This is a genomic window from Qipengyuania gelatinilytica (genome assembly GCF_019711315.1).
GTDB lineage: Bacteria > Pseudomonadota > Alphaproteobacteria > Sphingomonadales > Sphingomonadaceae > Qipengyuania > Qipengyuania gelatinilytica.
This window is the reverse complement of the sequence record NZ_CP081294.1, coordinates 1,964,437-2,022,107: the sequence shown is the minus strand read 5'-3', so window position 1 is coordinate 2,022,107 and position 57,671 is coordinate 1,964,437. Positions and strand designations below refer to the sequence as shown.

Below are 57,671 nucleotides of genomic sequence, written 5' to 3'. Positions count from 1 at the left end.
AAGGCAATCTCTACATCGTCGAGCTGGCCTATTGCGGCCTCGTCGGCATCCGCAACGTGCCTGAAGAGCATGCTCACGCATTCCTCTTCGCGGAAACGCCGCGCCTGCTGTTCCCCTACGCCCGGGCCATCATTTCCGACGCCGTGCGCGACGCCGGTTTCCCGCCGCTGCTGCTCGACCCGATGGATTTCGGTGCGCTCTACCAGCAGCAGCTCCAGGCCCGCGCGGCGCAGCAGGGCGAAGGCGCCCCGGCCGCGCCGACCGGCGACGCCTGATAGCGAAAGCCAAGGCTAGGCCATGAGCCTGCTCAAGCACGTCGGAACGATCGGCTCGCTCACCATGGTGAGCCGTATCGCCGGCATGGCGCGCGAGATGATCTTCAGCCGCGTGCTCGGCGCCAATGCGGTGACCGATGCGTGGTTCCAGGCCTTCATCATCCCCAACGTCTTCCGCCGCCTGTTCGCGGAAGGCGCCTTTTCGGCCGCTTTCGTGCCGATGTTTTCCAAGCGCCTTCACGGCGAAGGCGGCCTGGAAAGCGCGCGGAGCTTCTCGGACGACGTTCTGAGCATCTTCCTGCCGGTGCTGATCCTGCTGTGCGCGGTCATGATGATCGCCATGCCGGGCGTGATCTGGCTCCTCGCCGACAAGCCGATCGACCCTGTGAGATTCGATCTCGCGGTATCATTCGCGCGGATCATGTTCCCATACATCCTGCTGGTCAGCCTGGTGACCCTGTTCACCGGCATGCTCAATTCGGTCAGCCGGTTCGCGCCGGGCGCCAGCTTCCCGATCATCCTCAACCTCGTGCTCATCGCGGCACTGCTCGGCGGCGAATATGCTGCCGGGAAGCTGGGCTGGAGCGTGGAACAGACCGGCTATGCAGTCGCATGGGCCGTGCCCGTGGCAGGCGTCATGCAACTGGCGTGGCTCTATATCTGGACGCGGGTGGAAGGCTTTCGGCCTCGCGTTCTATGGCCGCGCATCACGCCCGAAGTGAAGCGGATGTCGGTCATCGCCCTGCCTGCGGCAATCGGTGGGGGTGCCTACCAGATCAACACGCTGGTCCAGCTCTACTTCCTCAACCAGCTTTACGAAGGCTCGGTCAGCCACATGAATTACGCCGACCGGCTGAACCAGCTGCCGCTCGGCATCATCGGCATCGCGCTATCGACCGCCATCCTGCCGACGCTGTCGAAATTCATCGGGAGCGACAACAAGGAAGGTGCGGACCGCATCCAGTCCGACGCGATCGAGCTGTCGATGCTGCTCACGATCCCCGCAGCGGTCGCAATGGCGATCTGCGCGACGCCGTTCATCACGATGATCTTCCAGGGCGGGCGCTTCACCATGGAAGACGCCGCCGCTGCCGGCGCAGTGCTCGGCGTGCTGGTGCTCGGCCTTCCCGCCTATGTGCTGGTCAAGGTGCTGGTGCCCAATTTCTATGCCCGCTCCGATACCAAGACACCGGTCGTGGCCGCCTTCATTTCGCTCTTCGTATTCGTGGCCAGCTGCGCATGGAACATCGGCTTTTCGCTGCCGGGCCTTGTGATCGAGCCGCTCGGATACGGCGTGCCGGGCATTGCTGCGGCCAGCGTGATCGGGGCGTGGATCAATGTCGGCTATCTCTACCTGATCCTGCTGAAGCGCGGGTATTACACGGTCCCGCTCGCCCTTGTCGGCCGTATCGGTCGGCAGCTGGTCGCAGCAGCCGCCATGGGCGCTGCCTTGTGGTTCGCGCGCGATTTGCTAACCGGCTGGTTCTCCGCCGGACTGTTCGAGCGCCTCGGTGCCCTGCTGGTTCTCGTGCTGTGTTCGGCATTCGTCTATTTCAGCGTGGCCTTCGCGGTCGGCGCGATCGACAGGCAGCGCATAGCTGCCCTCACCAAGAAGAAAGTACCCTGATTCAATGCGCGTAGTCTCCGGCATCCAGCCAACCGGCAATCTCCACCTCGGTAACTACCTGGGGGCGATCCGCAATTGGGTGCGGATGCAGGACGAGATGGAGGAAGGCGGCCAGTGCCTGTTTTTCCTTGCCGATCTCCACGCAATATCGATGCCGCACGAGCCTGCGGAATTGCGCAAGGGTACGCTGGAAATGGCTGCAGCGCTGGTTGCCTGCGGGATTGATCCGGCGAAGAGCGTCGTCTTCAACCAGGCGCAGGTCCCGCAGCACGCAGAACTGCAATGGCTGCTGGGCGGCACCGCCCGCATGGGCTGGCTCAACCGCATGACGCAGTGGAAGGACAAGGCGGGCAAGAACCGCGAGGGCCAGTCGGTCGCGCTGTTCACCTATCCGGTGCTGCAGGCCGCCGATGTGCTGCTTTACCAGGCGACGCATGTGCCGGTGGGCGAGGACCAGAAGCAGCATCTCGAGCTCGCACGCGATATCGCGCAGAAGTTCAACAACGACTTCGCGTCGGAAGAGGCGCCGGTCTTCACCCTGCCCGATCCGATCGTGCCGCCGCAGGCCGCACGGATCATGAGCCTGCGAGACGGGGCGAAGAAGATGAGCAAGTCGGACCCGTCCGACATGAGCCGCATCAACCTTGCCGACGATGCCGACGAGGTGATGAAAAAGGTCAAGAAGGCGAAGACCGATCCTGAGCCGCTGCCGAGCGAGGAAAAAGGTCTGGAAGACCGCCCCGAGGCGCTGAACCTCGTGACGATCTACGCCGCGCTTACCGACGGCAGCGTCGAAACCGTGCTCAAGGATTTCGGCGGCGAAGGCTTCGGCAAGTTCAAGCCCGCGCTGGGCGAAGTGCTGGTAGAGACGCTACGCCCGATTTCGGAACGCTTCACCGGCCTCCTCGAAGACCGCGAGGCACTCGACGCAATCCTCGCGCGCGGGGCAGCCCAAGCGCGCGAGATCGCGGTTCCGACGCTTGAGAAAACCTACGAGGCGCTGGGCCTCGTAAGGGGCTAGGTCAGACCTTGACCGCAGTGCCGCTGGCCGAGACCATCAGCATAGAGCCGGTGTCGCCGATCACTTCGTAATCGAGGTCGACGCCGACCACGGCATTGCCGCCGCGGGTTGCGCACTCGGCCTGCAATTCCTCGATCGCCTGGTTGCGCGCATCGGCAAGGATGCGCTCGTAGCTGCCCGAGCGGCCGCCCACGATGTCGCGGATATTGGCAAAAAGATCGCGGAACAGGTTCGCGCCGACGATCACTTCGCCGGTGACGATGCCCAGATATTCCTGGATCGGCTGGCCTTCGATCGTAGGCGTGGTGGTGACGGTGACGCCGCGTGCGTCTTTCCAGGGTCCGGGCATATGCAGTTCCTCCTATCTCGATTAGTGTATTATCGAGATAGGACGGATGCCTGCAAAATCAACCCATTCCGAGCGCGGCCTTGTAGGTATCGAGAATGGTTTCCTGCTCGCTACGCTCGTCGGGCTTCATCTTGCGAAGGCGGATGACCTGCCGCATGATCTTGGTGTCGTAACCCACGGCCTTGGCCTCGGCGTAGACGTCGCGAATGTCGTCGGCGATGCCCTTCTTTTCTTCCTCGAGGCGTTCGATGCGCTCGATCAGCAGGCGCAGGCGGTCGTCGGTGGCTTCGGCCATTTTCAGGTGTGCTCCAATGAATTGAGAATCGGTTGAGGCGTTCGATAGCCACCCGCCCCGACCAGGTGAAGGTGGCGACTCGCTAGTCCACGCGATTTTTCGCGATACTCGCTTCCATGCGCGCCAATTGCTCTTCGGTGGCTGGCGTCTGGCGAGTCGCCTTCCACTCGTCCTGCGGCATGCCGTGGATCAGTTCGCGTGCCGCCAGCTTGTCGCCTTCGAAGCCCGCGTCGCGGATCCAGTCCGCAAGGCAGTTCCGGCAAAACCCGGCAAGGCCCATGAGATCGATATTCTGCGCATCGTGGCGATGCTGCAGGTGGCGGACCAGCCTGCGGAAAGCCTGTGCCGCTACGGCATCGTCGAGTTGGTCGAGCGGGTCTGTATTCGTATCCATCGTCAGCTAGTCCTTGAGTTGCCACACGGCTCTGCCATAGGCGGTGTCCATGCAAAAGCTCGAACCCAAGCGCATTGATCCCCGCGGCCGCAAGGTCAAGATCCTCGCCACGGTAGGCCCGGCCAGCCGCTCTCCCGAAATGCTCGCCCGCCTGTTCAAGGCCGGCGTCGATGCCTTCCGCGTCAACATGAGCCACGGCGAGCATTCCGACCACGAGAAGACGATCAACGCGATCCGCGCGATGGAAAAGGAATTCCATCGCCCGATCGCGATCCTCGCCGACCTTCAGGGTCCCAAACTGCGTGTGGGCAAGTTCAAGGACGGCCAGGCGGTGATCCGCCATTCGGGCCATTTCACGCTCGACCAGAATCCCGAGCCGGGCGACGAGACGCGCGTCCAGCTGCCGCATCCCGAACTGTTCGGCCTGCTCGAAAAGGGCCAGCGCCTGCTGATCAACGACGGCAAGATCCGCCTCAAGGTGATCCGCGCGGACGACAAGGAAATCCTGTGTTCGGCAGAGGTCGGCGGCGTCATCTCGGACCGCAAGGGCGTCAACGTGCCCGATGCCGAAGTCCCCATTCCCGCACTCACCGACAAGGACCGCAAGGACCTCGCCTTCGCGATGGACCGCGGCGTCGACTGGATCGGCCTGTCCTTCGTCCAGCGCCCCGAAGACCTCGCCGAAGCGCGCCGCCTGATGGGCGGCAAGGGTGCGCTTTGTGCCAAGATCGAAAAGCCGATGGCAGTGCGGCGCCTCGACGAGATCATCGAGCTGAGCGACGGCATCATGGTTGCGCGCGGCGATCTTGGCGTCGAGCTGGAGCCGCAGGAAGTCCCGCCGCTGCAGAAGAAGATCGTCAACAAGGCGCGTATGGCCGGCAAACCTGTGATCGTGGCGACGCAGATGCTCGAGAGCATGATCGAAAGTCCCGCCCCCACCCGCGCCGAAGTCTCCGACGTCGCGAACGCCGTCTATGACGGTGCGGATGCCGTGATGCTGTCGGCCGAAACCGCGGCAGGCGACTGGCCCGAAGAAGCCGTGACGATCATGCACCGCATCGCGCGGCAGGTCGAAAGCGACGAGGCCTATCTCGCACGCGTTCGCTTCCTCGACACGCCGCCCGATGCGACGACTGCAGACGCGCTCGCCCATGCCTGCATGACCGTGGCCGACACGGTCTCGATCGAGGCGATCACGGTCTTCACCGGTAGCGGCTCGACTGCGCGCCGCGTCGCCCGGGAGCGCCCGAACGTTCCTGTGCTGGTCCTGACCCCGAGCATGAAGACCGCCCGCCGCCTCGGCCTGCTCTGGGGTGCCCACGCAATTGCGACCAAGGACATCGGCAGCTTCGAAGAGATGATCGCCAAGGGCAAGCGCATGGCATTGCGCCACGGCTTCGGTCGCGCCGGCAGCAAGCTGATTGCGCTGGCAGGGGTTCCTTTCGGCACGCCGGGTTCGACGAACCTGCTCCACGTCGTCACGATCAGCGGCGACGAGCTGGAGAAACACGAAGGCTGAGCGGAACTAGCCGCTCGCGGCGGCCCTCAGCCTGTCCCGCGAACGGTCCTCGCCGATCAGCGGCAGCAGTTCCTTCATGTCCGGGCCGTGGTCCATCCCCGTCAGCGCTCGGCGCAGCGGGAGGAACAGGTCCTTGCCTTTTCGACCCGTGCTTTCCTTGAGGCTGGCGGTCAGGTCCTGCCATGGCGTGTCGCTCCAGGTGAGCGCATCCACCGCTAGTGCAAGGAACGCGCGGTCCTCGTCCGAAAAGTCCGGCTGTTCGACCGGGCCTGTGACAAGGCGCCACCAGTCTGCAGCCTCGGTGACATGGGTGAGGTTCGGACGCACGGCATGCCATCCAGCCTCGTCCATCCCATCGGGAAGCCTTCCCTCGACTTCGGCGAAATCAATCTGGTGGACGATGGCCGCGTTGAGGCGGTCCAGTTCGGTGTCGTCGAACTTCGCCGGCGCGCGGCCGAAGGTCGAAAGGTCGAAGGTATCCACCAGCCGGGCGCGTTCGGCAATCGGTTCGACCGGCTGCGAAGTGCCCAGGCGGGCCAGCAGCGCGATCACCGCTTCGGGTTCGATATCGCGCTCGCGAAACGCGTCGCAGCCGAGGGAGCCGAGCCGTTTCGACAGCTTCCCTTCCTTCCCGACGAGCAAGGCCTCGTGCGCGAAAGAGGGCATTTTTGCTGCAGCATATTGTGCAGCAATAAGCGCGGTAAACATCTGAATTTGAACAGCTGTATTGCTTACATGGTCCTCGCCGCGCAGCACGTCGGTCACGCCCATGTCGAGATCGTCGACTGCACTGGGCAGCATGTAGAGCCAGCTGCCGTCGGCACGACGAATGACCGGATCGGATAGCTGTGCAGGATCGAACTTCTGCGCACCGCGGACACCGTCTTCCCAGCCGATTGGCTCGTCATGATCGAGCTTGAAGCGCCAATGCGGGAGCACGCCTTCGGCCTCTTTCGCGCTGCGTTCTTCACTTGTCATCTTCAGCGCACCGCGATCATAGATCGGCGGCAACCCGCGGCCGAGCTGGATCTTGCGCTTCAGTTCCAGTTCCTGCGCGGTTTCGTAGGCAGGGTACACGCGCCCAGCAGCCTTCAGCGCCTCGAAAGCCGCTTCGTATTTCGCGAGCCGCAACGACTGGCGTTCTTCGCCGTCCGGTGACAGGCCAAGCCAGGCCAGGTCCTCGCGGATAGCGTCGACATATTCCTCGCGGCTACGCTCGGCATCGGTGTCGTCGATGCGCAGCATGAAGCGTCCGCCGGCCTTGCGGGCGAGCATCCAGTTATGGAGCGCGGTGCGGATATTGCCGACATGGAGGCGCCCGGTCGGTGACGGGGCAAATCGCGTGATCGTGGTCATGCGCGCGCCGATAGCAGCCAGTGCAGCCTATGGCGAGAAAAGGGTTAGGCGGCGCGGCCGCCGCGGCGCTTCACAGCCGATTCGCGACGCTCGCGATAATCGAGATAGCTTTCGCTGAGCTTCGGATCGGGAAGGCACAGCAGCCCACTGTTTTCCTCGTCCAGCTCGAATTCCTCCAGCGGCATCGGCTTGCCGACGAGGAAACCCTGGGCCTCCTCCACACCGAGCTTACGCAGGATGTCGAGCTGTTCGCGATTCTCGATGCCTTCTGCGGTCGTCTGCATGCCGAGCGCATCCGCAAGGCGGGTAATGCTCGAGATGATGGCCTTGCTGTGCAGGTCGTCGATGACATTCTCGACAAAGGCGCGATCGATCTTGATGCGGTCGAACGGGAAGCTGCGCAGGTAACCGAGCGAGGAATATCCGGTCCCGAAATCGTCGAGCGCGATGCGGACACCGAGTTCGCGAAGGCGCATGAGCGTGGAGCGGCTGGCGTCCGTCTGGTCGAGCAGGACGTGCTCCGTAATCTCCAGCTCGACCCGCTCGGGCGCGAAATCGTGCTTGTGTATCGCCTGCGCGACAGTGGCGACGAGGTTCGGGTTCTTGACCTGCGTGGGCGAGAGATTGATTGCGAGACGGAACTCGCCCTCCACCTTCGATGCCTCCGCCAGTGCTTCGCGGATCGCCCATTCTCCGAGCGCGGTGATCATTCCCGTTTCCTCGGCAACGGGCAGGAAATCGAGCGGCGAGATGATGCCGCGCTGCGGGTGGTACCAGCGCATAAGCGCCTCGACCCCGGTAGTCGTGCCCGTGTCGAGATCGATGATCGGCTGGAAATGCAGACGCATTTGGCCGCGTGCAAGAGCGTCGCGAAGATCGTTTTCGATATCCCGTCGCTCGCGTGCCTTGCGGTCCAGTTCGGGCTCGAACAGGGCTAGGTGGTCGCGCCCTTTCTCCTTGGCTGCATAAAGCGCCAGATCGGCACGGCGCATCAGCTCGTCAGCATCGCAATCGCCGTCGATACAACGGGCAACGCCGACGCTGGTCGAGATGCGATAGCTCTGCCCGTCGATTTCATAGGGTGCGCGGATTACCGACAGGAAGCGGTGCGCGCGTTCGATCAGCAGGCCGTCGCCCGCACGCGTCTCGATCAGAACGGCGAACTCGTCACCGCCGAGGCGCGCGACCAGGTCCTCGCTGCGAATTTCCTGCTCCAGTCGCGTACCGACTTCGCGCAGGAGGCGGTCGCCCACGAGGTGGCCGCGGGAATCGTTCACCGCCTTGAAGTCGTCGAGGTCGAGATAGAACAGCGCAATGCTGGCACCGTTCGAGCGGGTTTCGCCGGCAAGGCCGCGCAGCCTTTCGTTGAAGAGGTAGCGATTGGCGAGCCCGGTGAGATTGTCATAATGCGCCATGAAGGCAACGCGCTCTTCGACCAGCTTGTCCGTGGTGACGTCGCGCGCCACCCCGCTCATGCGCCCATCGACGCGAGGCCGGGCGGAAAGACGCCAGTAGCGCATCTCGCCATTGATCCGCAGCTTGACCAGGAGATCGCGAAAGGCGCTGCGCTCGACGATATGGCGGGCCAGTTCGTCACGTTGTTCGCCGTGCATGAACAGGTCGAGCAAGGGGGAGCCCTCGAGCCGGCCTGACTCATGGCCTGTCGCCCTTGCAAGCCGCTCGCTCACATCGCGCAAATTGCCGCGCGGTCCGACGGTCCAGAGCCAGTCCGATGACTGCTCCTCGTAATCATTGAGCAGCATGCGCACGGTCACCGTGCTTTCGCGGCGCTCGATCTCGGCGGCGCCTGCAGCGATGAACTGGCGATCCTGCGTCCGGATCGTCATCAACAGCGCGAAAGCGAAGGACAGGATGAGAAGCATTGTCGGCCATGCTGCCACCCCGCCGATCATCCACGCTGTCAGCAGCAAGGAGGGCGTCATGGTCAGGACGTGGAAGGTGGCTGCCTGGGGCACGGTGCGGTGGACCAGCAGCACACCGCAAAGCACCGCAGTTCCCACGATACCGAGGACTGCGATGTTCAGCCCCTCGGCGAACGGAGCGAGAAACGGGAAGACGACGACATAGATCGAGCTACCCACCCCTTGCAGGAAGACGAACCTGCGCCAGTGGCGTTTCAGTTCCTCGAGCGGCGCTGTCTCGATGTCGAGCTGTCGGTCGAGAAAAACATAGACGCTCAATTGGGCGATCTGTGCCGCCGCCCAGCCGAGCAGCAGCGCCTTGGGTGCCGCGTCCCAGAACGTGTAGGCGAGCGTCAGGATGGCGCCCAGCGCCGGGATCAGCGAAAGGGTGGCGCCGGATGTGAAGCTGCGCAACCTGCGGGAGAGAAGCAGGTGTTCGAGCATGTCGGCAGGCAGGGCCTGCACAGGCTCAGAAGACGAATCGTTATCTAGACCTGCAAACTGCACGGCCTTTCCCCCTTGGGCATGTCCCGGGTGCGACTTTCCCCTTTGCCCGTCCATGATGGTGCAATTTTGGCAAACGGGGGTCAAGCGCGGTTTTCGGCGCGCGATCCACTCATTCTTCAGCGGCCTATAGAAAAAGCCCCGCCGGATCGCTCCGGCGGGGCCCTTTTCTCGTCAGAGGTCAGTCAGGCTTATTCGCCGTCCTTCGCCTCTTCGTTCAGGTAGTCACCCGCATCGGCATCGGTGCCGTGGGTTTCACCTTCCATGGCTGCCAGCGGATCATCGCCGATCGCAGCTTCCGGGCCCTGGGCGAGTTCCGCCTCGTGCTCTTCTTCTGCGGTGTTGGCTGCGATGATCGCTTCTTGGGCCTTCTTCCACTGTGCACGCAGCGCAGCGTCGCGGCTGGAGGCGGTCACGCGCATGCGGTTCATGCCCGCGCCGGTACCTGCCGGGATGAGACGGCCCACGATGACGTTTTCCTTGAGGCCGACCAGCGTGTCCTTCTTGCCCTCGACCGAAGCCTGGGTGAGCACGCGGGTGGTTTCCTGGAACGACGCAGCCGAGATGAACGAACGCGTCTGCAGCGAGGCCTTGGTGATGCCGAGCAGGATCGGAGTGCCGGTGGCGTGCTCCTTGTTCCGGCCGAGCTTCGCATTGGTCTCGTTGAGTTCTTCCAGGTCGACCTGTTCGCCCGGCAGCAGCACGGTGTCGCCACCGTTGGTGATCTCGACCTTCTGCAGCATCTGGCGAACGATCACCTCGATGTGCTTGTCGTTGATCTTCACGCCCTGCAGTCGGTAGACTTCCTGGATCTCGTTCACGAGATACTCGGCCAGCGCCTCGATCCCGAGGACATCGAGGATGTCGTGCGGGTTCGGCGAGCCCGAGATCAGCGTGTCGCCCTTCTTGACGAAGTCGCCTTCCTGGACGTCGATGATCTTGGTCTTGGGGATCAGGTATTCTACCGGATCACCCTCCTCCGGAACGATCGCGATCTTGCGCTTCGCCTTGTATTCGCGGACGAATTCGATCTTGCCCGAAATCTTGGCGATGATCGCATTGTCCTTCGGCACGCGGGCCTCGAACAGTTCGGCAACACGCGGCAGACCACCGGTGATGTCGCGGGTCTTGGCGGCTTCACGCGAAGCACGGGCGAGGATGTCACCCGCCTCGACCTGCTGGCCGTCGTCGACCGAGATCGCAGTGCCCGGTGCGAGCATGTAGCGCGCGGCATCGGTCTCGTCGGTCTGGCCTTCACCCAGGAGGGTCAGGCGCGGACGGAGGTCTTCCTTCTTGGCACGGCCGCTGGTGCGGATCTCGGTGACCACACGCTGGGCGATACCGGTGGCATCGTCGACGCGTTCTTCCATCGACGTACCGTCGATGAGGTCCTGGAACCGGACGACGCCCGAGGTTTCAGTGATGATCGGCAGCGAGAACGGATCCCATTCTGCAAGGCGATCGCCTTCCTTAACCTTGCCGCCATCCTTGTGCATGAGAACCGTACCGTAAGGCACCTTGTGGATCTCGCGCTCACGGCCTTCGGCGTCGATCACAGCCAGTTCGCCGTTGCGGGCGAGCGACAGGATACGACCCTTCTTGTCGACGATCGTCGGCATGTCGCGGTAAACGACCTTACCATCCGAAATCGCTTCCAGGTGGCTCGTTTCGTTGAGCTGTGCGGCACCGCCGATGTGGAAGGTACGCATGGTCAGCTGCGTGCCCGGCTCACCGATCGACTGAGCGGCGATAACGCCGACAGCTTCACCGATGTTCACCGGAGTACCACGGGCAAGGTCACGGCCGTAGCAGGTCGCGCAAACGCCCTGCTTGGCTTCGCAGACCAGCGGGCTGCGGATCTTGGCGACCTGCGTTTCCGCTTCCTCGATGACCTTGACCATCGGTTCGTCCACCAGCGTACCGGCCTTGACGATGACTTCACCGGTCGCCGCGTTCACGATGTCTTCGGCAACCGTACGGCCGAGGATACGCTCACCGAGCGAGGCGATAACGCTACCGCCCTGCACGATCGCACGCATTTCGAGCGCATTGTCGGTCTTGCAGTTTTCCTCAACGATGACGCAGTCCTGCGACACGTCGACGAGACGGCGGGTCAGGTAACCCGAGTTTGCCGTCTTGAGTGCCGTGTCGGCCAGGCCCTTACGTGCGCCGTGGGTCGAGTTGAAGTATTCAAGGACGTTCAGGCCTTCCTTGAAGTTCGAGATGATCGGGTTCTCGATGATCTCGCCCGACGGCTTGGCCATGAGGCCGCGCATGCCGGCCAGCTGTTTCATCTGGGCCGGGCTACCACGCGCACCGGAGTGCGACATCATGTAGATCGAGTTGATCTGCGCTTCCTTGCCGTCCTTGTCGATCGGCTGCGACTTGATCTCTTCCATCATGGCGTCGGCAACCTTGTCGCCGCACTGGCTCCAGGCGTCGATGACCTTGTTGTACTTTTCCTGCTGAGTGATGAGACCATCCTGGTACTGCTGCTCGTAATCGGCAACCAGCGCCTTGGTTTCTTCGACCATGCCTTCCTTCGATTCCGGGATGATCATGTCATCCTTACCGAAGGAGATGCCGGCCTTGAACGCGTGGCGGAAGCCCAGCACCATGATGGCGTCGGCGAACAGCACCGTGTCCTTCTGGCCGGTGTGACGATAGACTTCGTCGATCACGTCGGCGATGTCCTTCTTCGTCAGCAGGCGGTTGACGATGTCGAAGGGAACCTTGTGGTTCTTCGGCAGGCATTCGCCGATCAGCATGCGGCCCGGGGTCGTGACGAAACGCTTCATCTCAACCTTGCCGTTTTCGTCGGCCTGCGGGACGCGCGCCATGATCTTCGAGTGAAGCGTAACCGACTTCACTTCGAGAGCCTGGTGCACTTCGGCCATGTCGGCGAACATCGGCAGACGCTCGTGCTTTTCGCCCTTGGCATCGCCGTCGATGAACTCGGGGTTCTTCTCCTGACGTTCCATCGACAGGTAGTAGAGACCCAGCACCATGTCCTGCGAAGGCACGATGATCGGCTTGCCGTTTGCAGGCGAGAGGATGTTGTTGGTCGACATCATCAGGACGCGCGCTTCCAGCTGCGCCTCGAGGCTCAGCGGAACGTGGACGGCCATCTGGTCACCGTCGAAGTCGGCGTTGAAGGCGGCGCAGACCAGCGGGTGAAGCTGGATCGCCTTACCCTCGATCAGGACCGGTTCGAAGGCCTGGATGCCGAGGCGGTGAAGCGTCGGTGCGCGGTTGAGGAGGACCGGGTGCTCGCGAATGACTTCGTCGAGGATGTCCCAGACTTCCTTGCGCTCCTTCTCGACCCACTTCTTCGCCTGCTTCAAGGTCATCGAAAGACCCTTGGCGTCGAGGCGGGCGTAGATGAACGGCTTGAACAGCTCGAGCGCCATCTTCTTGGGCAGGCCGCACTGGTGCAGCTTGAGTTCCGGACCGGTCACGATGACCGAACGACCCGAATAGTCGACGCGCTTACCGAGCAGGTTCTGACGGAAGCGGCCCTGCTTGCCCTTGAGCATGTCGGACAGCGATTTGAGCGGACGCTTGTTGGCACCGGTGATCACGCGGCCACGGCGGCCGTTGTCGAACAGCGCGTCGACGGCTTCCTGCAGCATGCGCTTTTCGTTGCGGACGATGATGTCCGGCGCGCGCAGTTCCATGAGGCGCTTGAGGCGGTTGTTACGGTTGATCACACGACGGTAGAGGTCGTTGAGGTCCGAGGTCGCGAAGCGGCCACCGTCCAGCGGGACGAGCGGGCGCAGTTCGGGCGGAATGACCGGCACGACTTCGAGGATCATCCACTCGGGACGGTTGCCCGATTCGATGAAGCTTTCGACGACCTTGAGGCGCTTGATGATCTTGGCGGGCTTGAGCTTCGACTTGGTGGTCGCAAGCTCTTCCAGCAGGTCTTCCTTTTCCTGCTCGAGGTCGAGATCCATGAGCATGGTCTTGACCGCCGATGCGCCGATGTCGGCCGAGAAGGCGTCTTCGCCATACTCGTCCTGCGCTTCGAGCATCTCGTCTTCGGTGAGGAGCTGGTTCTTTTCCAGAGCGGTCAGGCCCGGCTCGGTGACGATATAGCTTTCGAAGTAGAGCACGCGCTCGAGCTGCTTGAGCTGCATGTCGAGCAGCAGGCCGATGCGCGAAGGCAGCGACTTGAGGAACCAGATGTGCGCGACCGGAGCGGCGAGCTCGATGTGGCCCATGCGCTCACGGCGAACCTTGGTCACGGTGACTTCGACGCCGCACTTTTCGCAGACGACGCCCTTGTACTTCATGCGCTTGTACTTGCCGCACAGGCATTCGTAGTCCTTCACCGGACCGAAGATGCGCGCACAGAACAGGCCGTCACGTTCAGGCTTGAACGTACGGTAGTTGATCGTTTCCGGCTTCTTGATTTCGCCGAAGGACCACGAGCGGATGCGCTCGGGGCTGGCGATGCCGATCTGGATCTCGTCGAAGGTTTCGGGCTTCGCGAGCTGGTTGGTGAATTTGGTCAGTTCGTTCATGACTTAATTCCCTAAGGGGTATTTCTAATGGGCGGAAAGCGGTGGGGAGCGGAGCGCTCCCCTATTCCGCCGCGATCGCGAGGCCGTCGTCGTCTTCGTCGTCGCTGAGCGACTTGAGTTCGACGTTCAGACCCAGGCTGCGCATTTCCTTGACGAGAACGTTGAAGCTCTCCGGAATGCCTGCCTCGAACGTGTCGTCGCCCTTGACGATGGCTTCGTAGACCTTGGTACGGCCGATCACGTCGTCCGACTTCACGGTGAGGATTTCCTGCAGCGTGTAGGCTGCGCCGTAGGCCTGGAGTGCCCAGACCTCCATCTCACCGAAGCGCTGGCCGCCGAACTGCGCCTTACCGCCCAGCGGCTGCTGGGTGACGAGCGAGTACGGACCGATCGAACGGGCGTGGATCTTGTCGTCGACGAGGTGGTGCAGCTTGAGCATGTAGATGATGCCCACGGTCACCTTGCGGTCGAACGCTTCGCCGGTACGGCCGTCGAAGAGGATCGACTGGCCGTCCGCATCGAGGCCGGCACGCTCCAGTTCGGTGGTCACGTCGCCTTCGCGCGCACCGTCGAACACCGGCGTACCCATCGGGACGCCGCGCGACAGATTGCCGGCGAGTTCCACGATTTCCTCGGTCGAACGGGCCTTGAGATCTTCCGCGTAACGATCGCCATAGACGTCGTTCAGACGCTCGATCACGGCTTCGGGCGGCTTCGCCTTCGCGTAGTCTTCCGAAGCGTTCGGGTTGGCCCTCTTCCAGTCCTCGAGCTGCTCGCCGATCTGCATGCCCAGGTTACGGGCAGCCATGCCGAGATGCGTTTCGAAGATTTGTCCGACGTTCATGCGCGAAGGCACGCCCAGCGGGTTCAGCACGATGTCGACCGGCGTACCGTCGGCGAGGAACGGCATGTCCTCGATCGGCAGGATACGGCTGATGACACCCTTGTTACCGTGACGGCCGGCCATCTTGTCGCCCGGCTGGAGCTTGCGCTTCACGGCAACGAAGACCTTGACCATCTTGAGCACGCCCGGTGCGAGTTCGTCACCACGCTCGAGCTTTTCCTTACGGTCTTCGAACTTGTCGTCGATGACCTTAACGCTCTCGTCGTACTGCGACTTGACCGCTTCGAGCTGTGCCTGGCGGTTGTCGTCAGCCACGGCGAACTTGAACCACTCGTGCTTGTCGACGCCCTCGAGCACCTCTTCGGTGATCTCGCTGCCCTTCTTCACGCCCTTCGGAGCTGCCGAGGCAGTCTGGCCGGTGAGCATGTCGCGCAGGCGGTTGTAGGTCGCACGGTTGAGGATGGCGCGTTCGTCGGCCGCGTCCTTGCGGAGGCGTTCGATTTCCTCGTTCTGGATCGCACGCGTACGGTCGTCGATCTCGATACCGTGACGGTTGAAGACACGCACTTCGACCACGGTTCCGGCAACACCCGGCGGCAGGCGGAGCGAAGTGTCGCGCACGTCGCTGGCCTTTTCACCGAAGATGGCGCGCAGGAGCTTTTCTTCCGGCGTCATCGGGCTTTCGCCCTTCGGCGTGATCTTGCCTGCGAGGATATCGCCCGGGTGCACTTCGGCGCCGATGTAGACGATGCCCGCTTCGTCGAGGTTGCGCAGGGCTTCCTCGCCGACGTTCGGGATGTCGCGGGTGATGTCTTCGGGGCCGAGCTTGGTGTCGCGGGCCATGACTTCGAATTCCTCGATGTGGATCGAGGTGAAGACGTCGTCCTTCACGATACGCTCGGAGATGAGGATACTATCTTCGTAGTTGTAGCCGTTCCAGGGCATGAAGGCGACGAGCGTGTTACGGCCCAGTGCCAGTTCGCCAAGGTCGGTCGAAGGACCGTCGGCGATCACGTCGCCGGCTTCGATCGTCTCGCCCACCTTCACCAGCGGACGCTGGTTGATGCAGGTGTCCTGGTTCGAACGCTGGAACTTCTGCAGCGTGTAGATATCGACGCCCGACTGGCCGGGTTCGACATCGCCGATCGCACGGATGACGATACGCGTCGCGTCGACCTGGTCGACCACGCCGCCACGCTTGGCGGTGATGGCCGCGCCCGAATCGCGCGCAACGGTTTCTTCCATGCCGGTGCCGACCCACGGCGCTTCCGCCTGGACGAGCGGCACGGCCTGGCGCTGCATGTTGGCGCCCATCAGCGCGCGGTTGGCGTCATCGTTTTCCAGGAACGGAATGAGCGATGCACCGACCGAGACGAGCTGCTTGGGGCTCACATCCATCAGCGTGATGGTTTCGCGCGGAGCCATGAGGTTGTCGCCGGCCTGACGCGCCGAGACCAGCTCTTCCACGAAGCCACCCTTGTCGTCGAGTTCGGCCGAAGCCTGTGCGACGGTGTGCTTCTGCTCTTCCATCGCCGAGAGGTAGATCACCTCGTCGGTGACCTTGTTGTCCTTCACGACGCGGTACGGCGTTTCGATGAAGCCGTACTTGTTGACGCGCGCGAAGGTCGAGAGCGAGTTGATCAGACCGATGTTCGGGCCTTCCGGCGTTTCAATCGGGCAGATGCGGCCATAGTGCGTCGGGTGAACGTCGCGGACTTCGAAGCCTGCGCGCTCGCGAGTAAGACCGCCCGGGCCAAGCGCCGAAACGCGGCGCTTGTGGGTGACTTCCGACAGCGGGTTGGTCTGGTCCATGAACTGCGAGAGCTGCGAGGAACCGAAGAACTCGCGCACGGCAGCCACGGCGGGCTTCGCGTTGATGAGGTCGTTCGGCATCACGGTCGACACGTCTACGCTGCTCATGCGCTCCTTCACGGCGCGTTCCATGCGGAGCAGGCCGACGCGGTACTGGTTTTCCAGCAGCTCACCGACCGAGCGGACACGGCGGTTGCCGAGGTTGTCGATGTCGTCGACTTCGCCCTTGCCGTCCTTCAGGTCGACAAGTTCCTTGACCACGGCGAGGATGTCTTCCTTGCGCAGCGTGGTGACGGTGTCTTCGGCATCAAGGTCGAGACGCATGTTGAGCTTGACGCGGCCGACGGCCGACAGGTCGTAACGCTCGCCATCGAAGAACAGGCCTTCGAACAGCGCTTCTGCGGTTTCCTTGGTCGGCGGCTCGCCCGGACGCATGACCTTGTAGATCGCTTCCAGACCTTCATCACGGTTTTCGGCCTTGTCGACCTTCATCGTGTTGCGGATCCACGGACCGGTGGTGACGTGGTCGATGTCGAGCAGGTTGAGGCTGTCGACGCCGGCAGCGTCGAGCACTTCGAGGTTCTCTGCCGAGACCTCGTCGCCCGCTTCGATGTAGATGCGGCCGGTGCTTTCGTCGATCAGGTCTTCGCTGGCGTAACGGCCGAAGACTTCTTCGGTCGGGAGCAGCAGGGTGGTGAGGCCGTCCTTGGCTGCCTTGTTGGCAGCGCGCGGGCTGATCTTGGTGCCAGCGGCGAAGACTTCTTCACCGGTCTTGGCATCCACCAGCGGGAAGGCCGGCTTCTGGTTGCGCCAGTTTTCCGCGACGAAGGGCAGTTCCCAGCCGTCCTTGGCACGCTTCCAGGTCACCGTCTCGTAGAAGTGCTCGAGAATACCTTCGGCATCGAGGCCGAGAGCATAGAGCAGCGCAGTGACCGGCAGCTTGCGCTTGCGGTCGATACGCACGTTGACGATGTCCTTGGCGTCGAATTCGAAGTCGAGCCAGCTACCGCGATACGGAATGATGCGGGCAGCGAAGAGGAGCTTGCCCGAGCTGTGGGTCTTGCCGCGATCGTGGTCGAACAGCACACCCGGCGAACGGTGCATCTGCGAGACGATAACGCGCTCGGTGCCGTTGATGATGAAGGTACCGTTGTCCGTCATCAGCGGCATGTCGCCCATGTAGACGTCCTGCTCCTTGATATCGAGCACGGAGCGGGTCTCGGTTTCCTGGTCGACTTCGAAGACGATCAGGCGCAGCGTGACCTTCATCGGCGCGGCATAGGTGATGCCGCGCTGCTTGCATTCGACGATGTCGTGCTTGGGCGCTTCGAGTTCGTAATGGACGAAGTCGAGTTCGGCGGTGCCGGCGAAGTCGCGCAGCGGGAATACCGAGCGCAGCGTCTTCTCAAGGCCGGAAACGTGACCCGCTTCCTTGTCCGAGCGCAGGAACTGTTCGTAGCTCTCGCGCTGGACCTCGATCAGGTTGGGCATGTCGACGACTTCATGGATGTCGCCGAAGATCTTGCGGATACGCCGCTTCGCAGTGCCCGACGCGGTGGTGCGGGTTGCCTTCGCCTTGGTAGCCATAAGGGGTAAGTACCTCTTCTCGTGTGCATCTGGACCCGTCCGCTTGCGGGCGCGGACAGGGCCGGAAATTCATGTCTCATGCGCGTGAGAGCCATATCGGTGAGACGCAAAAAGGCCGCAGCGAATGCACACCGGTAGCGGCGGCAGCTGCAGCTCATGAAAAGCGTCGCGATATGGAAACGCCGCTTCCATCCTGTGTCCGATCCCCGCGCATGAATCAGACTCGCTCGAAGCGTGCGGTCGAGGGGGCATGTAGGAAGTCACCGGGGTTAAGTCAAACACCTCTTTGACCTCGCGAACGGCGGGCACTGCCGGGCGGCGGCAAGCTGTGTTATGCATGCCGCAGATCGGGAGGGAGACCTGATGGAGAATCGTTGGCTTTTCCTTGGTGTGGCAGGCGCGCTTTGCGCCGCTGTCCCGGGCAGCGCGCATCAAGGCGCCGCGGGCGAAGTCACTCCCCTGTTCGCCGACGATTCGATCATCGTCGTCACACTGACCGGCCCTGTCAGGGGCATTGCCCGCAGGGCGCAGCGTTCGACCAAGCCGCACGACGCAAGGCTGGATGCGGCAGGCGAAAGCCACGCCATCACGCTTGCCGCACGTGGCAAGTCCCGCCGCGAACGCGACAAATGCCGCTTCCCCCCGCTGCGCATTGCCTTTCCCGACAAGCCCGGCAAGCAATCGCTGTTCTACCGCCAGGGTCGGATCAAGCTGGTCACCCATTGCCGCGATGTGGATGCGGCGGAACAGACGGTCCTGCGCGAATACGCCGCCTACCGGCTCTATAACCGGATCACGGCGGAAAGCCTGCGCGTCAGGCTCGCGCGGATCCGCTATGTCGATGATGGAGAAGTCGTGGCGACGCGGCTGGGCTTCTTTATCGAAGATGGCGATGATGCCGCGCGCCGACTGGGAATGAAGGAGATCGATACGGGCGAGATTCCCGTGGCCAGCCTCGATCAGGGCGATGCGGCGCGATATGCGCTGTTCCAGTACATGATCGGCAATACCGACTGGTCGATGGTGATCGGCCCTCAGAAGTCCGACTGCTGTCACAACTCGCGCCTGCTGGGGGCCGGAAGATCCGCGCGCACCGGGCTTACTCCCGTGCCCTACGACTTCGACGCAGCAGGGCTGGTGGACGCGATCTACGCCGAACCGAACGAGCGCCTGAAGACGCGCTCGGTCAAGACCCGCGTCTATCGAGGCTTCTGTGCTTTCAACGCGCTCCTGCCAGCCGAGGCGGATCGCCTGCGCACACTGAGGCCCCAGCTAGAGGCCGAGCTCGCGGCCACACCCTATGCCAGTGCCACAACGAAGCAGGAGATGCTGAGCTACCTCGCCGGCTTCTATGACGACATCGGCAATTCCGAAACCTTCAAGGCAAGGCTGACAGGCCGCTGCCGCTAGCTGCGGGGAGCTCCACCCTCGCCCGATTGGTCGCGTCCCTGCGGATCGTCCTCCGCCTCTTCCTCGAGATGCACGTGGTTGGGTCGCAGATAACGATGCGTGCCGGTCAGCCCGCCGTAATCGGCCACCCACAGGAAGGCGAAGGTGAAGTTGAACAGCACGGTCATGACGAGCGCGATTTCCAGCGCGCCGATCCCCGCGGCAAGGCCGATGCCCGTAGCGAGCAGGATGTAGATTGCATCGCCCGAACTCTTGAGCGTGTTGCGGAAGCGCACGCCGCCGACGATCCCTGCCAGCGAGAAGGCCAGCGCGAGCGAATTGTGAACCATCACCACGATAGCCGTGACCGCGATGGGCAGGACGATCATCGTTTCCACCAGCGCCTGGTCGTATTCGGTCCGGCTGCGCGACGCCATGTAGACCCATGTGACCGGCAGCGTGGTCAGCACGGCGCCGCAGACAGCGATGAAGAGCCAGGCGATCGACTGGCCAAGATTGCCGACCTGGGTCGCCCCGATACCGATGCCCTGGAAGGGATCGCCCGATTGCGCGCTCAATAGCGTCTGGGCACCGCCGATCGGCATGTAGTGGAGCATGGAGGGGAACAGGGAAACGAACCCCACGACTGCCCCCGTGACCACGAGATAGAAAAGCGTGAGACGTAGGAACAGGCTGCGGACTCTCGTCATGCTTTCCCCTTCAGAAGCAGGCCGGAATTCATCCCATAGCCGCATTTGCGGCCCAACCAAAATCCTCATCCGCAAGCGAATTATCGTTTTTCGATATTATCGATTGACAATAAGTCCGACCCGCCTTATTGATTATCGATATTAAAGATCAAGGAGTTCGATAAATGCCCCGTCTCACTACCCATTTCGCCGCCGCTTTCGCAGCCCTCGCGATCACCGTCATGTCGCTCCAGACCGTGACCAGCGTGCCCGCCGCGCAGGTCGCGATCCTCGCAGCGCCTGCCATCGCCTGACGCCATTCTGGAGACTTCCATGTCCAATCCACTCGCCAATGACGCCCTGCTCAAATTCGGGCGCATCCTGACCGTCATCGTCCAGGCCTTGCTTGGCTTGGGAGCCATCGCTCTGATCATCGCCATTCCGGTCATCTGGCTGAGCCAAAGCCATATCGCCGAGGCAATGTCCGCTGATTCCTCACTTTCCCTTGGCGCAACGTTAGGAGCCATCACTGTCGTCCTGCTATTGTGCTTCGTGATCGTCTCGCTCGCCTTCGTATTCTTCCGAAATCTGAAGCACATCATCGATTCGGTAGGCGAAGGCGATCCCTTCGTGCCCGAGAATTCACGTCGGCTCAGCGTGATGGGTTGGATTACCCTCGGCATCCAGGTCGTTGCGTTGCCGGTTGCGGGAATTGGTCTCTTGGCAGCCAAGGCCTTCGAAGAGCAGAATTTCACAGTCGATGTCGACCTCGACCTAGGCGCCATTATCCTGGCCGTTACACTCTTCATCCTCGCCCGCGTCTTCCGTCACGGAGCCCTGATGCGCGCCGACCTCGAAGGGACCGTGTGATGCCAGCCGAAGAAGGAACCCGGATCATGGTCAAGCTCGATGACCTCCTCCACGAACGCCGCATGACGCTCACCGAGCTGGCAGACCGTGTCGGCCTCACCCTCGCCAACCTCTCGATCCTCAAGACGGGAAAGGCCAAGGCGATCCGCTTCTCCACCCTCGAGGCGATATGCCGCGAGCTCGACTGCCAGCCGGGCGACCTGCTCGCCTATGAGGGCCGGCCCGGCTGAGTGACGGCGGAACAGGCGCAGCCCGGCGGCGTTGGAAAACCGATCCGGGTGCGCCCTGCCCCGGCAGATATTGGGGACATATCCATGAAGAAGACTATCCTGATCGCCGCCCTGCCCGCAGCTCTCTCGCTTTCGGCCTGCGGCGACCCGATCGACGGCAGCGACACGGCAGACATTACGCCCGACGCCACCACGGTAGAGACCGGCGCGGAAGACGCCGAAGCCTACAACCCGAGCGAAGACGGCATGCTGGAATCCGAAGGCCTCGTCGACGACACTCCGGTCACGACCGAGGAATCGCTCGAAGAGTATCAGGAGGACACGCAAGAAGCCGAGATGTGATTGTCGCGTCCGCACCCCGCGCGGGCTTGACAGAATCGCTGAAATCCTTAGAGGCCCGCCACCGAAGGCGGGTCTCTTTGTATCCGCCCTCATCCGTCCGAGACAGTTGGCGACCGGGATTTGCCGGTCTTAATTTCCAGCCTAGGCGGGGAAAAGAGATTTTCAGGTGGGCCCCGGCCCGCCGTTTCGCGTCAAGTGGCGCACTCCTTCCCCATCAACGGACCCGCCCGTGCCGAGCTATCGGCATGGACAAACGTAGCCGATCCCGGCGGAGCATTTCCGGCGGGGTCATAGTGAAGGAGTATGGCATGGATCGTTCGCAGAAAGCCGATGCGGTCGCCCAGCTCAGCGAAGTCTTCAACCAGGCTGGCGTGGTCGTCGTGACCCGCAACCTGGGCCTTACGGTCGCACAGTCGACCGAATTGCGTACGAAGATGCGTGAAGCCGGTGCGTCCTACCAGGTTGCGAAGAACCGTCTCGCCAAGCTCGCCCTCGAAGGTACCGATTACACCGGTATCGCCGACCACCTGACCGGCCCGACCGCCCTCGCCTACAGCGAAGACCCGGTTGCAGCTGCAAAGGTGGCAGTGGAATTCGCCAAGACGAACGACAAGCTCGAAATCGTCGGTGGTTCCATGGGAGCGACTGCACTCGACGAAGCAGGGATCAAGGCACTCGCCTCGATGCCGAGCCTCGACGAACTGCGTGGCACGATCGTGGGCCTTGTCAACGCGCCGGCAACCAAGGTTGTCCGCACGATCAAGGAACCCGTTTCGATGCTCGCTCGCGTCTTCGGTGCCTATGGCGCCAAGGAAGCCGCGTAAGAGCCGGTTCTCGCGTAAGAACACATATTCATCGGGGCAGAGCCATCCGGCACCCCGGCCTATTTATTGGAGTGAAACATCATGGCTGATATCGCCAAGCTTGTTGAAGAACTGTCGAAGCTGACCGTCATGGAAGCCGCTGAGCTTGCCAAGGCACTTGAAGAAGAGTGGGGCGTGAGCGCCGCTGCTGCTGTTGCTGTTGCTGGCCCGGCCGGCGGTGGCGACGCAGGTGCCGCTGCTGAAGAAAAGGACGAATTCGACGTCGTCCTCACCGGCGACGGTGGCAAGAAGATCCAGGTCATCAAGGAAGTCCGCGCCATCACCGGTCTCGGCCTTACCGAAGCCAAGGCTCTTGTCGAAGGCGCACCGAAGCCGCTCAAGGAAGGCGTTGCCAAGGCAGAAGCCGAAGAAATCAAGGGCAAGATCGAAGCAGCCGGCGGTACCGTCGAGCTCAAGTAAGCTTTTCGCTTACGCTTCGATCTCTCACCCGAGAGATCACGAAAGGGCGGTACCGCAAGGTGCCGCCCTTTTTGCATGCGAAACCGGGGCGCCGCGGCGATAAATCGGGTTTATTCCGGAATTCTTCGCTTCGCTTCTTGCGCGAGGCATCCCGCCGCAATAACGGCACCGCACACCCGTAAGAGGTGCTCCCGAAAAGAGGAAAAAATGGTCGCTTCGATCGCAGTTCTCTGCGCCTACGTTTGCGCGTGCCTTGTCCTGGCCGCGCTCCACTCCCGCCTGCTCCCGGACTCCTTCACCGCCTGCTGCCTCGACGGCCGCCCCTGGATGGCGGTCGCGTGGCCGTTCCTGTTCGTCTTCGACGCCTGCGACTTTGCAGGTTGGGTGATCCTGCGCGCGAATGACGCCGTGAAGTCGATCACCTACCGACTGCCCGGTCGCTCCCGGAAACGCAGGAAGCGCGTCACGCACTCCTATTTCAGCTACGGCTCGGCGCTTCCCGACAAGCGCCACAAAGCACGCCGGGCACGTCAGCGCCCGCTTGGCCGCTATTCTCGCCGCACGAAGTCGCAGCGGCGCAGCGCCTGATCGTCAAGCACGATCGTCTGAACACAAGACCCCCGCAAGACATCGAAATTCCGCCGAAGCAGATCTTCGGGCGGACCAATCCTTGCGGCCGCGTTAACCAGAACGCGAAACCGAACCTTGAGGCAAGGCCATTAGCCATGCCCCATGGCCGGAAGCTCTCACACCGCCCGCATGGCACGATCCGCGCTGCGCTTTGCGCTTGCCGGTGCCGCCACCTTCGCACTTGCGCCTGCCGCGCAGGCAGCCATTCCCGGCGCCGCGATGGTACCGGCGGCGATCGCCATCGAAGCCACCAATTGCTCCTCGGCATTCGCTCCGAGTGCTCCGGTCTCGATGTCCGACAGCGCGCCCAGCAAGGGATCACAGATCCTTGGCGGGACAAGCGCGCTCGACGCGATCCGCGCGCAGCAGGAAGCGCCCTCGTCGCATCCGCTGCTATCCGGAACGCCTGCCAAGTTCGAACCCGCAGCCGCACCTGCTCCGCGCGACGCGCGGACCTGCGCGCTTGCTCCGCAACCTTTCAAGCTCAATCCGAAGCTTGCCGCCAAACCGGCAGGCTTCGTCGCGCAGCGCCCGGGCTTTTCCGTTTTCGCACCGCGTACGGAGCCGCGTGACGGCCTCATCCTCGGCAGCCGCATGGTGCCGATCGGCCGCACCAGCTTCGATGCCCAGTGGAACCGCGTGAGCGGCGCCCGCACCGACCTTGCGCCCACGCTTGCCTCGATTTCCGGCCCCAAGGCTGACCGCGCGGACCTGATCGCCTCGGTCAATGCGTGGGTCAATCGCAGCATCGGCCATGCCGAGGACCGGGACCTGTTCGGCCGCAGCGACTATTGGGCAGATGCAGCCACGACGCTGCGCCTCGGGCGCGGCGACTGCGAAGACTTCGCCCTGCTCAAGATGGAACTGCTCGCTGCGGCCGGAATCAAGAGTGAAGACATGATGCTCACGCTTGCACGCGACCTGATCCGCCGCCGCGATCACGCTGTTCTCGTGGTGAAGACCGAAGACGGTTTCGTCATGCTCGACAATGTCGGCAGTGCCCCGCTCGACGGATCGCAGAGCCACGGTTACCGCCCGGTCATGAGCCTGGGCGCAAAGCAGAGCTTCCTGCACGGATATTGAGAGGCGGGTGCTGCTGCACCCTTCCCCTCTCCCCCAACCTTATCGCTCGGTCATCGCCCGGTCGAAGGCGCGGTTCACCGGCTTGAACAGATAGGACAGCACGCTGCGGCGCGCGGTCAGGATTTCCACGTCGCAAACCATGCCGGGCACGATCGGCAGGCGTACCCCGCCCTTCTCGATAAAGGCGCGGTCGGTTTCGATTACGACCGCGTAATAGGCTTCGCGCTCGACCTCGTCGAAAATGCTGTCGGCGCTGACCTGCACGACGTTCCCGCGCATGCCGCCATAGATCGAGAAGTCGTAGGCAGTGACCTTGACGTTGGCCTTGTCGCCGACCTTCACGAAGGCACGGTCGCTGGGTGAGATGCGCGCTTCGATCAGCAGCTTGTCGCCCACGGGGACGATCTGCATGATCTGCTCGCCTGCATTGACGAAGCCGCCCTGCGTGGTGACTTGCAGATCGTTGACGACACCGTCCGACGGCGCGCGCAATTCGTTGCGGTCGCGCCTTGCAGAAGCACCGCGAATGCTTTCCTCGTTCACCGCGATACGCGTGGTGATCTCGCTACGCTCGGCGAGCGCCTGCTGGCGGAAATCGGCACGTGCCTGGCTGAGGTCGGCCTGTGCCTGACGGATCGCTGCCGAAGCGCGTCCTGCGGCCTGGCGGGCAGCCGAGAGGCGGCCCTGCAAATCGACGACTTCGCGCTGGGCCGAAAGCAAATCGGTCTGCGGGACGATGTTCTTTTCTGCCAGTGGGCGGAGCATGTCGACCTGTTCGCGGGCAAGGCGCAGGCTGCTTTCGAGGCTCGACGCGGTGGCCTGCGCTTCGGACAGGTCGCGGCGGCGCTGCTCGACTGCCGAGGCGAGTGAGGATTCTCGCGCGCGGGCCGTATCGGCGCGGGCCTGTGCGAGCCGGCGTTCCTCCGCGCAGGCTGTTCCTTCCCCGCATCCGGCGGACGAACCGCCAGCCTCTGCATCGAGCCGCTGGGCGCGTGCCGTCAGGCGCTCGTTCTCCGTCTGAAGCTCACCGAGGGCGGACGCGCTCTGCGAATCGTCGAGGCGGACCAGCAGGTCGCCCTTCTTCACGCTCTGGCCGTTGCGCACGAGGATCTCGGACACCACCGAAGGTTCGGCGGGCTGGACCAGCTGCGCCTTGCTCGAGGGAATTACCTTGCCGGTGCCGCGCGTGATCTGGTCCACCTCTGCGACGGCGGCCCATGAGAACAGCAGCGCAATCCCCACCGCCGCGACGATGATGAGGCGGCGCGAGGCAGTCATCGCATTCCAGCGCTGGGTCACGCTCATTGCTCTTGCTCCGAAACTGTTGCGGGCGCGGTTATTGCTTCGCCCTGCCCGCCGACCGTCGAGCGATAGCTTGCGCTCAGCTGGACGGGATCGGGAATGCTCAAGCGCCAGGTCTTCGTGGTGTCGATCCGCCCGCCGACATCGGCAGCGGCATGACGGTCCTTCACGTCGGGAGCGACGGTGAGACCGGGCGTATATTCGGGCACTGCGCTGGCTGCGAGTTCGACCGCGTCATCGTCTTTGCGGAAACGCGCGAAGTCGATGGCCGGCTTGTATTCGCGGCCACCCCAGCTGCCGTAGAAACTGGCCGCGCGGCCCGGGGACCCGGGAAAGCGGTAGAAGATGTGACGGCCGACCTGCGCGATCTTGCCAAGACGAAACGCCCAGTAGGGCACGACGTAATCGGCGTGGTAATGCGTCGCAGTACCCACCTCGGCAACCTCGTAGCCGGACAAGGCATCGCGCGCGATGGCCTTGGCATTGCGCCACAGGTCTGCACGCGGCTTGCGCATCAGTGCGCCGTCGCAAGTGAAGCTGAACTGGCAGACGGGCTGGTTCCACCCCTGGTAGACCACGCCGCAGACGGTGTTGGGATAGGCGGGATGGCGAACACGGTTGAGCACCACCTGCGCAACCGCGCGGCGGCCCTTTTCCGGTTCCAGGGCGGCTTCGTAATAGACTGCCTGCGCAAGGCATTCGGTTGCCGTGCCATAATGCGCCGACGACATGGGAATGCCTGTGAAACGACCTGCCCGCTCGATACCGCTCTTCATGGTCGGGATCGCAAGGTTGCGTTCGATCGCACCTTCGGGATCGGTATTTGCGAGCGTTTGATCGGCCTCGCTCGATGTGGTCATCGCTGCGAGGTCCTGCTGCAATTCCGGCTCGAGCACTGCCATCGCGGCAACGGTTTCCTGCGGTACGAGCAGAGAGGATGTGCCGACAAGGAAGCTCGCGCCAGCCAGCAGGCCAATAGCACCATAGCGGCGGGCCTTGTGGGTCGCAGCCGAAGTCACGAGGCGCCTCCGCGCGCCGCACCGGCCTTGGCGAGCACGTCCTTCACCGGGCCATCGGCAGCGATGCGGCCACGGTCGAGCACGATCAGGCGGTCGCAGATCGCAAAGAGTGCGGGACGATGGGTCGAGATGACCAGCGTCTGGTCAGGCGTGATCGACTGCGAAAGGCGCTCGACGAAGAGCTTTTCCGTATCGCTGTCCATTGCGCCGGTGGGCTCGTCGAGGAACAGGAGCTCGCGCGGTTCGACCATGGCGCGGGTCAGCGAGAGGAAGCTGCGCTGGCCGCCCGAAAGCTGGCGCCCGTCTTCGCCCACTGCGCGGTCGAAACCGCCTGCATCGCGCGACAGATAGCTATCGGCACCGGTGGCGCGCATGGCGGCGACCAGTTCCTCTTCGGAAATGCCCATCTTGCCCAGCGTGAGGTTTTCGCGAACCGAACCGGAGAAAAGCGCGGCATCCTGTCCGACGAAGGCGAGTGCATCGCGCAGCTGGTGCGGACGGTACTGGCGGCTGTCGATCCCGTTGACGGTCATCGAGCCTTCGGTCGGCGCATAGAGGCCGCACAGGAGGCGGCCGAAGGTCGACTTGCCCGATGCCACGCGCCCGACGAGTGCGATGCGCTCACCCGGCTCGATGGTCAGGTTTAGGCCTGCCAGCGCCACCGGCGATTCCTCGCTGTAGCGGAACTCGGCATCCTGGAAGACGATGCGCGGCTTCGTGATCGCGCTGGGTGCGACGCTCGCGCCCAATTTGCGCTCGTCCCCACCCTCGAACATCCGCTCGATACTGCCGAGCGTTTCCTTGGCCTGGCGGCCGCGGGTCAGCAGGAAGGCGATCTGGCCGGCCGGTGCGAGCGAACGCGATGCGAGCATGACGATGGCGATGATCACGCCCATGGTGATCTCGCCGGCGGCGAACAGATAGTAGCCGCCAATGATGAGCGCCACGGTCGAAAGCTGCTGGAAAACCTGTGCAAGGCCGACCGCAACCGAGTTGATGTTGCGCAGGCGCAGCTGCGAATGCCCGCCCACTTCGGCAAGCCGGTGCCAGCGCGAGAGCATGCCGCCCTCGCCGCCCATGGCTTTGAGCGTTTCCGCACCGGTGAGCGATTCTACCAGCAGCGTCTGCTGGAGGCCGTAATCGGCCTGCGCATCCTGCGAGGCCTCGACGACCTTCTTCTGCAGGATGAATCCAGCAATCGTCATGGTGAGGATGATCGTCAGCGGGACGAGCGCCAGCCACCCGGCGATGATCGCGATGACGATGACGAAGATGACGAGGAACAGCGCATCGACCACCAGCACGACCGAGGTCGAGGCGAAGAAATCGCGCACGGTCGCATATTCGGCGACACGCGCGGCGAGCGAGCCGGTGTGTCCCTTGCGCTCTGCCAGCGGCACGGCGAGCAGGCGCGAAAAGATCTTCTGGCTCAGCTTGAGGTCGAGACGCTGGGCGATCTCGTCCACGATCGAGGTCCGCGCACGGCGCAGTGCGAATTCCAGCGCGAAGGCCAGCAGAACACCCGTGCCCAGCACCCAGAGCGTTTCCTGCGCCTGGTTCGGGATCACGCGGTCGTAGACGTTCATCGTGAAGATCGGCAGCGCGACGGCGAGCAAATTGATGAGCAGCGATGCCAGCAGCACCGGCATGAACGCCTTGCGCTCGCGGCGAAGTTCGCCCCAGAACCAGTGCGAACGCGCCTTGGCATGCCACGGCGCCTCGTCGGCGCGCATGCGATCGGGATCGCCGTAGATCGGGATCAGGCGACCGGCGTAGACACCGGAAATCTCTTCGCGCTTTTCCCAGATTTCATTGCCCGTCTCGGGTCGCCAGACGAGCAGTTCGCCGTCCTGCGAATCGAGGACGATGACATAGCGCCCCTCTTCCAGCGCGACGATCGCGGGCAGTTGCGTCGCGCTGGCCGGCAGGCGGCTGCGCTCGACGACGTCGTAATTCAGCCCGGCAAGGTCGAGAGCAGCAGGCGCCTGGTGATAGGGCAGCAGCCCTTCGGCGTTGCGGGGCAATTGCGCGAGCAGGTCACGCGCAAAAGGGAGCCCGTAGCGACGCGCTCCCTCTCCAATGCATTCGACGAGCGGGTCCAGGACCCGCCCGTCGATCTGTTCGGCAATTGCTTGTTCCATAGCCGTTATGGCCCTTGCTCCGCGCGATTAATCTCCGTCGACGCGCCTCTGGAGCTCGGCTTCCGCAGGCGGTCCGTAGTTGAACCGTGCACGTTCAGCCTCGCCCGCACCGGCACCCGGTGCGATATTGAGGGCGTCCAGGAAATTACTCGTAGCAGCTAGCGTTTGGTACTGCGCAAATAATTGCGAGAAGCGTGCCGTTTCGAGACGCACCTGCGTATTGAAGCGGGTGTTCTGCGCGTCGAGCACGTCCAGCAGCGACCGGCGGCCGATGTTGAACTGGCTGCGATAGCTCAACAGCAGGTCGTCGCTGACCTGGCTCTGGCGGCCCAGCTGCTGCGTGATGCGGCGCTGCGTATCGAGCTGCTGCCATGCGAGTCGGACATCTTCTTCCGCTTCGCGCTGGCGATCGTGCAGGGCGTAGCGTGCGAGGCTGGCCTGACGAACGGTTTCCTGCAGCTTGGCACGGTTGATGCCGCCGTCGAAAACGTCCCAGCGCAGCACGACGCGAGCCTGTACATCGTTGGTATCACCGCGGAAACCGTCGATGTCTTCACCCACGCGGCCGCGGGCTTCGACGCCGATGGTCGGCCACAGGTCGCCTTCAGCCGAATCCACCAGCGCATTGGCGGCATCGACATCGGCCTGTGCTTCACGCACCAGCGGGTTGTTCAGGCGTGCCTGGCCGATGGCCGAGGCGAGATCGGACGGCATTGCCGCCGACAGGTCGGGCGGAAGCGTTCCGGCCGAAATATCGAGACCGGTCAGGCGACGCAGCGAGATGTATGCGTTCTGGAGATCCAGGTTCGCTTCCTCGCTACGGACCAGTGCCGACTGCAGGCGCTCTTCGGCCTGCTGCTGGTCGGCGATCGAGATCGAGCCTTCGTCCACGCCGCGCGACAGGTCGGTGACCAGCGACTGGTGGAACATGGCATTGTCCTGCGCAGCGGCAGCAACGCGCTGCTGGAGCAGCACGTCGAGATACTGGCGGGCGATCTGCAGGGCGACGAATTCCGAACGCTCCACGACGCGCAGCGAAGCACCATCGACGCGGGCGGCCTGGCGCAGCAGTTCACCCCGGCGGCGACCGAAGTCGAACACGGTCCATTCACCGGTGATACCGGCTTCGAGCGGATAGAGTTCGTCATCGGCAATGCCGAGCTGGCGACGCGTGTTGTTCTCGAGACGGCGGATACCCGCGCTTGCCTCGATGTTGACGCGCGGCAGGAAGAGACCCTGCGCCTGGCGGCGTTCGAACTCGATCGCCTCCTTGTTGTACTGCGCCTGCAGGATTTCCGGATTCGACTGCATCGCGATTTCGATCGCTTCCTGCATCGTTACCGGTTCCGCCTGGGCGGTCTGTGCCATCACGGCCGGAGCCGAACCTGCGAGCAGGATTGCGGCGGCGGTTGCAAGGGTTTTCTTGTACATTGTCTTATCCCCCTCTCTTACTCGCTGACCAGGATTTCGACGCGGCGGTTCTGCAGCTCGCGTACGCCATCGGCGGTCGGGACACGCGGCGATTCCTCACCCTGTGCCTGAGTAGTGATGACGCCTGCCGAAATGCCGCGGGCGGTCATCAGTTCTTCGATTGCCTCGGCCCGGCGTTCGGACAGGCCGATATTGTAAGCATTGCTGCCCGCACGGTCGGCATGGCCGACGACGGTGAAGCTGCGCCAGTTACAGGTCGGAGCGTTTTCGACGACATATTCGACCGTCTCGACAGCATCCTGCTGCGGCGTGGCGGAATCGAACTCGAAGAAGATGAGGCCCGGTGCTTCTGCGTTGCAGACTTCCGGCTGCGGCGCAGGCGGTGCCGGCGGCGGCGGCGCGACATAGGGCGTCGGCTCGCGGTTCATCATGTCGTAGGCCAGCGCGCACTTCGACAGGCTGGTCTCGTCCTTGGTGTTCGACTTGAGGAAGCCGAGCGCGATGCCGCACTGGGCCTTCGCCTCGCTCGCCCAGGTGTAACGCGGGTCGTTTGCGTTCACGATGGCCGAATTGTTGGTCATCGCGAGAGCAGCGTCATAACGCCGCTCGACTTCGCCGCGCAGCTGGCTGCCTTCCATGCTCATCAGATCGTCCTGCGCGAAAGCCGCAGCGGGTATCATGCCCACCACCGCTCCGGCCAACGCGATAATCGCTGTTATGTTCTTCATTGCAAAGGTCCCCTGTTGCAAAATCCCGTTTATTTTCAAGCGGAAGCTGCGACAAGCGCCGCTTCGTCGGTCTGGTCCGTCTGAGCAATGCCGACGGTGTGGAAGGGAAGGTCGTTGCCGATCATCCCGTCGAGAAGGCCCTCGACCGGGACGCTGATCGCATCGCCGTTGCCGGCTCCCGTATCGTTGGCGGCGAAGTGCGCGACCACATCGTCGACCTGTGCCTCGGCAGCAAGTTCTGCCACCGCTTCACCCAGTGCCTTGCCGGCATCGGCCAGCTCTGCTGCGTCCGCTGCGGGCGCGTTCGCCTCGAGCATCAGCAGGGCTTCCATCGCGCTTCCGGTATCGCCGATGGCGAGACCGTCGAACGCGCTCGGCATTCCAGCGAAGCCTTCGTCGGCTGCGGCATATTCGAAGCCGCCCATGTCCGGCGCGGCAACCGCGTCGCCCATGGCTGCCTGGAAGTCGCCGCCATCACCGAGGATGTTCGCCATGGCGAGATCCTGGCCGGCCCCGGCATCGATTTCCACGCGGCCGTCGAATGCGATCGCGTAACCTTCGGGCATCTGCGGCGCTTCGAGCGTCGGCGCAGCCGCAAACTCGAAATTAACCATAAGATCACCGGCGGAAGCGGTCTGTCCGAAGTCCTGTTCGAAGCCCGCTTCGATGGTCGGCATGACGAAGGCCGCAGCGCTTGCCGCAATCGCCGTCGCTTCCGTGGCGCGAGCCATCATGCGCGAACCGTCCTGCTGGGCGGTGCTCGTCGAACCGAACATCGCCATGTCCAGCACTTCGGCGTCGGCCATCAGCGTGTCGTCGAGCGTCTTGATCGTCGCTGCCGAGGTGATGTCGGCATCGATGAAGACCGAGAGGTCGGAAACGCTGGTGACGTCGCCATCGGAGTCGGTTGCGCTGATGTCGAAGTCGAGCGTGAGATCCTGCGGGAGGATCGAGCGTTCGACCGTGACGTCGGCGCGGAAGCGGACGCTGCCTGCGGTGTCGATGTTCTCCATGGTCAATTCGCTAAACGAGATGGTCGCGGGGATCACCAGGTCACCGGCGCTGGAGATGGTAATGATACCGGTTTCGGTCTCGGCCACCGTGCCATCGTCATTGTAGCGAGTGACCGTCCAGCGGAAGTCCACCGGTCCGGAACGGACCTGCTGGACGTTCAGCGTGATACCCGTGAGGATATCGGCATCGGTTTCGGGATCGTCGTTGACACCCAGGTTGCCCGGAACGTGGAATTCCATGGTGAAGAATTCCGTCGGGTCGGTCCACTGGTTGCTGACGCCGAAGCCCTGCGTCGACGCGTTCACGCCGTTGCCGTTGGACGAGAACTCGATCCGGCCATCTTCATTGATGTCGATCGTGCTCGGGTCGTCTTCCAGCTCGCGGAAGCCCGGGCCACCTGCCGAAAGGTTCAGCAGCGAGATCGATTCGGTCGAACCCGTATCCGGTGCCAGCAGCGTATAGGTGTAGTTGCCGTCGACATCGACTTCGAGCGTGTAGACGTCGGTGCCATTGGCCGAAGCCGTCAGGATCGCGCCGTCGTTCTGGCCGTCATTGTCGTTGTCGAGCTGCGTCAGCGTGTAGGTCAGACCGTCGATCGGCGTGCCGGTGTAGGTAATCTGGAATTCACCATGTCCGTCGCCGCCAGGCGAGTAATCGAACGTACCGGTACCGGTCGCATTGTCGAAGTTGCCGACCGTGATGCTATCGGGCGTCATGTCGCCGATGATCGGGCTGTCGTCCTCGACCACCACCGTGATGCCCGCGGGCAGCGTCGTGGTCGTGGTGCCGTCGTTTACCGAAACGTCGATGCTGAAGCCAAGGATGTCTTCAACCGACGTGTCCGAGTGATCCACCGGACGGTTGAGGACAACGTCGTAGTTGCCATCGTTGGCGATCGAAACGGCAATGATCACACCTTCCGAAGTAGCACCGATCAACACATTCTGATCGGCATTCAGGCTCCACACGATGGCTTCGCCACCCGACGTCAGGCCCGGCGTGGTCGGAATGCCGAGTGTCACCGTGAAGGTATCATTGTCGGGGTCGGAAATCCCGATCGTGCCGCTTGCCGAACGACTATCGGTCATATCGTCCGGGGTACCGACGGTGTCGGGATTGCCGATCGGATTGCCGAGCGAATCCGTCAGGCCTTCTTCCGAAACAACCACTCCGCTCGGCGTAAGGACCGGGGCGTCGTTCGAACCCGTGATCGTGATCGTCAGCGTCGTCGTGCTGGTATCACCGTCGCTGTCGACGATGGTGTAGGTGAAGGTGTCCGTCTCGCTGTCGCCGTCGTTGAGGTACTGCACCGAAGCGTTGTTGAGCGCATAGGTGTAAGTGCCGTCTGCGTTGAGCGTCAGGGTGCCGAACTCGCCGGAGGTGGAGCCGCCGATCGTTCCTGCAGCGCCGCCGAAGCCGGTCACTGCGGTTACAGCCGGGCTGCCTGCGCCATCTGCACCGAAGTCATCGGCGTTGGTCAAGACGACGTTTCCGCCAACCGAAGCTGTATCTTCGGTCAGGGTGTTGGTGTCGGCCACTGCAATCGGGCCATCGTCGGCGAAGCGGATGTTGCCGCCGAGGTCGAGGACCACGGTTTCTTCATCCGTGTCGCCATCACCATCGGTGATGGTCGCGGTGCCCGAGAGAGAGAGCACGCCGTCGGCAAGCACTGCCAGCTGGCTGTCGTAGTTCGAGCTGTCGCCCGGCAGATCGTGGTCGATCGCTTCATACTGCGTCAGCGTCACTTCGCCGGTCGACGCATCGACCGAGACGCTGAAGACCAGCACGCCGTTGGCAAAGCCTTCGACTTCCGAACCGTTCATGCTCAGCGTGATCGGGTTGCCGCCGCTGGTAAGGCCCGAAACGGCGTTGTCGATGACCAGCGAGTAGGACCAGGCGGTCGAACCCGCGCCGTCGGCACCATAGTCGCTCGAGGCGATCGAGAAGGCACCGCCGAAGTTGGCCGTCGACACGTCGGTGTCGCTGGCAGCGCCTTCGGTATCGGCATCCTGCGTGGTCAGAGTGATCACGTCGCCATCGGTCACGGTCGCATCGATGGCCGGGCCATCGTCTGCGAAGCGGACGTTGCCGCCGAGGTCGAGAACGACAGTCTCTTCAGCCGTATCGCCGTCGCCGTCGGTGATCGTCGCGGTGCCGGTCAGGTTGACCAGGCCCGAGCCGAGCACTTCGAGCTGTGCGTCATAATTGCTGTCCGAGCCCGGAAGATCGTGGTCGATCTCTTCATACTGGGTCAGCGTGACCACACCGGTGGTGTCGTTCACTTCGAGGGTGAAGACAAGCGTGCCATTGGCGCGGCCTTCGACCACATCGCCGTTCATCGAAAGTTCGATCGCAACACCGTCGCTGGTGAGGCCCGAAGCCGAGCTCACGACCGAGAGGCCATAATCCCAGGCAATCGAACCTGCGCCGTCTGCGCCGAAGTTGAAGCTGTCGACTGCGAACGCGCCGCCGAAGTCTGCGGTCGACACATCGGTGTCGATGCCACCAACCGTGTCGGCGTCCTGCGTGGTCAGCGTGACCGCGTCACCATCGGTGACCGAAGCGTCGATGCTCGGGCCGTCGTCGGCGAAGCGGATGTTGCCGCCGAGGTCGAGCAGGACGGTTTCTTCAGCCGTGTCGCCGTCACCATCGGTGATGGTTGCGGTGCCCGAGATCGAGAGCACGCCATTGGCGAGCGCTTCGAGCTGGCTGTCGTAATTGCTGTCCGAACCCGGGAGATCATGGTCGATCTCTTCATACTGGGTCAGCGTGACCACACCGGTGGTGTCGTCGATAGCAACGGTGAAGACGAGGACGCCATTCGCGCGGCCTTCGACCACATCGCCGTTCATGGTCAGCTCGACCGGAACACCATCGCTGGTGAGACCCGAGGTAGCATTGTCGATGACGAGGCTGTAATCCCAGGCGATCGAGCCAGCGCCGTCTGCGCCGTAGTCGCTCGAGGCAACCGAGAAGGCGCCGCCGAAGTCGGCAACCGAAACGTCGACGCTGGTGCCGCCGACGGTTTCCGCGTCGAAGGTGGTCAGCGTGACTGCATCGCCATCGGTGACCGTGGCATCGATAGCCGGACCGTCGTCGGCGAAGCGGACGTTGCCGCCGAGGTCGAGGACCACGGTTTCGTCGGCAATATCTCCATCGCCATCGACGATCGTTGCCGTGCCCGAGAGGGTAACGAGGCCGTCACCCAGCACTGCCAGCTGCGCGTCGTAGTTGCTGCTGTCGCCCGGCAGAGCATGGTCGATCTCTTCGTACTGGGTCAGCGTCACGACGCCGGTCGCGTCGTTCACTTCGAGGGTGAAGACGAGCACGCCACCGGCGCGGCCTTCGACCACGTCGCCGTTCATCGAAAGTTCGATCGCAACGCCGTCGCTGGTGAGGCCCGAGACCGCATTTTCGACATTGAGGCTATAGGTCCAGGCGATGCTGCCTGCGCCGTCCGCACCGTATTCGCTACTGTCGATCGAGAATGCGCCGCCGAAGTCGGCGACCGAAACGTCGGTGTCGGTACCGCCAACCGTGTCGGCATCCTGCGTGGTCAGCGTGACCGCATCACCGTCGACCACCGAAGCGTCGATCGAGGGAACATCGTCGATGATGTTCACGTCGATGGTGCCGGTGCCGATCAGATTGCCAAGATCGTCATAGACTTCGTAGTCGAAGCTCTCCTGGCCGGTGACCGTGTTCGCACCATTGTCGCCGCCCTGGCTGGGGACGAGGCTGTCGCCATCGACATTGGTGGTCAGTTCGTAGGTGTAGGCACCCGTGTCCGGATCCAGCGTCAGCGTGCCGTAGGTGCCGGTTGCCGGGCTCACCAGCACATAGGTGAAGGTGCCGGTGGCATTGGTGACCGTGATCTGGCCGTTGCCGAACTCGCTGTCGCTGGCGGGATCGCTGCCGAAACCGAGGCCGGCTTCGTTGACGGTCGCGCCGTTGTCTTCGACCGTACCTGCGACATTCGTGATGTCGATTTCGAGCGTGGCCTCGGCGACATCGCCGTCTGCGTCCACGATCTGGTAGGTGAAGACGTCGCTGACATCGGCATTCGTCGCATTGGCGAAGCTTTCGTAGCTGTAGCTGCCGTCCGCATTGACGGTCAGTTCGCCATAGGTGCCGGTGACGACGAAGGGCGCGCCATTGTCGGTGCCGCCGGTGCCCGAAACGCTCAGGATGGTGAGCGAGCCGTCGGCGCCATTGGCATCGACGCCGAAGCCGTCGTCATCGGTCAGGATGTTGCCGGTGACGGTGTCGCCTTCGGTGACCGAATTGGTGTTGTCGGTGGCGGTCGGCGCATCGTCGTCGAAGGTGATGTCGAGCGTGGTGCCGACCGTGTCGCCCTCGCTGTCGGAGACGATGAAGCCGATGCTTGCGAAAGCGTCGTTTTCGTCATTGCCGGCGGTGTGCAAGACGTTCTGCAGCAGGGTAACGGTGTAGGCACCGGTCTGCGCATCGGTCAGTTCGACGGTGAAGATATCGCCGCGGCCGCTCGATGCGGTCAGGACGTTACCGTTCAAGGTGAAAGTGACCATTTCGCTGCCGAGCATGGCCGACGTGCCGTCGAGCGACGGATCGAAAGTGATGGTGGCCGGGCCGTCATTGCCGACGTCGAAGGTCAGCGAACCCGTGAAGCTGGCTTCGCTGGTGTCGGCCGGATCGTCGCCCACGTTGGCGTCGAGGTCGCCCGTATCCGAATCCGGGTTGCCACCGGCAAGCCCGTCGTCATCGACGGTCGCGGTGACGGTGCCACCGGTCGGCTCGCTGTCGGGAAGCAGATTGACCGTGACGGTCGCAGTCGAGCTGTCGCCGTCATTGTCGATGATGGTGTAGGTGAAGCTGTCGGTCAGCTGGCCGTTGCTGCCAGCCCCCGGAGCGGGCGTGTAGGTGAACAGGCCGGTGTCCGGATCGTAGGTAACCGTACCCTGGGTGCCCTGGGTGGTGACCGAGACGCTCGCGATGTTCGAGGTATCGACGCCATCTGCACCGAACACGTCGTTGTCGAGCGCGTCGATGACGATCGGATCATTCTCGACGGCCTGGTCGGCGCTGTCGTCATTGGCGGTCGGGACATCGTCGATCACTTCGATGTCGAGCGATGCGGTATCATCCGAGCCGTCGGTATCGGTTGCAACGACATCGAAGCTGTCGACCAGCGAGTCTTCGCCTGCGACCGAGTGGTCGAGCGTGTTGTCGCCGAGCTCGTATTCATAGGAAACCGTTGCAGCGACCACGTCGCCATTCGCATCGAGCGTGACGTCGACTGCAGTGATGCGGACATCGCCATAATCGCCGGTGATGGTGAGCGGGTAGGTTTCGCCGCCACCCCACACCTGGACGCCGCCAACGGTCAGGACGCTGAGCCCGTCAGGGCTGTCCACGGTGAAGCTGCCGCTCTGCACCAGCGCGCCTGCATCGGGCGAGGAGCCGTCGGCCAGATCGTCTTCGTCGACGGTCAGTTCGGGCGTCTGGAGGTCGAGACCGTTGATGGTCACGATATCGTCGTCGCCATTGATGGTGATCGTCAGCGTGGTGGTGCTGGGATCGCCGTCGCCATCGGTGATGGTGTAGGTGAAGACCTCGGTCAGGCTCTCGGTGGAATCGAGACCCTGGACGAGCGGATTCGTGTTGTCGAGCGTGTAGGTGTAGCTTCCGTCCGCGTTCAGGACGAGCGAACCGTACATACCGTCGAGCGAGCTGCCCACGGTGCCGTCGGTCGCGCCGAATGCAACGCCGGTGACGCTGGCACCGTCGGCACCCTGCGTATCCGCGCCATTGTCGCCATTGGCTTCGGCATCGGTGATGACATTGCCGTCGGCGGTCAGCGGGCCGTCTTCGGTAACGCTGTCGGTGTCGGAAACCGCGGTCGGGACATCGTCGATAATTGCGATCTCGAGATCGCCCGAGGACGTGTCGCCGTCCTGGTCGGTGACGACGACTGCGAAGCTGTCGAAGGTGTCGTCGCCGCTGGTGTTGGTGGTCAGCTCGTAAGTGTAGCCGATCACGCCGTCGGCAATCGAGGTGATCGTCAGCGTGCCGAAGCTGCCGGTGAAGGTCTGGCCGACAGCGGTGACTGCAACGCCGTCGATCGTGACCGAGGCCGGGCCGTCGGGCGCGTCATAGGTGAAGGTGCCGCTGGTGAACTCGCTGTCGCTGGCCGCATCCGAACCGGCCGGAAGGCCTGCTTCATCGACCAGCGTACCGTCTTCGCCTGCAACCGGCAGGTCGAGCACGACCGGGCTGTCGGCAATCGCGATCACGAGTGTGGCGGTCGCGGTGTCGCCGTCGCCATCGGTGATGGTGTAGGTGAAGGTGTCCGAAACGCCGCCTTCGGTGCCTGCATCGCGGGTGTAGGTGTAGCTGCCATCTGCTTCGATGGTCAGCGTACCGTATTTACCCTGGATGGTGTCGCCTGCAACGCCGCTGCCGTTCGCACCGGTATAGGAGGTGACGGCTGCATCGTCTGCGCCGACGGTATCATTGTCGAGCACATTGCCACCGACCGGACCGTAGTCGCCGGCCGCGATGCTGTTGGCATCGTCTGCTGCCGACGGATTGTCGTCGATGATATTGATGACCAGCGTCGTCTGGGCGGTGTCGCCGTCGCTGTCGGTCACGACCAGCGTAAAGCTGTCGCTGTCGGGGTCCGAGAGCGTGTTGTCGGTCAGCTCGTAGGTATAGCCATAGACGCCATTGGTGAGCGTAACCGTCAGGACCCCGTCGGCAGTCGTGACGGTGCCGCCGGCAGTGACGTCGACGCCGTTGATGACCAGCGAACCGACGGTATCCCCCCGGGTCACGAGAATGATTGAGCCGCTGGCAAATTCTCCGTCGCTATCTTCGTTGGATCCGGCCGGCTCACCACCGCGGGCAGGCAAAGCCTCCTCAAAAACTTGATTCTGACCACCGACGAGGATGCCCGGCGTCGAGTCGTTGTCCAGGATGATCGTGACCGTGGCGGTCGAGACGTCGCCGTCGCCATCGGTGATGGTGTAGTCGAAGGTTACGGTGCCTTCTTCGCCCGGAGCAGGCGTGTAGGTGAAGGTGCCGTCGCCATTGTAGGTGACGGTGCCGTTGCCACTGAGCGTACCGTCGACCAGCGCGATCGCGTCGAGCTGGACCGAATCGGCGCCCTGTACGTCGTTGGAGAAAACGTCGACCGTGACAGGAGCATCTTCGCTGTCCTGCGTTTCGCTGTCGTCATTGGCGGTGGGTACGTCGTCGGTGACCGAGATGGTGAAGGTACCGATTGCGGTATCGCCATCGAGGTCGGTCACGGTCAGGTCGACGTCATAGGAGACGTCGTCGCCCGAGGTGTTGTCCTCGAGCGTGTATTCATAGGTGATGGTGCCGGCGACCGGATCGTAACCGGTGATCGTCAGCGTGCCCTCGCCCACGTCGAAAGTCTGGCCGGGGCCGGTGACTTCGACGCCGTTGATTTCGACGCTCGCAACGCCATCGGGCGATACGAAAGTAATCGTGCCCGCAGCCGTTTCGCTGTCTGCCGGTTCGTCCGAACCTTCCGCCTCGCCGATACGTGCGGGAAGGCCTGCTTCGTCGACGAGCGTTTCGGCATCGCCGCTCGGCAGGCGGGTGATTTCAGGCGTGCTGTCACCGATATTGATGGTCAGGGTCGCCGTGGCGGTGCTGCCGTCTGCATCGGTGAGCGTGTAGGTGAATTCGTCCGAGACGCCGCCGGGGGCATCGTCGAAACGGGTGTAGGTGTAGCTGCCGTCGGCTTCGAGGGTCAGCGTGCCGTATTCACCGTCGATGGTGTCGCCGGCCGAACCCGAACCGCCTGCGCCGGAGAAGTCGGTGACCACCGCGCCGTCGGCACCTTCTTCGTCGGCACCCGCTGCACCCGTGTCGGTGCCGGCGCCGGTCATGACGTTGCCGTCGATCGGGCCGTAGGTGCCAGCATCGACGCTGTCGATATCGTCATTGGCGATCGGCGCGTCGTCGATCACCTGGATGAGCAGGCTTGCATCGGCGCTGTCGCCGTCGACATCGACGACGGTCATGGTGAAGAAGCCGTCTTCGGTACGGCCAACGAGGTTGTCCTCGAGGGTGTAGGAGAAGCCGATTTCGCCATTTTCCAGATCGATGCTGGTGATGGTCAGCGTACCGTCGTCGCTGGTGAAGGTCTGGCCGATGGCGGTGATCTCGACACCGTTGATCAAGACAGCAGAAACGCCGTCGGGCGCTTCGAAGACGATGGTACCGCTAGCCGTTTCAGCATCGGTCTCGTCACGCGTACCTGGGGTTTCGCCGATGCCGTCAACGGTACGAGCCGGCAGGCCGGCTTCGTCCACGGTAGCGATGGCATTGATGACGCCGACGGGATTGTCGGGCGTCTCGATCACGATCTCGGGATCCTGATTGACGTTATAGGGAATGACTTCCTTTTCTTCGGGCTGCGGGAACTGCAGCTCGGTGTATGGAAGGAGATCGCCGAGGCCATAGGCAGCCTGGATGTTGCCCGGATCGACTTCGAAGTTGCCGCCCGAGCTCTGCGGATCGCCGGCAGCGGGCTGCGGCTCGTTGCCGGTCAGCAGGGCTGCAAGGTTGGCAGCAGGAACGGTGACGCCGTCGATTACGATCTGCGGGACGATGATGGCGCCTTCGGGGATGACCACCCGGCTGCCGTCTTCGAGGATGAGGACGAGGTCCCGACCTTCTGCGCGCAAGTTGTCGAGCGAGGTCCCTTCGGGAAGCACAACGACACCGTTGGCGTCGGGCAGGAGAATGATATCGCCGCGCGAGCTGGGCTGGGCTTGGTTGGCATTGCCCTGCATCTGCTCATCGGAGCCTTCGGTGCCAGCCTGGGCTTCGGAGAAGTCGTTGCGCGTTTCGAAGCTATCCATGTCTTCCGTCCTTACTAATGCCGGGCGGTCAGCGGTTTCCCCCTGGCCGAGCGAACAAGTCCGAAAGCGCCTGCCACGTCATGTGGCGTCTGGCTGATCGCGCGAATGGAAATGCCCCCATCGCCTGCGATCCTTCCGTCATGTCCGCGACCCGGCTTCAATTGTCTCCATCCCACAGACGAATCGCGCCTGTAGTCGGATGAGCCGTTGCATGGAAAGAAACCACTACTTGCGGGCGCATGCAAACCAATTAACTGTTGTTCACCCCCTGCGCAAAGCCGACCTGCCCAAAAGGGCCATCGAAAATCCATTATAGCACTGATTTCGAAAGATAAACGAGAACGGTCCAGAGTTGGGACAAGGCCCAAGCAAATAGCGCCGCTCGCTGCCGACAAGTGAGCCTGCAGAAATTGTGAGCGTTAACGTTGCTCCCAGCCTGCGACCTGCGTGCGAATCCAAGGCCAGCTATCAACCGACCGAACTGGCCGCCGCATGTCCGCCTGGCCAACTCGATCCGAACTTGCGAATCGGTGATTCGAGGAAAATCAGAAGGATAGGAAACCCCGATTCGCCTGCGCCACGCAAACCACCCCTCCCCTATAGGGAATCCCGCGCGCACTCCCCTCGCGTCGGCGCCAGGGAATCACTTTGCTCACCAGCTCGACGAATTGAGCGGCAACTGCGACGATTCGCGCAGAGAATTTCTCGAAGCCTTTAAGAATTAACCAGTTTTTTTATTATTTGGCAGGCAATAAGCCCCTGATTTTCCGAGAAACTGCATAATCGTTGCAAGAAAGTTGACCGGAGGGCCCGTTTCAGTGATTTTTAAATGGCTTCGAAGGGAGCCAGCGTGCAAGGACCGGCGCAAGGCCGGATATAATAATCGGGCCGCGCCGGTTCCACAAAGACCCCCTTCGAGCGGTCAGTCGGAAATAGATGCCGGCGACCTTGTTGAAAGATCGGACATTCCCTTGGGGGGACGTCTATTTAGACTTGGGGTAATACATCATGTTCAAGGCTTTTCTTCGTGACGAATCGGGCGCTTCGGCTGCCGAATACGCTCTGATCCTCGCCGTTGTTGGCGCCGGCATCGCTGCCGCTGCTTTCTTCCTCGGCGACGCAATCGACACCGCAATCGGCGCTGCCGAAACGGAAGTCGAAACCTGCTCGGCTGGCAACACCACCGGCTGCCAGTAAGCCGCAATTGAAAGACCGCCCTGGCCCAAAATGGGTCGGGGCGGTTTTTTACAATGCAACTCCTGTTAAATTTGATGTATACGGGGTTGTGAGGCGGAATTGGATCGCCTTGTACATTTATGGGGGGAAGTAAGATGCGGGGGCGTAATCTTATAATCCTAGGCATCGCGATCGTGGCCGGCCTGTTTGCCGTCTATCTCGCCAATACCTATTTCAGCAGTGCCGAAGAGCGTGAAGAACGCCTTGCCGAAGAGCGGCAAATGGCACGCATCGCCGTTGCGACGCAGGACGTCGCATTCGGCCAACCACTCACCGACACGAACACGCGACTGGTCAATTGGCCGGCAAGCTCGGTTCCCGTCGGTGCCTTCAAGAGCGTAGAGGAAGCCACGGCCGGCGGCCGCGTCGCGCTTCGCCCGATCACGGTCGGCGAACCGATCCTTGCCAGCAAGGTGAGCGGTAGTGATGGCCGCGCCACTCTCGCATCGAACCTTCCCGAAGACATGCGCGCAGTTGCCATACCGGTGAACAACGTCGCCGGCGTCGGCGGCTTCGTCCGTCCGGGCGACGTGGTCGATGTCATGCTGACCCGCCAGATCCCCGGTGACGGCGCGCAGACGACCGACAAGATGACGACCGTCGTGCTCGAGAACGTCCTCGTCCTCGCAGCAGACCTGATTGCCGACCCGAACGAAACGGCACCTGCCGTGACGCAGACCGCCACGCTGCAGACCGACCTGTTCGGTGCGCAGAAGCTGGCGCTTGCCCGCGAGGTCGGCACATTCACCCTGGCGCTCCGCAATGTCGAAAACCAGACCGTCGGCGGCACCGAAACGGTTGTCGTCACCGACCTTGGCGGCGGCAATCGCCGGATCTACGCAACCGGCCGCGGGGGCAGTATCCGTGATGCAGGCGGCGGCGCCCAGCAGGTAATCAATCTCGCTTCGGCACGTACGTCCGGTGGCGCTGCTTCGGCTGCCCCGCGTCGCCCGCGCGGCCCGACCATGAGCATCGTCCGCGGCACCGAAGCCGAAACCTATGAAGTGGAGCGTTAAGATGGCCCACGCATTCAATAAACCGCTTGTCGCGCTCGCGCTGGCACTTGCCGGCACCACGCTGGCCCCGGTCCCCGCACAGGCGCAGGTCCAGGGACAGGACGGCATGTCGATGCATGCCGGCACGGTGGAGATCGCGGTCAACAAGAGCCAGGTGCTCACCGCAGACACCGCGATCGACAGGGCCATGATCGGCAATGACGCGATCGCGGATATCCTGCCGGTCTCGTCCAACTCGATCTACGTGCTGGGCAAGGAAGTCGGGACCACCTCGCTTACCCTTTACGACCGTTCGAACCGCGTGATCGCCGTGATGGATATCTCGGTCGGTCCGGACGTCGCCAGCCTGCGCGACCAGATGGACCAGCTCATGCCGGGCCAGCCGGTGCAGGCCCGCACGTCGAACGGCGCCATCGTGCTTTCGGGAACGGTCAGCGATGCCGGCGTGGCAGACCGCGCCGTCCAGCTTGCCCGCGCTTATGCTCCGGAAGACAAGATCGTGAACCTCATGACGCTTGGCGGCAGCCAGCAGGTCATGCTCGAGGTCCGCTTCGCCGAGGTTTCGCGCAATGTCGGCAAGGACCTCGGTGTCAGCAGCTTCATTTCCGGCGGCCGCCTGCAGGGCGCTACCGGCAATGGTGCAGCGCTTCCGGGCGGTCCCTATTCGCTGAACAACAACAACCCGTTCACGATCGATCCTATCACCGGCGGGTTCGGCATTATCGGCCGCGCTTTCAGCGATGTGCTGGGTGCCGATATCGACCTGTTCATCGATGCGCTCGAGGAAAAGGGCATGGCCAAGACCCTGGCCGAGCCGACGCTGATCGCCCTGTCGGGTGAGCGTGCCTCCTTCCTCGCAGGTGGTGAATTCCCGATCCCCGTCGTCCAGAGCGGCGGTGGCGGCGGGACCGACGGTAACAATGCGGTCACTGTCGAGTTCAAGCCCTTCGGCGTGAGCCTCGGCTTCACCCCGACCGTGCTGTCGGACAAGGTCATCAACCTGATCGTCGAGCCGGAAGTCTCCTCGATCGACCCGACCGCCTCGATCACGCTCAACGGCTTGCAGATCCCGGGTCTCCAGACCCGCCGGGCCAGCACCGTGCTCGAACTGCGCGACGGCGAAAGCTTCGCCATCGCCGGTCTCCTGCAGCAGGACTTCAAGACCACGGTCAACCAGGTCCCGCTCTTGGGCTCGATCCCGATCATCGGCTCGCTGTTCCGTTCCTCCTCCTTCCAGAAGGGCGAAACCGAACTGCTGATCATCGTCACGCCGCGCCTCGTCGCACCGATCCGGCCCGAGCAGGTCCGCCTGCCGACCGACCGTGTCTACGACCCGAGCGAGGCAGACGTGCTGATCATCGACGGCGAGGCCTACAAGCCGCGCCCGATGGAACCGATCACGGGCCCGGTGCCCGCCGATGCCGAAACTCCTGCAACCGGAGCTAGCGATTATGATTATTGAGCGCACCCGCATCCTGCTGGCCAGCGCGGCCATTCTCGCCGCTTCGGCCTGCACCAATAACGACGGTCGACTCGACCTGTCGCAAGGCGACCCGACCTGGGGTGATGCCAACCGCGCGACCATGGCCGCGCAGGTGATCGATCCCTCGCCAGAATACGATACGCCGATCCCGCCCACCTCCGCATCGAATGCGGTACGCGCGGCCGACGCCTATCGCGAGGGGCAGGTCGAGCAACCTGAGCGCATCCGTACGACGGACAGCGGCCCGAACTAAAGGTATGAACCATGAAGGCGACCAACACTAAGCGGTTCTTCGGCGACGAAAGCGGGGCGGTTGCGGCCACCTACGCGCTCGCGCTGATTCCGCTGGTCGCCTTCGCCGGTGTCGCATTCGACTATGCCCGCGTGATGGGCATGGACAGCGAACTCCAGAACGGTGCCGACCAGGCTGCGCTTGCCGCAGCGAGCCAGCTCGATGGCCGGGCTGGCGCCTGCGCCCGCGCCTCGCAAGCGGCATCGGGTATGCTCAACAACCTCGTGGTGCTGGCATCGGACAGCGACTTCATCACTGTCGGTGCCGAAGAGGCCTGCGATGCCGCGGGCCAGATCCGCTTTTATCAGGACAAGGCCAAGACGACCGCCGCGACTGACGATGAAAACGCCAATTACGTCGAAGTCTATGTCGACGCGCGGCAGGTGAACTACGCCCTGCTGCCGATCACCGGACGGCTTGCATCGGACGCACTGGAAGGCGTTGCCTTTGCCGGCCTCGGTTCCGCGATCTGTAAGGTCCCGCCGGTGATGATGTGCAATCCGCAGGAGGCGGCGGATCCCGATTTCACGACCGCGAATTATGCGGGCCACGGCGTCCGTCTGATCGCCAACGACCAGGGCGGCCTCTATGGCCCCGGCGTCTTCGGCTATCTCGAGACCAATGCCGGAAACGGCGCGATCGCGACCGCACGTACCCTTGGCCGCGAAGTTCCTCCGGGCGACTGTATCTCGACCGACGGTGCGGACATCAAGCCGGGCGAACAGATCAGCGTGCTCGATGCGCTCAATACGCGGGTCGGCGTTTATGCCAATGGCCTCAACAACGTTTGCGGTACGGGCGATGCACTTTGTCCGCCGCCGGCCAATGCGCGCATCGACCTCCTCAAGAGGGGCGGCAGCTGCGCGATCGGCAATAGCGGTTTCCAGGTTGGTCCGAACCCCTACCGCCCGACTTCCCCGGTCAACGATCTTACCTCCACGGAATGGTCCGCGCTCGATCCGATGGGCTTCCCGCGCGACAAATGTCACGCGATCAGCCAGCTCGGTGCCTGTGCGCTCGGCACCATGGGTGACGGCAACTGGGACCGGACGGCATATTACGGCACCAACGGCCTCGGCGCGATGCCCACATCGTGGTCGAATTACGGATATTCCGAGCTTTCCGGCCGTTCCACCCCGACGCGTTACCAGCAGTACCGCTGGGAATACGAACAGCATGCTGCCGGCGGCGGCCAGTTGACCAATCCCCCCGACGTAACAGGTGGATACAAGGTTCAACGCTCTCCGCTGTGCAATGGGCCGGGACTTCCGCCGGCCTCTACGCCGGATCGCCGCGTGCTGAGCATCGCGATCATCAACTGCACCGCCGAAAGCGTGGGCTCGAGCACGACCGATGCCCGCATCGAGAAGTTCGTCGACGTGTTCCTCGTCGAACCGTCCGCGCGCCGCGGCAGCGGTTCTGCGCTCATTACCGAGGCGAGCGATGTCTATGTCGAGATCATCGGCGAGACCACTCTGGGTGGCGGTGCCAACCAGGGGCAGGAGATCCGCAAGGATGTCCCGTATCTGATCGAATGACCCGCCTGATCCGCTTCATTCGCGACACACGCGGCGCGGCAGCGGCCGAAATGGCGCTGATGGTCCCGCTGCTGCTCACGCTCATGTTCGCCGGATTCGAGGCCGGACATTACTTCTATACCGAACAGCAGGTGATCAAGGCCGTGCGCGAAGGCTCGCGCTACGCCGGAAGGCTCGGGTTCGATGCCTTTCCCTGTGGCGGAGCCGCCGATGCCACGGCGGTCGCACAGATCCAGCAGGTGACTCGCACAGGAACTGTGACGGGGACCAACCCGCGCGTTCGCGGGATGGCGCTTTCCGACATCACGGTCACGCATCGCTGCGATGCGAATTTCGAGAACGACGGCATTTTCAAGGGCACCACCGGCGGCGCGCCGATCGTGCTCGTTGAGGCGGAAGCCGGATACAATTCGCTGTTCGAGGCGCTCGGCGTGATCGACAGCAGCGCAATCGTCCAGGCCAGCTCCGAAGCAGTGGTGAACGGCATATGAGACGCATTACCGCCTTCATCCGGAACACAAAGGGCGCCATCGCGGCCGAATTCGCGCTCGTCCTGCCAATCCTGATCCTCTTCCTGCTCGGCATCATGGACGTGGGCTATTACGCCTGGGCACTGAACCGCGGCGAGAAAGCTACCCAGATGGGTGCGCGCTGGGCGGTGGCGACCGACCTTATTCCTTCCGGCCTCGCCAGCTACAGCTTCGCGTCCGACGGCGGGATTCCGCAGGGTAATCCGGTGCCTCTCAGCGCATTCCCCGGGGTTACCTGCACGAGTACCGGCTGCACTTGCGCAGGAACGTGCACTTTTGGCACAGCTGCCAATACAACCTCCTTTAACGCGATCGTTTCGCGTATGCAGGATTTCAAGTCCAACATCACTCCGGCGAATGTCGAGGTGGAATATAGTTGGTCCGGACTCGGCTATGCCGGTGATCCGAATGGGCCCGATGTGGCCCCAATAATAACGGTTCGCCTCGTGAATATGGAACATCGTCCACTCTACGGCATCCTCATCGGATCCGTGGACCTACCCGATTTCGCCTACTCGCTCACAAGCGAGGACGGTGAGGGAACATTTTCGCATTGAACGGCAAGAACATGACAAGCTTCGAAAGCATCTTCAAAGTGGCAAGTAACGCCGAAACGGGCCTCCCAGACAAGGTCTTCGTATTCGCGCGCCCCGGTGAGCTGGACGGCCTCGGCTCGCTGGCAGACACCGTCTCGCTCATCGAAATCGAGCCGAGCGAGATGCTGCCCGACGAATGCACTTCGAAGGCTCGTATCGCAGTGGTCGAAGTCGACCCTGCCGACAGCCGCTCGATCGCCCGACTCGATGCGCTGCGCACCATGCAGCCCAACCTTCCGATCATCGCCGCGCTGGCCGAGGTCGATGTGAAGACCACCCGCCTGCTGCTGCGCAAGGGCATTGGCGACGTGGTCGAAATGCCGTTCACGGTCGACGACCTGCTCACCGCGATCCTCGAAGTCGAACGCGAGACGGGCGGCGCCCCGATCGAACAGGAAGTCACCCTCGCCCCGGTCATTGCCGTGCAGAAGTGCCTCGGCGGTGCCGGCGCCACCACCATCGCAACCCATCTGGGCGACGCGATGGCGCGCGAGATGGGCGGCTCCTGCCGCGCCTGCGTGATCGATCTCGACCTGCAGAGTGGCGATGTCGCATCCTATTTCGACCGCCAGTCGCCCCTGTCGATCAACGATCTCGTGGAAGCCGGCAGCAGGCTCGATGACGAACTGATGCGCGCTGTCGCAACCGAAGCGACTTCGGCCTGCGACATCATCGCAGCGCCAGCCGAAATCCAGCCGATCGAGGAACTGGAGCTCGCAAAGCTCCAGCAGGTAATCTCGATGGCACGCCGCCGGTACGACGTAGTAATCTTCGACATGCCCGGATCGCTAACGAACTGGGCAATGTCGGTCATGCTGGCTGCCGATGCCGTGCTGCTGGTCGGTACGAGCTCGATCGGTGCACTGCGTCAGGTGAAACGCAAGCTGCGCCTGCTGCAGGATCTCGATTACAAGCTGTCGCGTGTCGCGATCGCGCTGAACAATTCGGCTTCGGGCCTGTTCAAGCGACTGGACCGCAGCAGCATCGAAGATGCGCTGGGCCATTCTGTCGCCGCCACGGTTACGTCCGATGCCCAGCTGATCGAACAGGCACAGACGCAGGGCGTGCTTGCCCGCAAGATCCAGCGCAAGAGCCGCTTCTCGCGCGATATCGAGAAGCTGGCCGACCATGTCCTGACTATGGTCGAAGGGGGCGAATAACATGTGGAAGGTGAAAACCGCAGCCGAACCGGTCAACGATGAAGACAATGCCATCGTGCCGACCGCCGACGAACAGGAGCGCATCCTGTTCGGCGAGAAGGACAAGCAGCGCGAAGCGATGCTCGACCTCAAGGTCTCGATCCACAAGGCCCTGCTCGACCGCCTGAACCTGGGCATGCTCGACAAGACGCCGGTCGAACAGATCAAGTCACAGATTGCCGGGCTCATGCCCGAGCTGGTCAGCGACCACGAGCATCCGCTCAACCGCCAGGAACGCGAGAACCTGATCCAGGACGTGGTCGACGAGCTGCTCGGCCTCGGCCCGCTCGAGCCGCTTCTGCAGGACGAGACGATCACCGATATCCTCGTCAACGGCTACAAGACGGTCTTCGTGGAACGCCGCGGCCAGCTGGAGGCTGTGCCCACCCGCTTCCAGGACGAAAAGCACCTGATGCGCGTGATCCAGAAGATCGTGAGCGCCGTCGGCCGCCGTGTCGACGAAAGTTCGCCCTTCGTCGATGCGCGTCTCGCCGACGGCAGCCGCGTCAATGCGATCGTCGCACCGCTCGCGATCGACGGTTCGCTGCTCTCCATTCGCAAGTTTGCGAAGAGCCCGATCAGCATCGAGAAGATGATCGGTCTCGGCTCTATTCCAGCGCAGATGGCACAGGTGATGGAAGCCATCGTCGCCTCGCGCCGCAACGTGCTCATCTCGGGCGGTACCGGTTCGGGTAAGACGACGCTGCTCAATGCCATGTCGACCTTCATCGACGAGCAGGAACGCATTGTCACGATCGAGGACTCGGCGGAACTCCAGTTGCAGCAGGCGCATGTCGCCCGCCTCGAGACCCGCCCGCCCAATATCGAGGGCACCGGCGAAGTCACGCAGCGCGATCTCGTGAAGAACGCACTGCGCATGCGACCCGACCGCATCATCGTGGGCGAGGTTCGCGCCGGCGAGGCGTTCGACATGCTCCAGGCCATGAACACGGGCCACGACGGTTCGATGACCACGGTCCACGCCAACACGCCGCGCGATGCGCTTTCGCGTGTCGAGCAGATGATCGGCATGAGCGGCATCGATATCACCTCGAAAAGCTCTCGCGCGCAGATCGCTTCGGCCATCAACGTTGTCGTGCAGGTGGGCCGACTTTCCGACGGTCGACGCAAGGTGAAGAGCCTGTCCGAGCTCACCGGTATGGAAGGCGACACCATCACGATGCAGGAAATCTTCCGCTTCAAGATGACCGGCCGCGAAGACGACGGCACCGTGAAGGGCCATTTCGAGGCGACCGGCATCCGGCCCAAGTTCCTTCAGGATGCAGAAGCGCACGGCATCGTGCTTCCGACCGACCTGTTCCGTCCCGACCTGAAGATCGACTGAGCCCATGACCGCAATCGTCATACGCGTCCTCTTCCTTATCGCGGTCTTCATGGCCGTGTTCATCGTGGCACAGTTGATTGCGCGCTCGGCCGCACAGCGCCGTTCCTATGCCAGCGCAGTCAATCGCCGCATGTCGATGATCGAATCCGGTGCGGACCGGGACAAGCTGATCGAACAGCTGCTCAAGAACAGTCCGAAAAATCATACGCACCTGCCCCCGATCATTCGCGGACTGGTCGAGAATTTCCAGCGGGCGGTTTTCGCCTCGGCGGTTCCCTATAGCACCGGCACGCTCGGCATGATCATGCTGATTGCCGGCCTCGTCATCTTTGCGCTGGTCATCCTCGGTGCGGCAGGTTTCGGCGCCTCGCTAGGCTTCGGGGTTTTCTGGCTTGCGCTGCTCGTGGCCGTGGCCCTTGCCTTCGTGCTTCCCTACCTCATCCTCCAGCGGATCGCGGCATCGCGCCGCAAGAAGGTCGAGAAGCAGTTTCCCGTCGCGCTCGACATCTTCGTGCGCGCGCTTCGGTCGGGTCACCCGGTCGCCTCGGCGATCGAGCTGCTGACCAAGGAAATGGAAGATCCCATCGGCACCGAATTCGGCATCGTCGCCGACGAGGTGACCTATGGCTCGGATCTTGTCGGCGCGCTTCACGCCATGGCGGAACGCTGGGACCTGGAAGACATGCGCATGTTCGTCGTCTCGCTTGCCGTGCAAAGCGAGACCGGCGGCAACCTTGCCGAAATCCTGGAAAACCTCGCCGACGTCATCCGTGCCCGCGCTTCGATGTTCATGAAGGTCCGCGCACTCAGTTCCGAAGGCCGCATGACCGGCTGGATGCTGACCGTGCTGCCCGTCTTCGCCTTCGTGACCGTGTTCCTCGGCAACCCGGAATTCTACCTCGCCGTCATCGAGGATCCGATCTTCATCTTCGGCTCGATCACGCTCACGGTCCTCTACATCATCGGCGTCTACATGATCCGGCGAATGGTGGACATTAAGGTCTGACATGCTTGAACTAGCCATCTCCAACACCTTCGTGCGCCTGCTGGTCCTGGCGCTTGTCTTTGCCGTGGCAGTCGGCACGGTGCTGGTTCTCGTGAACTGGATTGCTGCCCGTGCGGACGCCGGGCGCCAGCTTGCGAAGCTTGGCGACGGTGCGCGCGGCAGGACGGAAACGGCCCTGCTCGACCAGGAACGGGAAGGTCGCTGGGCCAAGATTGCAAACTCGATCGAGAATGCCGGCATCAATCTGACCGACACCGGCAACGACAAGCTGCTGCAGAAGCTCAAGGCTGCTGGTTTCCGCAACGCATCCGCACCACGCGTCTATACGCTCGTGCGTATCCTGCTCACCTTCGGCCTGCCTTCGATCTGGTTGCTGATGGTCGCCAGCTCGGGTGAAGAATCGAGCGTGATGAAGATTTACGTGGTCTCGGCCATTGCCGCGGCCTTCGGGTTCTTCCTGCCCTATCTCTTCATCGAGGCGAAGGCTGACCGCCGCCGCGAGGCGATCATCAACGGCTTCCCGGATTCGCTCGATCTCTTGCTGGTCTGCGTCGAAGCCGGGCTCGGACTTGAATCGGCGCTGGACCGTGTGGGCCGCGAGATCGCCACCACCCATCCGCTGGTCGCTGAACTCTTCACCGAGACCACGCTGATGATGCGCGCCGGTGCCTCGCGCGAAGACGCGATGCGTCGCATGGCCGACGGCGCCGGGGTCGACGAGATCCGCAGCTTCGCCACGCTGCTTATCCAGTCGGACAAGCTCGGCACCAGCATTTCGAACACGCTGCGGGTCTATGCGCACGAAATGCGCGAAGCCCGCCGCATGCGCGCGGAAGAGAAGGCGCACCGCTTGCCGGTTCTCATCTCGATCCCGCTCGTGACCTGCATGCTCCCGACCATGATCGGAGTGCTCATTCTTCCCGCGGCAATTGCCGTCATTCGGGAAATCGGACCGGCTCTGACAGGAGGATAACATGAAACCTGCAACCACTCTCGCCCTCGCAGCCCTCGCAGTCAGCCTTGGCGGCTGCCAGTCGATCGTCGACACCTTCGGCTTCTCCGGGAAGTCCTCTGCTTCGACCTACCAGCTCGGGCAGTCCGACCTCGACGAAGGACGCGAGCATTTGCGCGCAGGCCGCCTGGGCAATGCGATCGCTCCGCTTCACCGTGCCGCGCTTAACCCGCAGACGAGCGGCGATGCGCTCAATGCGCTCGGCGTGACCTATGCAAAGCTCGGCCGTGCCGACCTTGCCGAGCGGTATTTCGTCGCTGCGGTCAAGACCGATCGCCAGAACGAACGCTACGCTGCGAACCTTGCGCGCTTCTACAGCAGCGATCTCGCCAGCGACATGCGCCTGGCCTACGCACAGCGCGAAAAAGCTGCGGAGAGCTACGCAGCCTATGCCAGTGCGGCACCCGAAAAACCGTTCGAGCCCGAGCCCGATACGCGCCTCGTGCGCAGCGGCGGCGAAACGCGCAGCATCACCATTTCGGGCGCAAGCCAGTCGACCCGCGTGAGCCGTGGCAGTGCCCCTGTACAGCGGGCACTACCCGAACCGGCACCGGCACGCGTGCGCGTTTCCGGCGGCACGATCCGCCCGGCAAGCCCGGCGTCTCGCCCTGCAGAGATTTCTATCGGCGGCGGCAGCACGAGCGCGCCCTACCCGGCACGTGTGCGCATCGGCAGCGCCGATACCGGCAGCCGTTACCCGCTGCGTGTCCGCCTGCCTTCGCCACCGGCAACCTCTTCGGACGACTAAGCACCCCGCATGGCGCTGACCTCGATCTGGCTCGCAGTGCTTGGCGCCACGTCGGGTCTTGGCGCCCTGCTCGACGCCTTCACCCGGAAGCTGCCGAACTGGCTGTGCATCGCAATGGCGATTGCCGGCCTTACCTTCGGCTTCCTGCTCGACGGATGGACCGGGCTCGGCCTGCATGCGCTCCACGGTGTGCTGGCGTTCGGCATCGGCTTCCTGCTGTTCAGCTGGGGTGTTTTCGGCGGCGGTGACGGCAAGTTCTATGCCGCCAGCGCTACCTTCTTCCCTGCCACCAAGGTCCTGATGCTGTTCGTGGCGATGACCTTTGCCGGTTTCGTGCTGGCGCTGGTCTGGTTCGCCGCCAAGCGCGGCTTCAAGGTCCGCCAGCGCTCGCAGGACGATTTCGCCAAGCTTCCCTATGGAATAGCCATCGCGATCGGAAGTATCGCGCTGGCGATCTACACGCTGCAATGACAAGCGCAGTGTACCATGATCGCGGTGGAACCGCGCTGGTCCTAAAAGTCCTCGGGCAGGCAACCCTGCTTATCGCAGGCTTGTGCTTGGCGATTGCGGTTGCAGCGCTCATCCATGCCGAGCTGCAGAACCGCGCGGTGGTACGGATCGCGCTTGACCAGGTCCCGGTCGAACGAGTGGTCGAATTCGGCCACGAGGATAGCGCTTTCGCGATGGTACTGCCGGTGCCGCCTTCGGCGGTCGAAGTGAAGCAAGGCGGCGAACTTGATCGGACTGCGACGAGGGGATCTGAGCGGCTTCAGCCAGCCGTCGCCTATGTCGAGCCCGACGGCGACGGCATCTTGCCGATCGACTTTTCCATCGAGCAGGGCTTCACCTCGGCATCGGGCGGGATCGGTGTGACCAAGACCGTCGCCACGGACCAGGGCGCCATGACAGGCCTCACCATCTTCCTTGTGGGCGGGTCGATCATCGAGATCGAGCGCAGCGAACTGGCAGGAGCCCTTGCTGCGATCGGTGCGAACGAACGCTCGCAGGCGTTGCCGCCGGCAGGTGCAAATGGCCGCCTTTCGCTCGACCGTGTCAGGCAGGCCGGGCTCGATCTTCGCTATGACGCTATTCGCGACAGGCTGGTACTCCACCCCTAGGTGGTCGCGTCTCCGTCGCGGTCCCAATCGATATTGATCTCGACGCAGGCCGTATCGACACCGGCTGCCTTTGCTATGCGCTGGCGACACGCGCGCACTATGTCGGCAAGCGAGGCGTTCGTATCCTCGTTCGGAGCTGGGTTGCTCCGCCCTGGAGCGCCATAGACCAGTTCCAGTTCGGTGACGCCAAGCTGGCTTGCCAGCCGCTGCATCGTTTCATGGCGCGGGCGAACCTGGTCGCCCTCCCACTTCCACAAGGTCGGCTTGCTGACGCCAACGAGTTCGGCAAAGGCGCGCATCGAATTGCCGCTGGCAACGCGAAGGCGCTTGATCCGCTGGCCCAGTGTTTCGTGGTCGACACCGAAGCGCGCGGCACCTCCGCCATCCTCGATCGAGGCGACATCATTGGCCGCCTGCATTTCTTCTTCGGAAATGGGCTCTGGGAAGCTGCAGCCATAGAGCTCGTCGGCGAACCAGACGACTTTCGCCCGTACAGCGCCGCTTTGCGGGAGGACGACTTCGAGCGGATCGTCGAGCGAGAGCTCGGCACCGGTGCGCACCAGCATACCATTACGCGAGAGGTTCAGGACTTCGGCGTCGAACGCCCGTCCGGCCTGTCCAACGCCGGTATTGAGCCGCAACACGAGTCGCGGCTGCCGGCGTCCTCGGTCGCCCAGACTCTCTACGGTAGTTTCCTGCATATCCCCTCGCTTCAGCGAATCGCCTTGCCTCCCCCCGAAGGCTGCAGGCACTTGCTCAACTTTCGGCAGAGCCGCCATGCGGATGCCAACGGCCCGACCCTTAGCGACCGAAATCCAAACAATCGCCAGCCCGCACGGTTAATATCCGACAAAATCGACGATGCGTCCCATTGTGGCACCCTCCGAGCCAGATGCCAAGTTTGATGCGATTCAACAACTTGGCTCGAAAAGTGCGCGATTCTGCGAAAAAAGCGTAAACTGGTAGCTTTCGGTTTACCCTTAGGTGGCAAAAGGAGACCCAGAAAAAAGCCGGAACAGGGTCAAAGCATGTTGAACGCATTAGTCATGGCGGTTTGCTATCTGGGCGCAGCCTACCTCGCCAGCGCATTGTTGGTGAGGTTCTTCCCAAGCAGCTATTCTGCTCGCCAGATTCGCAAGAACCTTGTTCTGGTCACGGTCCTGCCGTTGCTTCTCGTGGTCGACGTGCTGACCAGCATCGATGCGATCGGTCGCGGCCTGCATGCAATCGTCGGCCGCGGTTTCGAGGTGCTTTCCGGCCGCAGCCTGATCACGCGTGATAAATATTCCTACTTTGCCTACGGCCGCCGCCGTCGTGCTCCGCGCAATCGCCGCCGCACCGACCGCAGCCCGCAGATGCGTTCGCAGGGCACGCGCCGCTCGACCATCCGCGCCTGATCAAGGGACAAGGAGGCTCAGGCCCGCCGACGGGCGACAAAGGCCTCGCAATTGTTTCAAGGAGCCGATCCGCCTAAGCGGGTCGGCTCTTTCCGATTCGGGGGGAGCTCTAGACGATGAGCCAACCTGCTCCCTCCAGGCCCCTGCCCGAAAGCAGCGACGGCTGGCGCGAAGAATTCCGCGCGACGATGAAGCTCAGTTGGCCGCTGGCCGCGGCCAACCTCCTCCAGATGCTGACCTATGCGATCGATGTGATCTTCATCGCGCGCCTGGGCGAGGCACAGCTTGCTGCATCCGCACTTGCCATCGCTCTCTTCGGCCTCGTCATGTGGGCCTTGTCGGGCCTGACAGGTGCAGTGGCGCCCGTCGCCGCCGCGGAGCTCGGCGAACGCGCGCCTGCACTGCGCCCGGTGCGCCGATCGGTCCGGATGGCATTGTGGCTCGCAGTGATATCCGGAGTGGCAGGGATGGGCCTTTGCCTCATGCTCGGCCCGCTCATGCGCGCGACCGGCCAGGAGACGGCGATCATCGGCATGGCGCTCGAGTACAACACGATCCTCGTCATCTCGATGATCCCGATGCTCATCAACAACGTGCTCCGGAGCTTCGTGTCGACACTGGATCGTCCGATCTTCGCGACTGCCATTACGGCAGCGGGCATCTTCGTGAATGCACTTGCGAATTACGCCTTCATCTTCGGCAATCTAGGAGCGCCCGAGCTCGGCTTGCGGGGCGCAGCGGTAGCGACAATCATTACCTCGCTTTTCGTGACGGCGGCTTACATCATTGCGATCAGGCTCGATAAGCGCCTCCACCGTTACCGGATCTTCGGTCGCTGGTGGTCGCCAGACTGGCACCGCCTGTGGCATATCACCCGTATCGGCACGCCGATTGCGCTCACGATTACCGCCGAAGCGGGAATTTTCGGCGCGGCGGCTTTCCTTATGGGGAATATCGGTGCAACCCAGCTGGCAGCCCACACGGTGGCTCTGCAAATCGCCGCGCTGGCATTCCAGGTTCCCTTCGGCGTGGGGCAGGCTGCCACCATCCGCGTCGGCTATTTCTACGGTGCCAGGGACAGCGAAGGGATGAAACGCGCCGGCTGGGCAGGCATTGCCGTGGGTACCGGCTTCATGCTGCTGACCGCCATCGCCATGATCGCCATCCCCAAGCCGCTGCTCGCGATCTACATCGACCCGTGGGATCCGAAGAACGCCGTGCTGGTCGCCTTTGCGCTCAAATACATCGTTATCGCGGCTGCCTTCCAGCTGTTCGACGGCATGCAGGCGGTGGCGGCAGGCGCGTTGCGCGGGTTGCAGGACACGCGGGTGCCGATGTGGATCGCGGCCTTTTCCTATTGGGTGCCGGGCATCGGCCTCTCGCTTTATCTCGGCTTCTACACCCCGCTTGGAGGCGTAGGCGTGTGGATCGGTCTGGCCGCGGGTCTCACGGTCGCTGCCCTGCTCCTCACTTCGCGCTGGGCGCGGCGCGACCGTCTCGGCCTCACCGCCCGCCCCTAGCTCCTTATGCGGCCCGCTGCGTGACCTCGCGCTGCGGGAACGGGATCGAGATACCGACATCGTCGAAGCGCGCCTTGGCGGCCTCCGTGATGGCCCAGCCAAGCGGCGCGAAATCGGCAGTCGCGCACCATACGCGAAGGCCGATGCCGACCGAACTGTCGTCGAGCGATGCGACGAAGGCGACGGGCTCCGGATCGGCAAGCACGCGCTCGTCAGCAGCGGCGATCTCGAGCAGTTCCTTGCGCGCCTGCTCCATCGAATCGCCATAGCCGATGCCGACGACAAGCTCGAAGCGGCGGATCGGGTGGCGGTGGAAGTTGATGATCGCCTGGTTCCACAATTGCGAGTTGGGCACCATGACGAAGAGCCCGTCGAACTGCTTCAGTTCGGTCGTGAACAGGCCGATCTGCTGGACGACCCCGGTGACCGAGCCCGCCGAAATCGCCTCGCCGATCTTGAAGGGCCTCTGCACGAGGATCATCACGCCCGAGGCGACATTGCTGAGCGTGCCCTGCAGCGCGAGGCCGATCGCCAGCGCCATGCCGCCGAGCGCCGCCAGGATGCTGGTCGTCTCGAC

45 protein-coding genes (2 of these 45 only partly in view) are annotated in these 57,671 nt (G+C 63.0%); 29 read left to right on the top strand and 16 right to left on the bottom strand.

The features are described 5' to 3' along the window. The 3 genes in view from secB to trpS are tightly spaced (at most 22 nt apart) and all read left to right on the top strand, a layout consistent with a single transcriptional unit that may run on beyond the window. Window positions 1-275, top strand: partial view of a protein-export chaperone SecB gene (gene secB, locus K3136_RS10080; protein WP_221430186.1) — the 3' portion only. The gene continues 259 nt to the left of window position 1, outside the view; the window shows 275 of its 534 coding nt (coding positions 260-534); the start codon falls outside the window, past its left edge; the stop codon is at window positions 273-275. Between the two features lie 22 nt (window positions 276-297). Further along, window positions 298-1,902 carry a murein biosynthesis integral membrane protein MurJ gene (murJ, locus tag K3136_RS10075; RefSeq protein WP_221430185.1) on the top strand — a complete coding sequence of 535 codons (1,605 nt, stop codon included), beginning with the start codon at window positions 298-300 and terminating at the stop codon, window positions 1,900-1,902. A 4-nt stretch (window positions 1,903-1,906) separates the two neighbouring features. After that, window positions 1,907-2,923, top strand: coding sequence for a tryptophan--tRNA ligase (gene trpS, locus K3136_RS10070; protein ID WP_221430184.1), 1,017 nt, complete (start codon window positions 1,907-1,909; stop codon window positions 2,921-2,923). 1 nt (window position 2,924) lies between these two features. Here trpS and K3136_RS10065 read toward each other — a convergent pair whose 3' ends face one another. The 3 genes from K3136_RS10065 to K3136_RS10055 all read right to left on the bottom strand — a co-directional run bounded on the left by K3136_RS10065 (window position 2,925) and on the right by K3136_RS10055 (window position 3,961). After that, window positions 2,925-3,272 carry a heavy metal-binding domain-containing protein gene (locus K3136_RS10065; protein ID WP_221430183.1) on the bottom strand — a complete coding sequence of 116 codons (348 nt, stop codon included), beginning with the start codon at window positions 3,270-3,272 and terminating at the stop codon, window positions 2,925-2,927. A 58-nt stretch (window positions 3,273-3,330) separates the two neighbouring features. Then, window positions 3,331-3,567, bottom strand: a complete 237-nt coding sequence (locus K3136_RS10060; protein WP_090477501.1) for a DUF2312 domain-containing protein — start codon at window positions 3,565-3,567, stop codon at window positions 3,331-3,333. 82 nt (window positions 3,568-3,649) lie between these two features. Then, window positions 3,650-3,961, bottom strand: coding sequence for a DUF1244 domain-containing protein (locus tag K3136_RS10055; RefSeq protein ID WP_221430182.1), 312 nt, complete (start codon window positions 3,959-3,961; stop codon window positions 3,650-3,652). Window positions 3,962-4,010: 49 nt separating this feature from the next. Between K3136_RS10055 and pyk the strand changes: the two genes are divergently transcribed. Continuing rightward, entirely contained in the window at window positions 4,011-5,480 is a 1,470-nt protein-coding gene (gene pyk, locus K3136_RS10050; protein WP_221430181.1) for a pyruvate kinase, read from the top strand. A 6-nt stretch (window positions 5,481-5,486) separates the two neighbouring features. Here the strand turns inward: pyk and gltX are convergent, their stop codons facing one another. The 4 genes from gltX to rpoB all read right to left on the bottom strand — a co-directional run bounded on the left by gltX (window position 5,487) and on the right by rpoB (window position 18,031). Beyond that, a complete protein-coding gene (gene gltX / locus K3136_RS10045) occupies window positions 5,487-6,836 on the bottom strand; it encodes a glutamate--tRNA ligase (protein ID WP_221430180.1) in 1,350 nt (449 codons plus the stop codon). A gap of 44 nt (window positions 6,837-6,880) precedes the next feature. After that, the gene (locus K3136_RS10040; RefSeq protein ID WP_221430179.1) at window positions 6,881-9,223 is read right to left on the bottom strand and encodes a putative bifunctional diguanylate cyclase/phosphodiesterase; all 2,343 of its coding nucleotides are present in this window, start codon (window positions 9,221-9,223) and stop codon (window positions 6,881-6,883) included. 230 nt (window positions 9,224-9,453) lie between these two features. Beyond that, entirely contained in the window at window positions 9,454-13,788 is a 4,335-nt protein-coding gene (rpoC, locus tag K3136_RS10035; RefSeq protein ID WP_221430178.1) for a DNA-directed RNA polymerase subunit beta', read from the bottom strand. A 61-nt stretch (window positions 13,789-13,849) separates the two neighbouring features. Then, window positions 13,850-18,031: a DNA-directed RNA polymerase subunit beta gene (rpoB, locus tag K3136_RS10030; RefSeq protein WP_221430177.1), complete on the bottom strand. Its 4,182-nt coding sequence runs from the start codon at window positions 18,029-18,031 to the stop codon at window positions 13,850-13,852. Window positions 18,032-18,394: 363 nt separating this feature from the next. On the opposite strand from rpoB, the gene K3136_RS10025 reads away from it, so the two are divergent. Beyond that, window positions 18,395-19,441: a hypothetical protein gene (locus K3136_RS10025; RefSeq protein WP_221430176.1), complete on the top strand. Its 1,047-nt coding sequence runs from the start codon at window positions 18,395-18,397 to the stop codon at window positions 19,439-19,441. Here K3136_RS10025 and K3136_RS10020 read toward each other — a convergent pair. Beyond that, window positions 19,438-20,130 carry a DUF4956 domain-containing protein gene (locus K3136_RS10020; protein WP_221430175.1) on the bottom strand — a complete coding sequence of 231 codons (693 nt, stop codon included), beginning with the start codon at window positions 20,128-20,130 and terminating at the stop codon, window positions 19,438-19,440. The genes K3136_RS10025 and K3136_RS10020 overlap by 4 nt on opposite strands. 164 nt (window positions 20,131-20,294) lie before the next feature. Here K3136_RS10020 and K3136_RS14135 point away from each other — a divergent pair, with 164 nt between their 5' ends. The 8 genes from K3136_RS14135 to K3136_RS09985 all read left to right on the top strand — a co-directional run bounded on the left by K3136_RS14135 (window position 20,295) and on the right by K3136_RS09985 (window position 24,547). Next, a complete protein-coding gene (locus K3136_RS14135; RefSeq protein WP_282099929.1) occupies window positions 20,295-20,423 on the top strand; it encodes a hypothetical protein in 129 nt (42 codons plus the stop codon). A 19-nt stretch (window positions 20,424-20,442) separates the two neighbouring features. Continuing rightward, window positions 20,443-20,979 (top strand): DUF2975 domain-containing protein, encoded by a 537-nt coding sequence (locus K3136_RS10015; protein ID WP_221430174.1) that lies wholly within the window; start codon window positions 20,443-20,445, stop codon window positions 20,977-20,979. After that, window positions 20,979-21,209, top strand: a complete 231-nt coding sequence (locus K3136_RS10010; RefSeq protein ID WP_221430173.1) for a helix-turn-helix domain-containing protein — start codon at window positions 20,979-20,981, stop codon at window positions 21,207-21,209. The genes K3136_RS10015 and K3136_RS10010 overlap by 1 nt, the downstream gene beginning before the upstream one ends. A gap of 84 nt (window positions 21,210-21,293) precedes the next feature. Next, entirely contained in the window at window positions 21,294-21,551 is a 258-nt protein-coding gene (locus tag K3136_RS10005; protein WP_221430172.1) for a hypothetical protein, read from the top strand. Between the two features lie 308 nt (window positions 21,552-21,859). Next, window positions 21,860-22,375 carry a 50S ribosomal protein L10 gene (gene rplJ, locus K3136_RS10000; RefSeq protein ID WP_221430171.1) on the top strand — a complete coding sequence of 172 codons (516 nt, stop codon included), beginning with the start codon at window positions 21,860-21,862 and terminating at the stop codon, window positions 22,373-22,375. Window positions 22,376-22,456: 81 nt separating this feature from the next. Beyond that, the gene (gene rplL / locus K3136_RS09995) at window positions 22,457-22,834 is read left to right on the top strand and encodes a 50S ribosomal protein L7/L12 (RefSeq protein WP_221430170.1); all 378 of its coding nucleotides are present in this window, start codon (window positions 22,457-22,459) and stop codon (window positions 22,832-22,834) included. 207 nt (window positions 22,835-23,041) lie between these two features. Then, entirely contained in the window at window positions 23,042-23,422 is a 381-nt protein-coding gene (locus K3136_RS09990) for a hypothetical protein (protein WP_221430169.1), read from the top strand. Between the two features lie 171 nt (window positions 23,423-23,593). After that, window positions 23,594-24,547 (top strand): transglutaminase-like cysteine peptidase, encoded by a 954-nt coding sequence (locus tag K3136_RS09985; protein ID WP_221430168.1) that lies wholly within the window; start codon window positions 23,594-23,596, stop codon window positions 24,545-24,547. A 39-nt stretch (window positions 24,548-24,586) separates the two neighbouring features. Here the strand turns inward: K3136_RS09985 and K3136_RS09980 are convergent, their stop codons facing one another. The 6 genes from K3136_RS09980 to K3136_RS09955 are packed head-to-tail and all read right to left on the bottom strand — an operon-like array spanning window position 24,587 to window position 41,058. Beyond that, a complete protein-coding gene (locus tag K3136_RS09980) occupies window positions 24,587-25,852 on the bottom strand; it encodes an HlyD family type I secretion periplasmic adaptor subunit (RefSeq protein WP_221430167.1) in 1,266 nt (421 codons plus the stop codon). Then, on the bottom strand, window positions 25,849-26,868 hold the full coding sequence (locus K3136_RS09975; protein WP_247711327.1) for a cell wall hydrolase: 1,020 nt from the start codon (window positions 26,866-26,868) through the stop codon (window positions 25,849-25,851). Before K3136_RS09975 ends, K3136_RS09980 begins: the two co-directional genes overlap by 4 nt. Further along, window positions 26,865-29,009 (bottom strand): type I secretion system permease/ATPase, encoded by a 2,145-nt coding sequence (locus K3136_RS09970; RefSeq protein WP_221430166.1) that lies wholly within the window; start codon window positions 29,007-29,009, stop codon window positions 26,865-26,867. The genes K3136_RS09975 and K3136_RS09970 overlap by 4 nt, the downstream gene beginning before the upstream one ends. 27 nt (window positions 29,010-29,036) lie before the next feature. After that, the gene (locus K3136_RS09965) at window positions 29,037-30,440 is read right to left on the bottom strand and encodes a TolC family protein (RefSeq protein ID WP_221430165.1); all 1,404 of its coding nucleotides are present in this window, start codon (window positions 30,438-30,440) and stop codon (window positions 29,037-29,039) included. A gap of 17 nt (window positions 30,441-30,457) precedes the next feature. Next, the gene (locus K3136_RS09960) at window positions 30,458-31,168 is read right to left on the bottom strand and encodes an OmpA family protein (protein WP_221430164.1); all 711 of its coding nucleotides are present in this window, start codon (window positions 31,166-31,168) and stop codon (window positions 30,458-30,460) included. A gap of 35 nt (window positions 31,169-31,203) precedes the next feature. Beyond that, window positions 31,204-41,058: a DUF5801 repeats-in-toxin domain-containing protein gene (locus K3136_RS09955; RefSeq protein ID WP_221430163.1), complete on the bottom strand. Its 9,855-nt coding sequence runs from the start codon at window positions 41,056-41,058 to the stop codon at window positions 31,204-31,206. Window positions 41,059-42,066: 1,008 nt separating this feature from the next. On the opposite strand from K3136_RS09955, the gene K3136_RS09950 reads away from it, so the two are divergent. The 14 genes from K3136_RS09950 to K3136_RS09885 all read left to right on the top strand — a co-directional run bounded on the left by K3136_RS09950 (window position 42,067) and on the right by K3136_RS09885 (window position 54,177). After that, window positions 42,067-42,255, top strand: coding sequence for a Flp family type IVb pilin (locus tag K3136_RS09950; protein ID WP_221430162.1), 189 nt, complete (start codon window positions 42,067-42,069; stop codon window positions 42,253-42,255). Between the two features lie 134 nt (window positions 42,256-42,389). Beyond that, window positions 42,390-43,310: a Flp pilus assembly protein CpaB gene (gene cpaB, locus K3136_RS09945; protein WP_221430161.1), complete on the top strand. Its 921-nt coding sequence runs from the start codon at window positions 42,390-42,392 to the stop codon at window positions 43,308-43,310. A gap of 1 nt (window position 43,311) precedes the next feature. Then, window positions 43,312-44,772 carry a type II and III secretion system protein family protein gene (locus tag K3136_RS09940; RefSeq protein WP_221430160.1) on the top strand — a complete coding sequence of 487 codons (1,461 nt, stop codon included), beginning with the start codon at window positions 43,312-43,314 and terminating at the stop codon, window positions 44,770-44,772. Next, window positions 44,762-45,046, top strand: coding sequence for a hypothetical protein (locus K3136_RS09935; RefSeq protein ID WP_221430159.1), 285 nt, complete (start codon window positions 44,762-44,764; stop codon window positions 45,044-45,046). Before K3136_RS09940 ends, K3136_RS09935 begins: the two co-directional genes overlap by 11 nt. Window positions 45,047-45,057: 11 nt before the next feature. Beyond that, window positions 45,058-46,623, top strand: a complete 1,566-nt coding sequence (locus tag K3136_RS09930; RefSeq protein WP_221430158.1) for a TadE/TadG family type IV pilus assembly protein — start codon at window positions 45,058-45,060, stop codon at window positions 46,621-46,623. Then, on the top strand, window positions 46,620-47,114 hold the full coding sequence (locus K3136_RS09925) for a TadE/TadG family type IV pilus assembly protein (RefSeq protein ID WP_221430157.1): 495 nt from the start codon (window positions 46,620-46,622) through the stop codon (window positions 47,112-47,114). Before K3136_RS09930 ends, K3136_RS09925 begins: the two co-directional genes overlap by 4 nt. Then, entirely contained in the window at window positions 47,111-47,710 is a 600-nt protein-coding gene (locus K3136_RS09920; RefSeq protein ID WP_221430156.1) for a TadE/TadG family type IV pilus assembly protein, read from the top strand. Before K3136_RS09925 ends, K3136_RS09920 begins: the two co-directional genes overlap by 4 nt. A gap of 11 nt (window positions 47,711-47,721) precedes the next feature. Next, window positions 47,722-48,909, top strand: a complete 1,188-nt coding sequence (locus K3136_RS09915) for a CpaE/TadZ family protein (RefSeq protein ID WP_221430155.1) — start codon at window positions 47,722-47,724, stop codon at window positions 48,907-48,909. Window position 48,910: 1 nt separating this feature from the next. Next, a complete protein-coding gene (locus tag K3136_RS09910) occupies window positions 48,911-50,293 on the top strand; it encodes a TadA family conjugal transfer-associated ATPase (RefSeq protein ID WP_221430154.1) in 1,383 nt (460 codons plus the stop codon). 4 nt (window positions 50,294-50,297) lie between these two features. Then, window positions 50,298-51,299, top strand: a complete 1,002-nt coding sequence (locus tag K3136_RS09905; protein ID WP_221430153.1) for a type II secretion system F family protein — start codon at window positions 50,298-50,300, stop codon at window positions 51,297-51,299. 1 nt (window position 51,300) lies between these two features. Next, window positions 51,301-52,272 (top strand): type II secretion system F family protein, encoded by a 972-nt coding sequence (locus tag K3136_RS09900; protein ID WP_221430152.1) that lies wholly within the window; start codon window positions 51,301-51,303, stop codon window positions 52,270-52,272. Between the two features lies 1 nt (window position 52,273). Beyond that, complete coding sequence (locus K3136_RS09895) at window positions 52,274-53,059, top strand: tetratricopeptide repeat protein (protein WP_221430151.1); 786 nt, start codon at window positions 52,274-52,276, stop codon at window positions 53,057-53,059. Window positions 53,060-53,068: 9 nt separating this feature from the next. Continuing rightward, window positions 53,069-53,530, top strand: a complete 462-nt coding sequence (locus K3136_RS09890; RefSeq protein WP_221430150.1) for an A24 family peptidase — start codon at window positions 53,069-53,071, stop codon at window positions 53,528-53,530. Beyond that, window positions 53,527-54,177: a hypothetical protein gene (locus K3136_RS09885; RefSeq protein ID WP_221430149.1), complete on the top strand. Its 651-nt coding sequence runs from the start codon at window positions 53,527-53,529 to the stop codon at window positions 54,175-54,177. Before K3136_RS09890 ends, K3136_RS09885 begins: the two co-directional genes overlap by 4 nt. Here K3136_RS09885 and K3136_RS09880 read toward each other — a convergent pair. Further along, the gene (locus K3136_RS09880; RefSeq protein WP_282099925.1) at window positions 54,174-54,878 is read right to left on the bottom strand and encodes a PilZ domain-containing protein; all 705 of its coding nucleotides are present in this window, start codon (window positions 54,876-54,878) and stop codon (window positions 54,174-54,176) included. The two genes, K3136_RS09885 and K3136_RS09880, sit on opposite strands and share 4 nt — an antisense overlap. A 327-nt stretch (window positions 54,879-55,205) precedes the next feature. On the opposite strand from K3136_RS09880, the gene K3136_RS09875 reads away from it, so the two are divergent. After that, window positions 55,206-55,574, top strand: a complete 369-nt coding sequence (locus tag K3136_RS09875) for a hypothetical protein (protein ID WP_221430147.1) — start codon at window positions 55,206-55,208, stop codon at window positions 55,572-55,574. A 116-nt stretch (window positions 55,575-55,690) separates the two neighbouring features. Next, entirely contained in the window at window positions 55,691-57,094 is a 1,404-nt protein-coding gene (locus tag K3136_RS09870; protein WP_221430146.1) for an MATE family efflux transporter, read from the top strand. Window positions 57,095-57,098: 4 nt separating this feature from the next. On the opposite strand, the gene K3136_RS09865 is transcribed toward K3136_RS09870, so the two are convergent. Next, window positions 57,099-57,671: the 3' portion of a mechanosensitive ion channel family protein gene (locus K3136_RS09865; RefSeq protein ID WP_221430145.1), read on the bottom strand. The gene runs 261 nt beyond the window's last position; 573 of the gene's 834 nt are visible here — the last part of the coding sequence; the start codon falls outside the window, past its right edge — the gene reads right to left on this strand; the stop codon is at window positions 57,099-57,101.

Excerpts from the sequence above, each read along its gene's own strand:
- K3136_RS09990 (WP_221430169.1), top strand. The coding sequence starts at position 23,042 with ATGGTCGCTTCGATCGCAGTTCTCTGCGCCTACGTTTGCGCGTGCCTT.
- K3136_RS09965 (WP_221430165.1), bottom strand. The coding sequence starts at position 30,440 with ATGTACAAGAAAACCCTTGCAACCGCCGCCGCAATCCTGCTCGCAGGT.
- K3136_RS09910 (WP_221430154.1), top strand. The coding sequence starts at position 48,911 with ATGTGGAAGGTGAAAACCGCAGCCGAACCGGTCAACGATGAAGACAAT.
- K3136_RS09915 (WP_221430155.1), top strand. The coding sequence starts at position 47,722 with ATGACAAGCTTCGAAAGCATCTTCAAAGTGGCAAGTAACGCCGAAACG.
- rplL (WP_221430170.1), top strand. The coding sequence starts at position 22,457 with ATGGCTGATATCGCCAAGCTTGTTGAAGAACTGTCGAAGCTGACCGTC.
- murJ (WP_221430185.1), top strand. The coding sequence starts at position 298 with ATGAGCCTGCTCAAGCACGTCGGAACGATCGGCTCGCTCACCATGGTG.
- K3136_RS09890 (WP_221430150.1), top strand. The coding sequence starts at position 53,069 with ATGGCGCTGACCTCGATCTGGCTCGCAGTGCTTGGCGCCACGTCGGGT.
- K3136_RS09960 (WP_221430164.1), bottom strand. The coding sequence starts at position 31,168 with ATGAAGAACATAACAGCGATTATCGCGTTGGCCGGAGCGGTGGTGGGC.
- rpoB (WP_221430177.1), bottom strand. The coding sequence starts at position 18,031 with ATGGCTACCAAGGCGAAGGCAACCCGCACCACCGCGTCGGGCACTGCG.
- K3136_RS09980 (WP_221430167.1), bottom strand. The coding sequence starts at position 25,852 with ATGAGCGTGACCCAGCGCTGGAATGCGATGACTGCCTCGCGCCGCCTC.
- K3136_RS09875 (WP_221430147.1), top strand. The coding sequence starts at position 55,206 with ATGTTGAACGCATTAGTCATGGCGGTTTGCTATCTGGGCGCAGCCTAC.
- trpS (WP_221430184.1), top strand. The coding sequence starts at position 1,907 with ATGCGCGTAGTCTCCGGCATCCAGCCAACCGGCAATCTCCACCTCGGT.
- K3136_RS10060 (WP_090477501.1), bottom strand. The coding sequence starts at position 3,567 with ATGGCCGAAGCCACCGACGACCGCCTGCGCCTGCTGATCGAGCGCATC.
- K3136_RS10020 (WP_221430175.1), bottom strand. The coding sequence starts at position 20,130 with ATGACGAGAGTCCGCAGCCTGTTCCTACGTCTCACGCTTTTCTATCTC.
- K3136_RS09880 (WP_282099925.1), bottom strand. The coding sequence starts at position 54,878 with ATGCAGGAAACTACCGTAGAGAGTCTGGGCGACCGAGGACGCCGGCAG.
- pyk (WP_221430181.1), top strand. The coding sequence starts at position 4,011 with ATGCAAAAGCTCGAACCCAAGCGCATTGATCCCCGCGGCCGCAAGGTC.
- K3136_RS09940 (WP_221430160.1), top strand. The coding sequence starts at position 43,312 with ATGGCCCACGCATTCAATAAACCGCTTGTCGCGCTCGCGCTGGCACTT.
- rplJ (WP_221430171.1), top strand. The coding sequence starts at position 21,860 with ATGGATCGTTCGCAGAAAGCCGATGCGGTCGCCCAGCTCAGCGAAGTC.
- K3136_RS09950 (WP_221430162.1), top strand. The coding sequence starts at position 42,067 with ATGTTCAAGGCTTTTCTTCGTGACGAATCGGGCGCTTCGGCTGCCGAA.
- K3136_RS09870 (WP_221430146.1), top strand. The coding sequence starts at position 55,691 with ATGAGCCAACCTGCTCCCTCCAGGCCCCTGCCCGAAAGCAGCGACGGC.
- cpaB (WP_221430161.1), top strand. The coding sequence starts at position 42,390 with ATGCGGGGGCGTAATCTTATAATCCTAGGCATCGCGATCGTGGCCGGC.
- K3136_RS10010 (WP_221430173.1), top strand. The coding sequence starts at position 20,979 with ATGCCAGCCGAAGAAGGAACCCGGATCATGGTCAAGCTCGATGACCTC.
- rpoC (WP_221430178.1), bottom strand. The coding sequence starts at position 13,788 with ATGAACGAACTGACCAAATTCACCAACCAGCTCGCGAAGCCCGAAACC.
- K3136_RS09955 (WP_221430163.1), bottom strand. The coding sequence starts at position 41,058 with ATGGATAGCTTCGAAACGCGCAACGACTTCTCCGAAGCCCAGGCTGGC.
- K3136_RS10065 (WP_221430183.1), bottom strand. The coding sequence starts at position 3,272 with ATGCCCGGACCCTGGAAAGACGCACGCGGCGTCACCGTCACCACCACG.
- K3136_RS09885 (WP_221430149.1), top strand. The coding sequence starts at position 53,527 with ATGACAAGCGCAGTGTACCATGATCGCGGTGGAACCGCGCTGGTCCTA.
- K3136_RS10005 (WP_221430172.1), top strand. The coding sequence starts at position 21,294 with ATGAAGAAGACTATCCTGATCGCCGCCCTGCCCGCAGCTCTCTCGCTT.
- K3136_RS09920 (WP_221430156.1), top strand. The coding sequence starts at position 47,111 with ATGAGACGCATTACCGCCTTCATCCGGAACACAAAGGGCGCCATCGCG.
- K3136_RS09930 (WP_221430158.1), top strand. The coding sequence starts at position 45,058 with ATGAAGGCGACCAACACTAAGCGGTTCTTCGGCGACGAAAGCGGGGCG.
- K3136_RS09900 (WP_221430152.1), top strand. The coding sequence starts at position 51,301 with ATGCTTGAACTAGCCATCTCCAACACCTTCGTGCGCCTGCTGGTCCTG.
- K3136_RS09895 (WP_221430151.1), top strand. The coding sequence starts at position 52,274 with ATGAAACCTGCAACCACTCTCGCCCTCGCAGCCCTCGCAGTCAGCCTT.
- gltX (WP_221430180.1), bottom strand. The coding sequence starts at position 6,836 with ATGACCACGATCACGCGATTTGCCCCGTCACCGACCGGGCGCCTCCAT.
- K3136_RS09905 (WP_221430153.1), top strand. The coding sequence starts at position 50,298 with ATGACCGCAATCGTCATACGCGTCCTCTTCCTTATCGCGGTCTTCATG.
- K3136_RS10015 (WP_221430174.1), top strand. The coding sequence starts at position 20,443 with ATGTCCAATCCACTCGCCAATGACGCCCTGCTCAAATTCGGGCGCATC.
- K3136_RS09925 (WP_221430157.1), top strand. The coding sequence starts at position 46,620 with ATGACCCGCCTGATCCGCTTCATTCGCGACACACGCGGCGCGGCAGCG.
- K3136_RS09985 (WP_221430168.1), top strand. The coding sequence starts at position 23,594 with ATGGCACGATCCGCGCTGCGCTTTGCGCTTGCCGGTGCCGCCACCTTC.
- K3136_RS10025 (WP_221430176.1), top strand. The coding sequence starts at position 18,395 with ATGGAGAATCGTTGGCTTTTCCTTGGTGTGGCAGGCGCGCTTTGCGCC.
- K3136_RS10055 (WP_221430182.1), bottom strand. The coding sequence starts at position 3,961 with ATGGATACGAATACAGACCCGCTCGACCAACTCGACGATGCCGTAGCG.
- K3136_RS09970 (WP_221430166.1), bottom strand. The coding sequence starts at position 29,009 with ATGGAACAAGCAATTGCCGAACAGATCGACGGGCGGGTCCTGGACCCG.
- K3136_RS14135 (WP_282099929.1), top strand. The coding sequence starts at position 20,295 with ATGCCCCGTCTCACTACCCATTTCGCCGCCGCTTTCGCAGCCCTCGCG.
- K3136_RS09935 (WP_221430159.1), top strand. The coding sequence starts at position 44,762 with ATGATTATTGAGCGCACCCGCATCCTGCTGGCCAGCGCGGCCATTCTC.